This window comes from Mycolicibacterium bacteremicum, from assembly GCF_002086115.1.
Classification (GTDB): domain Bacteria; phylum Actinomycetota; class Actinomycetes; order Mycobacteriales; family Mycobacteriaceae; genus Mycobacterium; species Mycobacterium bacteremicum.
Genome location: NZ_MVHJ01000039.1, coordinates 1 through 41,493 on the forward strand (window position 1 = coordinate 1; position 41,493 = coordinate 41,493).

40 protein-coding genes, 1 tRNA gene and 1 pseudogene are annotated in these 41,493 nt (G+C 66.6%); 18 read left to right on the forward strand and 24 right to left on the reverse strand.

Going from position 1 to position 41,493, the window contains the following annotated elements; genetic code table 11:
• Window positions 1-116 precede the first annotated feature (116 nt).
• Window positions 117-515, reverse strand: coding sequence for an ArsR/SmtB family transcription factor (locus BST17_RS26205; protein ID WP_407937771.1), 399 nt, complete (start codon window positions 513-515; stop codon window positions 117-119).
• A 35-nt stretch (window positions 516-550) separates the two neighbouring features.
• Here BST17_RS26205 and BST17_RS26210 point away from each other — a divergent pair, with 35 nt between their 5' ends.
• Both BST17_RS26210 and BST17_RS26215 read left to right on the forward strand, forming a co-directional pair.
• Window positions 551-1,879 carry an NAD(P)-binding domain-containing protein gene (locus BST17_RS26210; RefSeq protein WP_083061964.1) on the forward strand — a complete coding sequence of 443 codons (1,329 nt, stop codon included), beginning with the start codon at window positions 551-553 and terminating at the stop codon, window positions 1,877-1,879.
• A complete protein-coding gene (locus BST17_RS26215; RefSeq protein ID WP_083061898.1) occupies window positions 1,876-3,096 on the forward strand; it encodes an MFS transporter in 1,221 nt (406 codons plus the stop codon). The genes BST17_RS26210 and BST17_RS26215 overlap by 4 nt, the downstream gene beginning before the upstream one ends.
• 386 nt (window positions 3,097-3,482) lie before the next feature.
• Here BST17_RS26215 and BST17_RS26225 read toward each other — a convergent pair whose 3' ends face one another.
• Genes BST17_RS26225 through BST17_RS26240 form a run of 4 tightly spaced genes read right to left on the reverse strand, consistent with a single transcriptional unit; the run spans window position 3,483 to window position 6,061 of the window.
• On the reverse strand, window positions 3,483-3,908 hold the full coding sequence (locus tag BST17_RS26225; protein ID WP_083061902.1) for an arsenate-mycothiol transferase ArsC: 426 nt from the start codon (window positions 3,906-3,908) through the stop codon (window positions 3,483-3,485).
• Between the two features lie 5 nt (window positions 3,909-3,913).
• Window positions 3,914-4,585 (reverse strand): arsenate reductase ArsC, encoded by a 672-nt coding sequence (locus BST17_RS26230; RefSeq protein ID WP_083061903.1) that lies wholly within the window; start codon window positions 4,583-4,585, stop codon window positions 3,914-3,916.
• A gap of 4 nt (window positions 4,586-4,589) precedes the next feature.
• Window positions 4,590-5,693 (reverse strand): ACR3 family arsenite efflux transporter, encoded by a 1,104-nt coding sequence (gene arsB, locus BST17_RS26235; protein WP_083061904.1) that lies wholly within the window; start codon window positions 5,691-5,693, stop codon window positions 4,590-4,592.
• Window positions 5,690-6,061, reverse strand: coding sequence for an ArsR/SmtB family transcription factor (locus BST17_RS26240; RefSeq protein ID WP_083061905.1), 372 nt, complete (start codon window positions 6,059-6,061; stop codon window positions 5,690-5,692). Before BST17_RS26240 ends, arsB begins: the two co-directional genes overlap by 4 nt.
• Before the next feature lie 567 nt (window positions 6,062-6,628).
• Between BST17_RS26240 and BST17_RS26245 the strand changes: the two genes are divergently transcribed.
• Together BST17_RS26245 and BST17_RS26250 are read left to right on the forward strand one after the other, a co-directional pair.
• Window positions 6,629-7,798, forward strand: a complete 1,170-nt coding sequence (locus BST17_RS26245) for a Fic family protein (RefSeq protein ID WP_083061906.1) — start codon at window positions 6,629-6,631, stop codon at window positions 7,796-7,798.
• A 3-nt stretch (window positions 7,799-7,801) separates the two neighbouring features.
• On the forward strand, window positions 7,802-8,419 hold the full coding sequence (locus BST17_RS26250; protein WP_083061907.1) for a hypothetical protein: 618 nt from the start codon (window positions 7,802-7,804) through the stop codon (window positions 8,417-8,419).
• A gap of 421 nt (window positions 8,420-8,840) precedes the next feature.
• Here the strand turns inward: BST17_RS26250 and BST17_RS26255 are convergent, their stop codons facing one another.
• The 4 genes from BST17_RS26255 to BST17_RS26270 form a co-directional block, all read right to left on the reverse strand.
• Window positions 8,841-11,906 (reverse strand): MMPL/RND family transporter, encoded by a 3,066-nt coding sequence (locus BST17_RS26255; RefSeq protein WP_083061909.1) that lies wholly within the window; start codon window positions 11,904-11,906, stop codon window positions 8,841-8,843.
• Between the two features lie 91 nt (window positions 11,907-11,997).
• Window positions 11,998-12,423, reverse strand: coding sequence for a DUF6188 family protein (locus tag BST17_RS26260; RefSeq protein WP_083061911.1), 426 nt, complete (start codon window positions 12,421-12,423; stop codon window positions 11,998-12,000).
• Window positions 12,424-12,498: 75 nt separating this feature from the next.
• Complete coding sequence (locus BST17_RS26265; protein WP_083061913.1) at window positions 12,499-13,170, reverse strand: TetR/AcrR family transcriptional regulator; 672 nt, start codon at window positions 13,168-13,170, stop codon at window positions 12,499-12,501.
• Window positions 13,167-13,613 carry a PaaI family thioesterase gene (locus tag BST17_RS26270; RefSeq protein WP_109750310.1) on the reverse strand — a complete coding sequence of 149 codons (447 nt, stop codon included), beginning with the start codon at window positions 13,611-13,613 and terminating at the stop codon, window positions 13,167-13,169. Before BST17_RS26270 ends, BST17_RS26265 begins: the two co-directional genes overlap by 4 nt.
• A gap of 157 nt (window positions 13,614-13,770) precedes the next feature.
• On the opposite strand from BST17_RS26270, the gene BST17_RS26275 reads away from it, so the two are divergent.
• Complete coding sequence (locus BST17_RS26275) at window positions 13,771-14,484, forward strand: TetR/AcrR family transcriptional regulator (RefSeq protein WP_083061917.1); 714 nt, start codon at window positions 13,771-13,773, stop codon at window positions 14,482-14,484.
• 668 nt (window positions 14,485-15,152) lie between these two features.
• Entirely contained in the window at window positions 15,153-15,941 is a 789-nt protein-coding gene (locus tag BST17_RS29105) for a hypothetical protein (RefSeq protein WP_133053603.1), read from the forward strand.
• 5 nt (window positions 15,942-15,946) lie between these two features.
• On the opposite strand, the gene BST17_RS26280 is transcribed toward BST17_RS29105, so the two are convergent.
• The 3 genes from BST17_RS26280 to BST17_RS26290 form a co-directional block, all read right to left on the reverse strand.
• A complete protein-coding gene (locus BST17_RS26280; RefSeq protein WP_083061918.1) occupies window positions 15,947-16,414 on the reverse strand; it encodes a hypothetical protein in 468 nt (155 codons plus the stop codon).
• Window positions 16,415-16,452: 38 nt separating this feature from the next.
• Entirely contained in the window at window positions 16,453-17,976 is a 1,524-nt protein-coding gene (locus BST17_RS26285) for an AICE element replication initiation protein (RefSeq protein WP_083061920.1), read from the reverse strand.
• Window positions 17,977-18,109: 133 nt separating this feature from the next.
• Entirely contained in the window at window positions 18,110-18,307 is a 198-nt protein-coding gene (locus tag BST17_RS26290; RefSeq protein ID WP_083061922.1) for a helix-turn-helix transcriptional regulator, read from the reverse strand.
• Window positions 18,308-18,941: 634 nt separating this feature from the next.
• On the opposite strand from BST17_RS26290, the pseudogene BST17_RS29780 reads away from it, so the two are divergent.
• Window positions 18,942-19,490: pseudogene (locus BST17_RS29780) on the forward strand (tyrosine-type recombinase/integrase); the annotation flags it as partial.
• 209 nt (window positions 19,491-19,699) lie between these two features.
• On the opposite strand, the gene BST17_RS26300 reads toward BST17_RS29780, so the two are convergent.
• The 4 genes from BST17_RS26300 to ponA2 all read right to left on the reverse strand — a co-directional run bounded on the left by BST17_RS26300 (window position 19,700) and on the right by ponA2 (window position 24,620).
• Window positions 19,700-19,773 (reverse strand) — tRNA-Pro (locus tag BST17_RS26300).
• Between the two features lie 340 nt (window positions 19,774-20,113).
• Window positions 20,114-21,211 carry an L-cysteine desulfhydrase Cds1 gene (gene cds1, locus BST17_RS26310; RefSeq protein ID WP_083061926.1) on the reverse strand — a complete coding sequence of 366 codons (1,098 nt, stop codon included), beginning with the start codon at window positions 21,209-21,211 and terminating at the stop codon, window positions 20,114-20,116.
• Window positions 21,208-22,155: a metallophosphoesterase gene (locus BST17_RS26315; protein ID WP_083061929.1), complete on the reverse strand. Its 948-nt coding sequence runs from the start codon at window positions 22,153-22,155 to the stop codon at window positions 21,208-21,210. The genes cds1 and BST17_RS26315 overlap by 4 nt, the downstream gene beginning before the upstream one ends.
• A gap of 20 nt (window positions 22,156-22,175) precedes the next feature.
• Window positions 22,176-24,620, reverse strand: a complete 2,445-nt coding sequence (ponA2, locus tag BST17_RS26320) for a transglycosylase/D,D-transpeptidase PonA2 (RefSeq protein WP_083061931.1) — start codon at window positions 24,618-24,620, stop codon at window positions 22,176-22,178.
• Window positions 24,621-24,840: 220 nt separating this feature from the next.
• Between ponA2 and BST17_RS26325 the strand changes: the two genes are divergently transcribed.
• Window positions 24,841-25,200, forward strand: a complete 360-nt coding sequence (locus tag BST17_RS26325; protein WP_083061933.1) for a WhiB family transcriptional regulator — start codon at window positions 24,841-24,843, stop codon at window positions 25,198-25,200.
• A 101-nt stretch (window positions 25,201-25,301) separates the two neighbouring features.
• Here BST17_RS26325 and BST17_RS26330 read toward each other — a convergent pair whose 3' ends face one another.
• Both BST17_RS26330 and BST17_RS26335 read right to left on the reverse strand, forming a co-directional pair.
• Window positions 25,302-26,423, reverse strand: a complete 1,122-nt coding sequence (locus tag BST17_RS26330) for an ArsA family ATPase (protein WP_083061935.1) — start codon at window positions 26,421-26,423, stop codon at window positions 25,302-25,304.
• Window positions 26,424-26,456: 33 nt separating this feature from the next.
• Window positions 26,457-27,485, reverse strand: a complete 1,029-nt coding sequence (locus BST17_RS26335) for an ATPase BagA (protein ID WP_083061938.1) — start codon at window positions 27,483-27,485, stop codon at window positions 26,457-26,459.
• Window positions 27,486-27,533: 48 nt separating this feature from the next.
• Here BST17_RS26335 and BST17_RS28900 point away from each other — a divergent pair, with 48 nt between their 5' ends.
• The 3 genes from BST17_RS28900 to BST17_RS26345 all read left to right on the forward strand — a co-directional run bounded on the left by BST17_RS28900 (window position 27,534) and on the right by BST17_RS26345 (window position 29,006).
• Window positions 27,534-27,695: a Sp36 family protein gene (locus BST17_RS28900; protein ID WP_023986385.1), complete on the forward strand. Its 162-nt coding sequence runs from the start codon at window positions 27,534-27,536 to the stop codon at window positions 27,693-27,695.
• Window positions 27,692-28,147, forward strand: coding sequence for a RidA family protein (locus tag BST17_RS26340; protein WP_083061939.1), 456 nt, complete (start codon window positions 27,692-27,694; stop codon window positions 28,145-28,147). The genes BST17_RS28900 and BST17_RS26340 overlap by 4 nt, the downstream gene beginning before the upstream one ends.
• Before the next feature lie 67 nt (window positions 28,148-28,214).
• Window positions 28,215-29,006, forward strand: a complete 792-nt coding sequence (locus BST17_RS26345) for an MBL fold metallo-hydrolase (protein WP_083061940.1) — start codon at window positions 28,215-28,217, stop codon at window positions 29,004-29,006.
• A gap of 54 nt (window positions 29,007-29,060) precedes the next feature.
• Here BST17_RS26345 and crp read toward each other — a convergent pair whose 3' ends face one another.
• Both crp and BST17_RS26355 read right to left on the reverse strand, forming a co-directional pair.
• On the reverse strand, window positions 29,061-29,735 hold the full coding sequence (crp, locus tag BST17_RS26350; protein ID WP_019510750.1) for a cAMP-activated global transcriptional regulator CRP: 675 nt from the start codon (window positions 29,733-29,735) through the stop codon (window positions 29,061-29,063).
• Window positions 29,736-29,839: 104 nt separating this feature from the next.
• Window positions 29,840-30,076 carry a hypothetical protein gene (locus BST17_RS26355; RefSeq protein ID WP_083061941.1) on the reverse strand — a complete coding sequence of 79 codons (237 nt, stop codon included), beginning with the start codon at window positions 30,074-30,076 and terminating at the stop codon, window positions 29,840-29,842.
• Window positions 30,077-30,169: 93 nt separating this feature from the next.
• Here BST17_RS26355 and nth point away from each other — a divergent pair, with 93 nt between their 5' ends.
• From nth to marP, 4 genes are read left to right on the forward strand one after another with little or no spacing between them, the layout of a single operon-like run.
• Window positions 30,170-30,934 carry an endonuclease III gene (gene nth / locus BST17_RS26360; RefSeq protein ID WP_083061944.1) on the forward strand — a complete coding sequence of 255 codons (765 nt, stop codon included), beginning with the start codon at window positions 30,170-30,172 and terminating at the stop codon, window positions 30,932-30,934.
• Window positions 30,931-31,602 carry a TlpA family protein disulfide reductase gene (locus tag BST17_RS26365; RefSeq protein WP_083061947.1) on the forward strand — a complete coding sequence of 224 codons (672 nt, stop codon included), beginning with the start codon at window positions 30,931-30,933 and terminating at the stop codon, window positions 31,600-31,602. Before nth ends, BST17_RS26365 begins: the two co-directional genes overlap by 4 nt.
• The gene (locus BST17_RS26370) at window positions 31,595-32,386 is read left to right on the forward strand and encodes an NUDIX hydrolase (protein WP_083061949.1); all 792 of its coding nucleotides are present in this window, start codon (window positions 31,595-31,597) and stop codon (window positions 32,384-32,386) included. The genes BST17_RS26365 and BST17_RS26370 overlap by 8 nt, the downstream gene beginning before the upstream one ends.
• Window positions 32,383-33,573 carry an acid resistance serine protease MarP gene (gene marP, locus BST17_RS26375; RefSeq protein ID WP_083061951.1) on the forward strand — a complete coding sequence of 397 codons (1,191 nt, stop codon included), beginning with the start codon at window positions 32,383-32,385 and terminating at the stop codon, window positions 33,571-33,573. Before BST17_RS26370 ends, marP begins: the two co-directional genes overlap by 4 nt.
• Here the strand turns inward: marP and BST17_RS26380 are convergent.
• Complete coding sequence (locus BST17_RS26380; protein ID WP_083061952.1) at window positions 33,561-34,499, reverse strand: alpha/beta fold hydrolase; 939 nt, start codon at window positions 34,497-34,499, stop codon at window positions 33,561-33,563. The genes marP and BST17_RS26380 overlap by 13 nt on opposite strands.
• Before the next feature lie 10 nt (window positions 34,500-34,509).
• Window positions 34,510-35,013, reverse strand: coding sequence for a phage holin family protein (locus BST17_RS26385; protein WP_083061954.1), 504 nt, complete (start codon window positions 35,011-35,013; stop codon window positions 34,510-34,512).
• A gap of 161 nt (window positions 35,014-35,174) precedes the next feature.
• Between BST17_RS26385 and BST17_RS26390 the strand changes: the two genes are divergently transcribed.
• Window positions 35,175-35,816 carry a S1 family peptidase gene (locus BST17_RS26390; RefSeq protein ID WP_083061970.1) on the forward strand — a complete coding sequence of 214 codons (642 nt, stop codon included), beginning with the start codon at window positions 35,175-35,177 and terminating at the stop codon, window positions 35,814-35,816.
• 14 nt (window positions 35,817-35,830) lie between these two features.
• Here BST17_RS26390 and acs read toward each other — a convergent pair whose 3' ends face one another.
• Window positions 35,831-37,804: an acetate--CoA ligase gene (gene acs, locus BST17_RS26395; RefSeq protein WP_083061956.1), complete on the reverse strand. Its 1,974-nt coding sequence runs from the start codon at window positions 37,802-37,804 to the stop codon at window positions 35,831-35,833.
• A gap of 125 nt (window positions 37,805-37,929) precedes the next feature.
• On the opposite strand from acs, the gene BST17_RS26400 reads away from it, so the two are divergent.
• Window positions 37,930-38,682, forward strand: coding sequence for a Fic family protein (locus tag BST17_RS26400; RefSeq protein ID WP_083061959.1), 753 nt, complete (start codon window positions 37,930-37,932; stop codon window positions 38,680-38,682).
• Between the two features lie 390 nt (window positions 38,683-39,072).
• Here BST17_RS26400 and BST17_RS26410 read toward each other — a convergent pair whose 3' ends face one another.
• A complete protein-coding gene (locus BST17_RS26410) occupies window positions 39,073-39,948 on the reverse strand; it encodes an HAD-IB family hydrolase (RefSeq protein ID WP_407937772.1) in 876 nt (291 codons plus the stop codon).
• Between the two features lie 411 nt (window positions 39,949-40,359).
• On the opposite strand from BST17_RS26410, the gene ssd reads away from it, so the two are divergent.
• Window positions 40,360-41,421, forward strand: coding sequence for a septum site-determining protein Ssd (gene ssd / locus BST17_RS26415; protein WP_083061963.1), 1,062 nt, complete (start codon window positions 40,360-40,362; stop codon window positions 41,419-41,421).
• Window positions 41,422-41,493: the final 72 nt, after the last annotated feature.

Here is a 41,493-nt window from a genome sequence, read left to right on the forward strand (position 1 = left end):
GGTGTTCCATGCTCCCGGGCATGACCAGCGCCGGTTCCTGGAACTGTTCAAACGCGATCTGGAACCGCGGCTGCGCAGGTTGAATTAGCCCCTGCGGCAAGGACGGACGCGCAGCGTCACCGCTGCAGTGGTGTCACGGCGGTGGCGATCCGGCCCAGTGCCGTGGCGTTGACGCGGTAGTACGCCCACTTCCCGCGTTGATCGCGGCTGACGAGGCCGCTATCGACCAGCAGCTTCATGTGGTGTGACACCGTGGGTTGGCTCAGGCCGAGCGGTTCGGTGAGGTCACAGATACAGGCTTCGCCCCGGTCGGTGGCCGCGATCAGGGATATCAGTTTGACCCGGGCCGGGTCGGCGAGAGCCTTGAAGGCGGCGGCGAGGCGCTCGGCGGCCGCGTTGTCGAGAACGCCGCCAGTCAGAGGTGAGCAACAGGCGGCCACATCGTCGGCGCTCACGGATCCCATGCCGTCCATGATGACACACGCATTGACAAACTTCGATGGATCGCGCAGCATCAATCCATCGAAGAATGTCGATGGAAGGACTGGAGATGGCAGAGCTGCCCGTCGTGGTGATCGGCGCTGGACCGCTGGGTCTGGCCGCGGCCGCCCAGCTGTTGGAGCGCGGGCTGGCACCCCTGGTGTTGGAGGCGGGTCCGGGTCCCGGTGCGGCAGTCGCGCAATGGGCGCATGTACGCACGTTCTCACCCTGGCCCGAGCTGGTGGACCCGGCCGCGGTCCGGCTGTTGGAACCGACCGGATGGATAGCCGCGCAGGCAGGGTTTCCTACCGGCCGTGAGTGGATCGACGACTACCTGGCGCCACTGGCCGCGGCGCTTGGTAAGCAGGTCCGGTTCGGTGCGAAGGTGGTGGCGGTGTCCCGGCTGGGTCGTGACCGGCTGGTCACGCCAGGTCGAGCCGACGCCCCGTTCGTGGTGCATGTGACCAACGCCGACGGCACCGAGTGTCGTGTCCAGGCGCGTGCGGTCATCGACGCGTCAGGCACCTGGGGTCAGCCCAATCCTGCAGGCGCGGACGGTGTTCCCGCCATCGGCGAGAAGGCCGCTGCAGAAGCCGGTGTGCTGACCTACGTTCCGCCGACGCATGCCCAGGCCTCCGCCTGGGCGGGCAGGCATGTGGTGGTGGTCGGCAGCGGACATTCCGCGATGACTGCAGTGATCCAGCTCGGCGAGGTGGTCCGACGCGATCCGTCTACCACGGTCACGTGGCTACTGCGCCGTGGGGTCGCCGGTGACACCTTCGGAGGTGGCACCGCTGATGAGCTCCCGCAGCGTGGCGCCCTGGGAGTCCGGTCCAAGGAAGCCGTTGACGCACAGCGCGTCTCGCTACAGACCGGATTCCGAACCGAACGAATCGACCTGTCCGGCGGGCGTGCGGTGATGGCGGCCGAGGGTGGCCGGTCGCTGCCGCCGGCGGATCACGTCGTGGTCCTGACCGGTTTCCGGCCGGATTTGTCGTTCCTATCGGAGATGCGAATCGAACTGGACCCGATCCTGCAGGCACCGGTCAAGCTGGCGGGGTCGATCGACCCGAATATGCACTCATGTGGCAGCGTCGCGCCGCACGGGGCTGGCGAGCTGGGGCATCCCGAACCCGACCTGTACATCGTCGGCATGAAATCGTACGGACGAGCGCCCACCTTCTTGGCGATGACCGGTTACGAGCAGGTCCGCAGCATCGCTGCCGAGCTGGCTGGCGATCACGAGGCGGCGCGCCGGGTGGAACTGACGCTGCCCGACACCGGAGTCTGCAACGGTGCAGGTCTGTTCGACAGCCCCGACACCGAGAACACCGGCGGCGGATGTTGCGACGCGCCCTCGACGCCGCAACCGTTGTCGCTCAACTCTGCTGGCGGATGACCAAGACCGAGACTCAGTCGGCACCCAGTGCGGCCCGCGGGCTGCGCTGGGTGCTGTTGACGCTGTGCGTCACCGAGATCACCAGCTGGGGCGTGCTCTACTATGCCTTCACCGTGCTGTCCCCGCAGATCAGCGCCGACACCGGTTGGTCGGCACCTTCGGTGACCGCTGCCTTCTCCGCCGGGTTGGTAACCTCCGCATTGGTGGGCATCCCGGTCGGCCGGCGGCTGGACCGGGTCGGTCCGCGTTGGATCATGACCGGCGGATCGGTGCTGGGCGTCGGTTCGGTGCTCGCAGTGGTGGCCGCACCCAACTTCGGCGGGTTCGTCGCCGCCTGGGTGTTCTCTGGCGTCGCGATGAGCGCCGTCTTCTATGCACCCGCCTTCGCGGCGCTGACCCGGTTCTTCGGCACGGACGCGGTGCGGGCACTCACGGTGCTGACCATGGTGGCCGGCTTCTCCAGCACCGTGTTCGCCCCATTGACCGCCGCCCTGTCCGCCCAGCTGACTTGGCGGAACACCTATCTTGTGCTGGCGGCCGTGTTGGCGGCGGTCACGATTCCGGCGCACTTCTTCGGGCTCCGGCGCCCATGGCCGCCCATCATGACCGAGCATGTTGTGGAGCCGGCCACCCGCACCGCGCGATCGTGGTCGTTCCTAGCTTTGGTGGCGGCGTTCGCGTTGTCCGGCCTGGCGTCCTACGCCGTGATCGCCAACCTGGTGCCGCTGATGAACCAACGGGGCATCGGCACCGGCGCCGCCGCACTGGCGCTCGGCCTGGGTGGTGCCGGCCAGGTGTTGGGACGGTTGAGTTATCAAACCCTGGTACGTCGCGTCGGAGCTGTGCCCCGTACCGTGCTCATTATGGCCGGTGTCGCGGCCACCACTGCCTTGCTGGGCGTATTCAGCAACTACGTCGCACTGGTGATCGTGGCGATCGGTGCCGGGGTGATGCGCGGCGTCATGACTTTGCTACAGGCCACCGCAGTCACTGAGCGTTGGGGCTCAACCCATTACGGCCACCTCAGCGCACTGTTGAACGCGCCGATCATGATCGCGACTGCGGTAGGTCCGTTTGTCGGGGCTGCCCTAGCCAGCTTCCTCGGCGGTTACGCCGCGATGTTCGTGGCCCTCAGCGCGATCGCCGCGGTCGGTGCGCTGATGGCGGTGGTCACCAGGCCGCGAGCTGAGAAACCAGTCCCCATGGTCGGGGTATAACAACGGCTGCAGCTAGACCGGGTAAGCCGAGCGCTTTCGCCCGGAGCTCGCGGGCCCGCGTCTTGGTTAGCCATTTGTGTTGCATTTTAGGCTGATCCGAGCAGCGAAGTGTAGGACAGGTCCAGCGCTGTTGAGAAGCGTTCGACGCTCAACTCGTGGAGGAGTGCGGGTGCGAAATGTCCACCCGCTCGGAGACTTCGGCACCACGGTGTCCGACAGGTTGGGCGCCGAGCAGGCGAGCGCTCGTGGCCCCGGCGTCAGCGCACAATTCTACGTCGGGACGCGCGCCGACCACGAACAGCACGAAAATTACTGGTTGCGTGATGGTTTCGGCGTGACGAGCGGAAAGGGGGTGCTGCAGCGCTGCAGCGTCCAGAGCTTGGGGATCAGGACTTGGAGTCGGTGAGTGTCGTGTGCAGCTCGCGCACCCGGGCGGCGATGTCGTCGCGGACCAGCCGCATTCGTTCCACCCCGTCGATGCCCCGCTCGGATGGTTCGTCGGTGTCCCAGTTTTGAATCTGCGGACCGGGCAGCGGATCCAGTTGTGCCTCCCGGCCCAGCGTCACCACAAGATCGACGTCGCGGGCAAGTTCGTAGTCGATCAGTTTGGGCTGTTCGCCGGTGATGTGGACGCCGACTTCCTGCAGGACCTCGGCCGACAGATCGTTGACCGCACCACCCGGCTTGGTGCCGGCCGAGTGCACGATGACGGAATCCCCGGCAAGCTGGCGCATCAGCCCGGCGGCCATCTGGGACTTTCCGCCGTTCTTGACGCAGACGAACAGCACTGAGGGCGTGCGGGATTCGCTCATCTGTATCAGATGCCCCGGATAGTCACGGTGAGGTCGGAGAGCAGGCGCCGGACGCGTTCCTCGATGTCGTCGCGAATGGGGCGCACCGCGTCGACGTCCTGGCCGGCTGGGTCGGGCAGCTCCCAGTTCTCGTAGCGCTTGCCGGGGAAGATGGGGCAGGCGTCGCCGCAGCCCATGGTGATCACCACGTCGGCGGCCTGGACGATTTCGTCGGTCCAGGGCTTGGGGAATTCGCTGGTGATATCGATTCCGACTTCGGCCATCGCTGCCACGGCGGACGGGTTGATGCGGTCACCCGGCTCGGATCCGCCCGACCAGGCCACGGCGGCGTCACCGGCGAGATGGGCGAAGTAGCCCAGCGCCATCTGGGAACGGCCGGCGTTGTGGGTGCACAGGAACAACACGGTGGGCTTGCCGTCAGTGATCTTGCCTTCCACCCGGGCAAGGGCGTGCAGGCGCTGGCGGGCGAACCGTTCGGCGAGCAACGGCAGGAAATTGGGTACCGTGGCGCGGCCGGCGAACTGGTCGTAGGAGGTGTGCAGAAACCGTTCGATCGTCTCGACGCCGAAGCTGTCGGCGAAGTCGCGTTCGAGACGTGTCGCCGCGGTTTTGAGGGCGTGCTGTTGATCGATGGACAGGTCGCGGTGCGGCCGGAGCGTGGCGGGACTGTCGGACATGGTGTTACGACTCCTTCGTCGTCGAAGTAGTGGCTGAACTGACAGTGCTTTGATCGGAGAAACGCTGCCGCAGGGCCAGTGATACGTAGACCAAGGCGACCAGGACCGGAACCTCGATCAGCGGGCCGACGACTCCGGCCAGGGCCTGTCCGGAGGTCGCACCGTAGGTTGCGATGGCCACTGCGATGGCGAGTTCGAAGTTGTTGCCGGCGGCGGTGAACGCCAGGGTGGTGGTGCGTTGATAGCCCAGGCCGATCGCCGCACCGAGCAGGTATCCGCCACCCCACATGATGGCGAAGTACGCTAGTAGCGGCAACGCAATCCGCACCACGTCCAGCGGGTGGCTGGTGATCTGGTCGCCCTGGAGCGCAAAGAGAATGACGATGGTGAATAGCAGCCCGTAGAGCGCCCAGGGCCCGATGCGGGGCAGGAACGTCGATTCGTACCAGTCGCGGCCCTTGGCCTTCTCCCCGAGGCGGCGCGAGCCGTAGCCGGCCAGCAGGGGGATGCCGAGGAAGATCAGCACCGACTTGGCGATCTGCCAGGGCGAGGTGTCGATGGTGGTCTGTTCCAGGCCCAGCAATCCGGGCAACACCGACAGGTAGAACCAGCCCAGGACGGCGAACATGACGACCTGGAAGATCGAATTCAGCGCGACCAGCACGGCGGCGGCTTCACGATCACCGCAGGCCAGGTCATTCCAGATGATGACCATGGCGATGCAGCGGGCCAAGCCGACGATGATCAAGCCGGTCCGGTACTCAGGCAGGTCCGGCAGCATCAGCCAGGCCAGCGCGAACATCAGTGCGGGCCCGACCACCCAGTTCAGGAACAATGAACTCAGCAGCAGCTTGCGGTCGCCGGTCACGGTGTCGAGGCGGTCATAGCGAACCTTCGCCAGCACGGGATACATCATGATCAGCAGGCCGAGCGCGATGGGCAACGAAATGCCGTCAAGCTGAACGCTTTCCAATGCAGTGTTCAGGCCTGGGATCGATCGGCCCAGGAGTAGCCCGGCGACCATGGCGATGCCGATCCACGCCGGCAGAAAGCGGTCCAGGGTTGAGAGGTTCGCCGCGACCGGTGCCGACGCGGTGGTGTCGGTCATGCGGTCGCCTCCGTGAGGTGTGCGGTTTCGAGGTTCAACAGGGCGGACAATTCGCCCAGGGCCTCCGGGACGACGGCGTAGTAGACCCATGAGGCCCGCCGCTGCGAGGTGAGCAGACCGGCGTCGCGCAGGACTTTCAGGTGATGGGACACCGTAGGTTGGGAGACGTCGATACCGCCTGAGATGTCGCAGACGCAGGCTTCACCGCCGGCATGGCTGGCGATGGCGCTGAACAGTCGCAGTCGCACCGGGTCCGCCAACGCCTTGAGTCTCTTGGCCATCTCGACCGCGGCCTGCTCACTCAGCGGTTCGTTCATCAGCGGCGGGGTGATGCAACATGCGTCGGTCAGGTCGGCTGAATTCGACATGCATCGATATTGACAGCTATCGAATCAGGCTGCAAATGAACAACCGGTGATTCACCACGTGCACCCGGAAGCCCTGCATGCGTTGTGTGCCGTGCTCGATCCGACTTGCTGCCAATAACGTGCGGCCGCGACCACGGGCATCAACGTGAATGCCGTTCAGGTGATGATCGGACACGCTTCTGCCGCTGCGGACCGGCTGCGGACCGAGAAGTAAACGAGAAGTAGAAAGGCCCAGACCAGATTTACCGGTCAGGGCCTCTCACTTGCCGTCACACGAGTCGGGGTGGCGGGATTCGAACCCACGACCTCTTCGTCCCGAACCACCACACCAGGGCGTTTGATGAAGTTTGATTTGTTGGGTGAAGCTCAAATGTCCTGGCAGAGGCGTTGGCGATGTTGGGTGGCATCGGCAACCCGCAGATTTACTGCGGACTGACTGCGGACTGGCCCGCCCGATGAGATGCACCCGGGGTGCTAGCGGCAACCTTGAAAACCCAGTGATGGTTTTCAAGGTTGAGACGCTAACCTTGAAATTACACATACAGAATTCAAGGTTGGGCGGACCGTATGGATGTCGAAGCGCTGCGTCGCAGCCCGATCGGGCAGCTCGTGTCGATAACGGGGCACGACCCCCGGATCGGCGAAGAATACGAATACGTCGCCTTTGTTCCAGATCCGCTACCGGCCAGTTTTGATTTGAAGGCCGACACGTACGCGGCGGTCATCGATGCCGCCGCGGCGATGGCGCGCGCTGACCAGGCGTCGTCGTTGTTGCCGAATCCTGGTCTTCTGGCGCGGCCGGCCACTCGTCGTGAAGCGGTGAGCACCTCCGCGCTGGAGGGGACCTACGCCTTCCTCTCCGACGTGTTCGAGGCCGACTTTCTTGAGGATGATGAGCTGACCGGCTCGGTCAGTGAGGTCAGGAATTACGTGACGGCTGCCGAGCGGGCTTACGAAATGGTGGCCGAAGGCCAGCCGATCTCGGTGCGGATGCTCGAGGACCTGCAGCGTGAGCTGCTGCGAGGGACGACCAGTGACGGCTCGCATGCTGGCAGCGTGCGAACGACCCAGGTCTTCATCGGTTTGGGCAACCGGCGTGTGACGTCCGCGCGCTTCGTGCCACCGCCGGCCGACCATCGGCTGCTCGATGGTCTTCGTCAATGGCAAGACTGGGTTCGGGGATCCACCTCCATTCCAACGATCATCCGTGTGGCGGTCTCGCATTATCAGTTCGAGACGCTGCACCCGTTCCATGACGGCAATGGCCGCCTCGGTCGCCTCGTCATGGCGCTGCAGCTCATGAGCGCCGGCGATCTGCAGTTTCCCGTGCTCAACATCTCGCCTTGGCTGGAACAGCATCGCGCGGAGTATCAGGATGGCCTGCTTCGGGTGTCCCAGACCGGTGATTGGGATGAATGGGTGTGCTTCATCTCTGCGGCGATTCACGCCGAGGCATTAGAGGTGATCGATCGGGTGGACAAGTTGCTGGCTCTCCGAGAGGGCTTCCAAGAGACGTTACGCGGGGCCAAGGGAGTCTCGTTGCGGATCGCTGACGACTTGGTCGGCTACCCGATGATCACGGCGTCGGTCGCAGCTACGTTGCACGGCGTCTCCTATCAGGCTGCGAATACTGCGATCGCCAAGCTGGTGGAGAAAGGGATCTTGCGGCAGCGCACGACTGGGCGGTATGACCGAATCTTTCAATGCGACAGCGTGTTGACGGTCCTGGAGTACTGAGCGGTGGGTTACCAGGACGATCCGATCGGGTACGAGCGCCGCTTGAGAGCGAAGCTGCAACCGGACGTCATCAGAGGCACATTGGCGTTCGCAGGCCTTTACCAGATCACTCACGAGATGATCCAACAGGCGGTGCTCGAAAGGGTGCGAGAGTTCTACTGCTGCGGCCTGGAACCGGGCGCTCCGATGACGGATCGGGAGCGACAGCGCTACCAGCACGAAGTTCTGTCTTTGGCGCCGAAGAAGAGATTCCGAGCGTCGCTACTGTGGCTCGTCAACAGCGGTGCTATCACCCAGTCGCAGGCGGACCGGTTGAATCTGATTTACGCGCATCGCCACTCGCTGACCCACGAGCTCGTCAGGTACTTGGTCGATCCGGAAGCCGACCCGGACGTCGAGCTGTTCGTCGATGCGCTGACCATCCTGAAAGACCTGCACCGCTTCTGGATCGACATCGAGCTCAGCACTGGCGGATTCTTTCTCGCAGACGGTTCGCATGTTGACGACGTGGATGCCGAGGCGGTCATGCCTCTTTCGCTGATGGTGCTGCAGCAGTGTGTGGATGCCTACGTCGAGGGCTTCGAGTCTCTGGGCTCCGACGACGCCGAAATGAGTTCCTGACACCGGCCCTGACGCCGTGCGATGACTTCGAGGGGCGTTCATCGCGAGATCACAGTTGCTTTTTATCCTCGCGATCCTCGCGATCCTCGCGTGGCTCCGGTCTGCGGCTGGTCGGCGCTGGCCTGTTCAAACCATCATGCTCCCTTTCGTCGCCGCCGCCCCAGAGATGGCCCGAGGGGTAGTAGGTCAGCGATTATCAATTTGCGCGTGGGTACTGGAGTCGGGTCGCGGTCGGCCGACAGCGATTGAACCGCGAATTTGTCCGTCGAAAAGAGACTACCGGCGTAGGGGTCGTATTCGGGTGGGGCGAATTCCACGCTGAGCGCAGTCAACGCTGACAGGTTTGGCCGGCAGCCGGTCGCCCCTTTTTGACTCGTTGCTTGTCGACTTTCCGTGTATGGGCGGAGCGCAAAGGGGTTATTCAGGTTGTGCTGGTGTTTGGTCTGGTGGGCCACCAGCTGGCTTCGCGCAGGAGTGTGGCGATGGCGGGCACGGTCAGGGTGCGCACGAGGAAGGTGTCGAGCAGTAGCCCGAAGCCGATGATGAGGCCGGCTTGGATCATGATGGCTACCGAGCCGACCATGAGGCCGAACATGCTGACGGCGAAGATCAGGCCAGCGGAGGTGATGACGGCGCCGGTGTTGGCGACGGTGCGCAGCACACCGACGCGGATGTTGCTTCCGGATTCTTCGCGTAGTCGGGAGACGAGCAGCATGTTGTAGTCGGCTCCGACGGCGACGAGGATGATGAATGCCAATAGTGGTACGGGCCAGGCGATTTCGTGTCCGAGGATCCACTGGAATACCAGGACGCCGAATCCGATCGAGGCCAGGTAGTTGAGCAGGACGGTGCCGAGCAGGTAGATCGGTGCCAGTAGTGCGCGTAGCAGCAGCACCAGGATGATGCCGACAATGACTGTGGTGGCCAGCGCAAGTTGGGCGAAGTCTGCCCAGAGGAATCGTTGGATGTCGGAGTTGACGGCTGGGAAGCCGGCGACTGAGACAGTGGCCTCAGCCAGTGAGGTGTTCGGGCGTGCGGCGTTGGCGGTGGCGGTGACGCGGTTGGCGAGATCCATGGCCTCGACACTGTAGGGGTCGTAGCTGGTTTCGATCATGAACCGTGCTGTTTTGCCGTCTGGTGATAGGAATTGTTCGGCGACGTCGGTGAATTGGCGATTCTCGAAGGCATTGGCGGGCAGGTAGAAACCGCTTGCCGAGTCGGAGTCCTGGGCAGCGCGTGCAGAGTTTTGGAGTTGGGTGGCGATCTGGCTCATGCCGGAGAGCATTTCGATGTTGCTGTCGGCCAGAGTGCGCACACCGGTGGCCAACGCTTGGGCGCCGGAGGCGAGTTGGCCGATCCCGTCTTGGAGGCGGCGCAGGTTGCCGGCCAGGTCAGTGGGGTTTCCCAACGCCCCGAAGGCGTTGTCCAGTGAGATGACTGCGTTTTGGACGGTGGTAAGGGTGCCGGCGACGGTGGCGTTGCTGGCGGGGTTGTAGCGGTCGCCGAGGTCAGCGATTTCGGTGAAGAATCCGTTGTTGCGCAGGGTGGTCAGGATCTGTACTTGGTCGCGGATCTGGGCGCATTGGGGTGTGGTGGCACACCACGGCGAGGTGTTGAGGGCACCCACGAGCGGCTCCAAGGTGGTGATGGCGTGTTGTGCTTGGTCGGCCAGGGGGCGTAGGCCGGGGCCGGCTTGGATGGCCTGATCGACCGCAGGGGCCGTTGCTGAGAGTTGTTGCAGCAGTGGACGGAACTGGTTGACCTGAGCGCCGGCGGATTGGGCATGCGTGAGGATGCCTGCCAGGGGAGCCAGTGCGGTGCGCACGGTGGTGTCGAGTTGGGCCAGTCCGCCGGCGAGTTGATCGGCGCCGTCGGTGAGTTTGGTGAGGTCGTCTCGGTGGGCGTTGCCGTCGGCGACCGCGCCGGCCATCTTGTCCCCGATCTGCCCGTTTTGCCAGGCCAGTTGTGCTTGATCGAGGCGTTCTCCGGTGGGGCGGGTGACTCCGGAGACTTTGGTGACACCGGGAACCTGGGAGACGCGGGAGGCCATTTCGTCCAGGTCGGCCAGTCCTTTGCCGGTGCGCATGTCGGTGGGGTTCTCGACGACGAGGAATTCGGTGATGACGACGTCTTTGCGGAAGTGGCGGTCCAACAGTTGGTAGCCCTGGTTGCTGGCGGTGGTGGCGGGTTGACCTTTGCGGTCGTCGTAGCTGATTTTGATGGTCGCGGCTACCGCTGACAATGCGAGCAGGATGACGAGGCTGACAATCAGCAGTGGCACCGGACGGCGCACCACCGCCACGGCGACACTGTTCCAATACCGGCGGGTGCGATCGGATTTGGGTTCACCGATGCCCCGCTTCGCGGCCAACGCCAGCACGGGCGGTAGCAGGCTGACGGTGGCCAGGAAACCGAACAGGACCGCGATGGCGCATGCCGGGCCTAGGGCGCCGAACACGCTCAAGCGGGCGAACACCATGGCCAGGAAGGCCAGGGCCACGGTGGCGGCGGAGGCCAGAATGACGCGGCCGATGCTGGCGGTGGCGTGGATGATGGCCTGCTCGGCCGGTACCTGAGCGCGGCGCTGCTCGTGGTAGCGGCTGATCAGGAACACGGTGTAGTCGGTGCCGGCGCCGAGCAGGATCGCGGTCATGAACGCGACGGTGAATTGCGAGACCGGCATACCCATCTCGCCCAGCGCGGACAGGACGCCGCGCCCGACGGCCAGGCTCAGCCCGATGACCAGCAGCGGTAGCAGTGCGGTGAACACCGATCGGTAGACGATCAGCAGGATCAGGGCGATCATGACGGCGGTGGCGATCGAGATCAGCAGCAGGTCGTGCTCGGCTGCGGCGATCATGTCGCTGAACGTCGCCGGTGGCCCGGTCACCTGGGCGGTCGTGGACGAACCGGCGAACACTTCGGCGGTCATGTCACGCACCGCGCTGACTGACTCCGCAGCGGTCGGGTCACCTAGCGTGCCGGTCACGCCCACCGGCAGGTACCACGATTGGCCGTCGGCGCTGACGGCCTGGGTTCTGGTGATGGGATCGGCCAGCAGATCTTGCACCAACAGGACGTGCTCGCTGTCAGCGCGCAGTCGTTGCAGGAGGCGGTCGTAGCGTTGTTGGCTTGCCGGGGTCAGGCCGGCTGGGTCTTCCATGGCCACGAACAGCATGGTTTTCGAGCCTTGTTCGTTGAAGGCGGTGCTCATCCGCTCCACCGTTTGCAGCGACGGGGCGTCGCGCGGGATCAAGTCCACCGACTGCTGGCGCACCACCGTTTCCAGCTGAGGGAACAGCAGCGCCAGGACGATCGCGGCGCCGATCCACACACCGATGGTCAAGGCTTTGTGCCGCACAGTGAATCGTGCCAACGCTGCGAGCCGAGCGCTGTACTCACGGCTGGATGCGGGATCGGCCGGAGTCTCGTGCCGGGCAGCGCGGGGGGCCGGTGTTGGTGAGGAGCCTGTCGTGCGGTCGGTCACCGAACCCCCTAGATCTACGATACCAATGGTATCGCTACGCTACATTATGTAGCGAAAATCGGATAGTCCAGTGGGGTCGGCGTGGTGGGGCTTATCGGTTCACGATGTTGGCGTCGTCGGATTCGGGGATGTCGTGTCGGACCACGCGGACACGCCCGTGCGGCAAACAGGCCATGTAGCCGTGTCGCTTGCCGTACAGCTCCCACGCGGTGACCTGCTCGTCGGGGTTGACGTCGATGCGGTGCCCGCGGGAAAAGCCCAGGTGTAAACCTCCGTCGTCGCCCGACCAGGCCTGGGTGCACACTGCGCCGGCCAGATTGAGCAGCGGACGCTCGTACACCGAGATCTGCAGCGGGTTGATGAGGACCGTCTCGGCGGGAAAGCGATCTGCTGCGGGCAGGGTGAGCAGCAGGGGGCGCGAGATGACGACTTCGTTGTAGTCGTCCAGGTCGAGCACCAAGCCGTCGCGCACCGAAACCCGTTGCACGACACAATCTTCGATCCATTGGGTGTACATGGCCTTCTCCTTCGACGCAGCGTTGAGTCGCACTCCAAGGGTACGGCAGGTATCGCTGCGATACTAGAAGTAGCGTTACAGCTTTTTTGATTGCGCGGCGTTGTCGAGTAGCCGCTGAATTGCGCGGTCGATGCGGTCACGGGTCTCCTCCGCGGACACCCGCCCGCTGATAAAAGCGAGCAGGTTGGCCAACCAGATGTCGGAGATGACGCCGGCGACAACCAGATGTGCCGGTGTCGGCTCGCCCGCGCTGAGGGTGCGGGCCAGCAGCGTGTGGATCGTTGCGGCGGCAGAATCGAGTTCCGCGGCGGCGCGAGTGTCGGCCACGGCAAAGGCCCTGGTCATGGCGTCGGTCAGCAGCGGCTCGCGCTGCCACCGGTCGTGCAGGTGGGTGGTCAGTCGCTCCAATCGCTGCCGCGGTGTGCCGGCACCGCTTGTCCAGTTACCGGCGACATCGAGACGCTGAAATTCTCGGTTCAGTGCCGCTACCAGCAGGTGGGTTTTGGCCGGGAAATAGCGGTACAGCGTGCCCACGGCGATGTCGACGTGCTCGGCGACCGTCCGCATGTGCACCGCGTCGTAACCGCCGGTGGCAGCTATAACCAGGGCGGCATCCATGATGGCCTCGCGACGACGGGCTGAGACGCGCGGACGTGGCACCCCGGCTGTGTGAACCTGATCGGCCGTCGGATGCTCCTCGTCGAGCCCGGTGGCCGTGCCGCTCGCCTGGGTGCTGGCGATGGTCATGGTGTTTGATCGCCGCGGCGGGAGAACTGCTCGAGGATCTCTCTGAACCCACTGATGTCGCCGTGGGCGGCGAAATGTGCGGTATCGACCACGATGAATACTGCGCTCGCGGTGAACCGGGTGACCCCTTCACACGTTCCGATCGCCGCGACATGCAGCGCCCGTCCCTCGCGGGCGCTGATGTGCGCGGTGATCCGATGGGGCCGGTGCAGCGGCACTGGCTGCAGATACTCCACCGTCAGCGAGCGCGTCACCGCAGGTGTGCCGGCAATCCACAGCGTGAAGCCCAGCACGTCATCGCACGCGGCGGCGACTGCCCCACCATGCGCCAGGCCGGGGGCTCCGATGTGGCGCTCGTCGAATGTGACATCGGCATACACCGAATCTGCACTGCGGTAGACCTCCACGTGCAGGCCGTGCGGATTGTCCGGGCCACACCCCATGCAGGTCGGGGTATGCGAAGGCAGCCGTTCCGACGGGACCGCACAATCTGACACGAGAACACTCCAGATACTTTTAGTTTCGCTGCGATACTCTTGGTACCATAACTGTTAATCTTCCGGGTGCGACATCGCCTGAAATCGACAGCCGAGGTGACCTGTGAGCGACAGCAGTACGCCACCCTTGCACGATGATGACGACATCGACCCGCGGCGGATACGATCACGCAACCGGTTGTTAGATGCTGCTGCGACACTTCTGAGCACCGGAGGCGTCGAGGCCGTCACTATCGATGCTGTCACCAAAGCATCCAAGGTGGCCCGCACCACTCTTTATCGGCATTTTCAAAGCTCGTCGCATCTGCTTGCCGCGACGTTCGAGCGGCTACTGCCGCAGGTGACCACACCGGCACCCACCGGCGGTTCCTTGCGCGACCAATTGATTGAGCTGCTCACACGCCAAGCCGCCCTGTTCAATGATGCCCCGCTGCACGTCACCACCCTGGCATGGCTCTCACTCGGGCCGACCGGCGCCAAGGACGAGACCGACGATCGCCACGCGTCGGGGGCTCTGCGGGCCCGAGTCGTCGACCAGTACCGACAGCCGTTCGACGCGCTACTCAACGGCGATGTAGCTCGGGTCGAACTCGATGACTTCGACCTTGAATTGGCGCTGTGTCAACTCGTCGGCCCGCTGGCCTTCGCACGCATGACTGGGATTCGCACCGTGACCCACAAGGACTGCGCCAACATCGTCGACGATTTCCTCGCCGCCCGCCGCAAAATTGTGGACGACGGCGGCGACCGGGTGAAGCCCAGGAGCACGCGGCGGTCAGACGGGGCGCACCGTCCACCGAGACAGATAGTCACCTGATGCCGGCACGGGGCTCTGTAAGCAACGGCAGCGACCCCGAAATGCAAAGGCGGAGCCGTTTAACCCGACTCCGATCGCAGGCAACGCCCGATGGAAGTACGTTCGACAACGGAATGATCCGATCCCTGAGTAGTTGTCGGGACATCGGCCATATTGGTGGAGAATCAGCCCGTAGACAGCATGGGATGTCCCCGCCTGAAGCGTCTTGACCGAGGAATTCGGCGCCGGGTCACCAGCGCCGGTGCGCACACTTCGTGTGGCAGGTTGCGCCATGAACGTACACACAGACGGACTCCGACTGCCCGACGTCTCTCGATGCAGGTGGTGCGCCATAGTGCGCGAATCCGGGCCTGAACTACGCCATCTAGCGATCCGCAGCGGGTTCGAGCGGGACGTGCATTCACGCCTGGCCACCTCCGCCGCGTGCGCCGGAGAACGAATTTCGGCCGTCGATAATCGCGGTTCACGGGCCCTGAGTGCAAGAGGTGTGTGGCACTGAGCGGTATTGGCTGGAAGGGATGGCTTTACACGAGGCGGGTTGGTCACGCGAGAGTGAGGTCAGCGCTCCAGCGAGCGACACCACCAGGACGGCTCAACAATGTTCGGGTGCCAAACGAAGGTGGCTGTGGTCGTGGACCATGCCGTGCGTCGCGCCGTAGCTTGTCGACATGAGTGCCGTGTCGAAATTGGAAGCGCGTCATCGCGCCCGTGAGGCGCAACGGAAGATGAACGAATTGCGAGCGCAGCGGCAGCGCGCCAACGCAGAGGACGCGACCGCCGTGCGGGCGGTGATTGGACGCTTGCACGACGTGGACGAATGGGAGGGGCGTCGCCTCGCCCAGACACGTCAACAAGTGACCGCAGAGGCGCAGAGCAGACGCCGTCGCTATTTCGCCGAAGCGGGTGCGTCGATCAGATATATGCGAGATCGCGGCGAGACGCTGGCGTCCATCGCGGAACTCGTGGGTGTCGATGTCAGCGAGATACGCGCGGTGCTGCATAGCAAGGGGACGAAAGGACCGGTTGCTGCGCAGCCTGGTGCCCGCGGGACCGCTCGCACGGACATGGAGTGGCCGCGGTGTGTGCGATGCGATGCGTTGATGATGGATCCCGAGGACCGACCTCGCCGCGGACGCCGTCGGCTCTACTGCTCTGACTCGTGCCGGCGTGATGCATCTGCGGCCCGCATGGCAGCCGAGCGCCATGGTGCGCCCATCCGCGTCATCGAGGTCCCACGAGCCGGCTCGTTCGCAGAGCCCGAAGCATTGCGTGCGGATCCACCGGCGCCTGTGTCCGTTACCGCTCTAGACGCCGCGGATATCGCATCCCGAGACGAACAGGCGCTGTGCCTGCTGTTGGCGAGGCTTACGGAGCGAGCACGACGGAAAGATCTCGACCGGGCGACTCTGACGGCGGCGCGTGATCTTGCCAAAGCCGTTTATCCGTACCGCAGCTGAAGACCTCAGCGGCCTCTAACTCGTTGGCGGCGCAGTGAGCCGTCCTGTCGCCGCTGTGTCGGCCCGCACGCGGTCAGACTGTTGTCTGCCCTGTGCAATCCGTGCGCCGTTGCCGCCGCGATCTCCGCGGGCAGTTCGACCTCGAAACGGAGCTCCAGCTCGTCGAGGACGTCTCGTCGCGCCGCTGCAAGTAGCAACGTCGCGTCGTCACGATGCGGGAGTACGCCGTGGTCACGCGCGTACCGAGCGGTGACGGTATCGACAAGATCGTCCAGAGCTGTTGTGAGAAGAAGGGCATCGTCGTCGGCCTGGATCTCCGCGAACTCCTCGCAGCGATCGCTGGACCACGTCGACGGAAAAGCGAGTCCCGTCAGGTACCAGTGTTTGATGGCCGCGGCTAGCTCACCGGACCATCCGTAGTCAGGCCAGTCGTGTACGACCGCCTGGACGATTGCGTCGAAATGGGCGTTCACACCAACCCCAATCACTGTTCTGAACCAATTCTGCCCGATCAAGCCGGCAGATCCCGAACGTAAGACGATCCGTCTGGCGCAGGCGAAATGCGCGAGGGACGCGAGGGTTGCGAGGCTTGTTTGGCCAACACATCTTTGTAGGGCGGGTAGACAGTCCAGAGCAACACGTTCCGATGATTTCGACCTCCGTCGTCTTCGATCGCCCAGCCCAGACTGCGCAGCGCAGGTGCATGTCGGCGCAGAAGTGCTGTGACGTCCCGGCCGTTCTTCGGCCACTCCTTGGGCTTCCGCCAGGTGTCGCCGGCCGGGGTGACGGCTGCCAGCAGGTCGCCTCCGGACTTTCCGATCAGTGGTTCCCGGATGCCCTGGCGTAGCCGTTCGATGAAGGGGTCAGCGGACAGACTGTCCTCAGAGAGTTGGTTCGCGCGCGACAAGTACCGCCGGAAGCCATTGGTCGACAAAACTTCGTCGACGGCCGCCAGCGTGCGACTGAAGTCCGCCATCCGTGGCGACACGTCGACCGCGATGGTTTCCAGGCGTTGATGGACCGAGGCGGCCAGGTCGAGGAGTCCGCCCAGAATGCCTGGTAGGGCCGTGCGCCACTGTTGTCGCATGGTGGCTTCCGGTTGTCGCATGTGACGATCAATGCGTCGCAGGTCGACCGTCGCCAGTCGCTCTGCGAGGTCGGGTCGCACAGCGCCGACATCAATGCCGTTGATGATGACGCAACGGCGGAACTTGACCACCGCTAGATCGGAGTCTGTGTACAAGGCTCGTTTGACGTTGCCGTCGCCGGTCGCGGCGCGGCAAAGGGAATCCGACAACCACGCAGGAATCGTGGAGAGGTTGTCGAGGGCAACCACCCACGACCCGGATGCGGCGGTGACCCATGAGTCCGCGTCGCGGGGTGCCTGCCGCAGAGGGACCGGTGATGGGTCGATGAGATCAACCAGCATGCGGGTAGTCGTGCTCTTGGCGCTACCCTGCTCCGCGAAGAGCGCCAAGATCGGGTGTGGGACATCGCTTTGTACGAGTGCGGCAACGAGTGCAGCAAGGAGGACCGGTCGGTCCTCGAAGTCGATGTTGACGAAGTCCCAGAGCTTCTGGACATCGCCGCCCTCGACTGGTAGCGGCATCGCTCCGGTCAGTTTGGTGCGCAGAAAGCGCACCGGTGCACGTTCGGTGAGCATCCACCGCCCGTGTCCGATACGGATCGCGTGACCATCGGACCGTCCGGTGTCAACGTAGATTGCGCCGTCATGATCGGCGACGCGAAGGTTCAGACGTTCGGGCGGTGTCGAGGCGGCCAGTCCTTCGAGGATTAAAGTTGCGTCGGTAAGGGCCTGGCCGCCGGCGACTGTGCCGGTTTCGGCGAAATAACGGGCAGCGAGGTCGGCGCGTAGGCCGGCCCTACCGGCGCGGAGCAGCATTACCAGGTGTGGGCGAGCGCGGTCAGCGCCGAACGGCTCGCCTTCATCTGAGACTCCGAGCAGGTACCGCTCCTGGGCCATGCCGACCAGGCGGGCGGCGACTGACTTCTTCTCGGTTTCGTTGTCGCTCATTGGTTGTCCTGATCGCCACGCTTCAGCAGGGCGCAGTGACGAGCTATTCTCATGTGGAACTTCCGTGTTGGGTGACCGGGTGGTTCGAACAAAGACCTCGGCTAGGCCCCGGGGTCTTTTTCGTGGATTAAGTTCACGCGGCGTCTCCGCCTCCACGCCGAGTTGCCGTTTCTTGCTCCGAGATCCATCGCAGTACCTCGTCGCGTCGGTACACGACTTTGCGGCCCAAGGTGAAACTGGCCGGCCCGATATCGCAGTGGCGCCAGTAGCGGAGCGTTCCGACCGGGACGCCGATGATGTCCGAAACTTGTTTCGCACTCAGTAGATCCATGTTGTTCCTCCCTGAAGTGTTTCCTGTCAACGAATCCAACGTTGGTGGTGGTGCTATCGGTTTGTCCACCACTAGCGTGCAATTCACTTACGAATCGACTACAGCCGAACGTTTTCATCGGCTGTCGGTGGTGGATGTGACACTGTGTCCGGGAGCTGAGGAGTTGCTCATGCAGAGACGTAATCGCCGAAGCGGTGTCGAGGACAGGTGGCGCCGAGCCGACGGAAGCCCCACGGCCCGGGCCGGCAAGGGGCGTCGCTGGCTGGCCAGATATGTAGACGATCAAAGCCAGGAGAACACCCGTTCGTTCGACCGCAAGGTCGACGCGCAGGCGTGGCTGAACGAGATAACGGCTGCCCAAACCACGGGAACGTACGTCGCGCCGAAAGCGGGACGGATCACGGTCCGTGAGCTTCATGTCAAATGGCTTGGGACACAAGGTCATTTGAAGGAGACGACGGTGGCCACACGGGCGTTCGCCTGGTCGGGTTACGTCGAGAGCAGGTGGTCATCGGTTTCCGTGGCCGACGTGCAGTCCTCGGACGTCAGGACTTGGGTGCAGGAGCTTGCTGCGGGAGGTGCGAAGCCGGCGACCATCGAGAACGCCCTCAGCGTGCTAAGGCAGATTCTGGAGATGGCGGTCGACGACCGACGGATTCCGCGCAATCCCTGTTCCGGCGTCAAGGCGCCGCGACGACAGCATCGGTCGAGGGGCTATCTCACCCACCCACAGGTGGAGCTTCTGGCTGACGAAGTGGGTGATTACGCCACCGTGGTCCGGTTCCTGGCCTATACCGGCCTGCGTTGGGGGGAGATGGCAGCGCTGCGGGTGGAATCGTTCGACATGCTGCGCCGTCGGGTGAATATCCGCGAGGCCGTTGCCGAGGTTGGCGGAAAGCTGGTGTGGTCCACGCCGAAGTCTCATGAGCGTCGCTCGGTGCCCTTCCCCGCCTTCCTCGCCGAGCCGCTCGCTGCGTTGATGGTCGGCAAGCAACGCGGGGATTTAGTGTTCGCATCGGCAGAGGGAGCCGTTCTGCGAGTGTCCACGTGGCGACCGCGTGTCTTCAATGTGGCCGTCAAGCGAGTCCAGGAGCACTTGCCGGCCTTTCCCACCGTCACCCCTCATGACTTGCGGCACACAGCCGCGTCGCTGTCGATCAGCGCCGGTGCGAACGTCAAGGCCGTTCAGACGATGCTCGGCCACGCCTCCGCCGTGCTTACCCTCGACACCTACGCCGACCTGTTCCCTGACGATCTGGAGCAGGTTTCGGCTGCACTGGACGCAGCTCGATTGAAAGCGTTGGAACTCGCTGCGGACCAGCTGCGGACTGGAAAAGAAGAAGGCCCCGAGCTGGAGAACCAGTCAGGGCCTTCTACCTGTATAAACACGAGTCGGGGTGGCGGGATTCGAACCCACGACCTCTTCGTCCCGAACGAAGCACGCTACCAAGCTGCGCCACACCCCGCGTGAAGCCACGACAGCGTATCGCACCGGGGGGGCGGAAAGCCAAACGGCCTCCGGTTGCCTGGATGCCGCCCGAGGCCGGCGCGCGGCGACGGCTCCGCCGCCGGGTTTCAGCCTGGCGGGCAAGTGGGAATCCAGGTCGGTAACAGCAGCGGGAAGCAACTCCCGCCCCGGCGGCGTTGTAGACGGTAACGGGCACCGTCGCGGGAGTCCGAGGACAGAAACGAGGCAGACATGACCGGGTTGGGTGCGACGATCTACATCGGTTTCTTCGCCCTGGCGGCGCTGTGGCTCTTCGTGTCCGGACGCGGGCCGGCCACCGGCGTTTCCGACCGCGACGATCAGGACCAGCTGCCCGTGGACTCGAACTCCGAGAGCTTGGCGGCCGACGCCGACGGATACAACCGCTGGCTGGCCAGCCACTCGTCGCTGAAGTAGGTGTCCGCGTAGCGATCGTCGCTGTCGGCGATCAGCGTCACCACCGACCCGCCTCGCCTCGCGGCGACCATCTCTGCCAGCAGCCCGAAGGCGCCCCACACGTTCGTGCCGGTCGACGGTCCGACGCGGCGCCCCAGAACCCGGCTCACATGCTGGGCGGCGGCCACCGACGCCGAGTCCGGGACGGTGATCATCCGGTCGACCACGCCTGGCTGGAACGACGGCTCCACCCGTGGCCGCCCGATTCCCTCGATGCGTGATGACATCCCCGTCTCGATGTCCAGACAGCCCTGCTCGTAGGCCGGGAAGAACGCGGAATTCTCCGGGTCCACCACGCACAACCGGGTGGCGTGGCGTCGATAGCGCAGATAGCGGCCGATCGTCGCGCTGGTGCCGCCGGTGCCCGCGCCCACCACGATCCAGTCCGGCACCGGATGGCTCTCCTGCATCATCTGTTCGAAGATCGACTCGGCGATGTTGTTGTTGCCGCGCCAATCCGTGGCGCGTTCGGCGTTGGTGAACTGGTCCAGGTAGTGCCCGCCGGTCTGCTGCGCCAGGCGTTCGGCCTCGGCGTACACCTGCGCCGCGCTGTCCACGAAATGGCAACGCCCGCCCTGGGATTCGATCAACGACACCTTGGTCGAACTGGTCGACCGCGGCATCACCGCGATGAAGGGCACCCCGAGCAGAGCCGCGAAATACGCTTCCGACACCGCGGTGGAACCCGACGACGCCTCGATGACGGTGGTGCCCTCGCCGATCCATCCGTTGCACAGCGCGTACAGGAACAGCGACCGGGCCAACCGGTGCTTGAGACTGCCGGTGATGTGCGTCGTCTCATCCTTGAGATACAGCGCGACATCATGGCGGTCCGCCCACGCCGAGGGCAGCGGATAACGCAGCAGGTGGGTGTCCGCGCTGCGGCGGGCGTCGGCCTCGATCAACCGGACGGCGTTGTCCACCCAGTCCCGTGGCCGGCTACAGGCGATGTCCCCGCTCACCGTGCCGATACGGTCGGATGCGCCTGCCCGGCACGGGTCCCCACGCCCTGCCCCTTCGTCGGGGCGGCCACCAGGGTCAGCAGGGTCGCCTCGGGCCGGCAGCAGAACCGCACCGGCGCGTACGGCGAGGTGCCGATGCCGGCCGACACGTGCAGCTTCATGTCGGCCCCCCACTGCGACGGCCCCTTGGCCCGCGTGCGGTCGATATCGCAGTTGGTGGCCAGCGCGCCGTAGAACGGCAGGCACAGCTGCCCGCCGTGCGTGTGCCCGGCCATCACCAGCTGATAACCGTCGGCGGCGAAACGGTCCAGCACCCACGGCTCCGGCGAATGCGTGAGCCCCAGGGTGAGGTTGGCGGTCCGGTCGGCCGGCCCGGCGATGGTCTCGTAGCGGTCGCGCTTGAGATGCGGGTCGTCGACCCCGGCCGCGGCGATGCGCAACCCGGCGACATCGAACTCGCGGCGCACATGCGTCATGTCCAACCAGCCGCGCTCGGTGAACGCCGCGCGCAGATCCTGCCAGGGCAGCGGGTCGCCGTGGATGCGGCGCTTCTTGTTGAACAGATAGTTCGTCGGGTTCTTCGGCTTCGGCGCGAAGTAGTCATTGCTGCCGAAGACGAACACACCGGGCACCGACAGCAGGTCACCGAGCGCCTGCACCACGGCCGGCACCGCCTTCTGGTGCGACAGGTTGTCCCCGGTGTTCACCACGAAATCGGGTTGCAACGACGCCAGCTCCCGCAGCCAGGCCTGTTTGCGGCGCTGGCGCGGCAGCATGTGCAGGTCGGACAGGTGCAGCACCCGCAGCGGGGTCGACCCCGGGGTGAGCACCGGCATGGTCAGTCCCCGAAGGGCGAACGCATTGCGTTCGATCAGCGACGCGTAGCCGATACCCGCGGCGAGAGTGCCTGCGGCGATCGCGGCGGTGTTCTTCAGGTGCGACATGGCAGCAGTTTACTGCGAGATCACGGCGGCGGCGGTGGTGCCGGGGGAGGAGGCGGGCCGAGCACCGGCACCGTGATGGGCGGCAGACCGGGGATCTGCACCACCGTCGAACCGACCATCGGCGGCAGCCCCGGGATGCCGACCGGCGGTGGCGGCGGGGCCGGCGGGATGCCGTTGCTGGTGAGGATCGTGATGATCGAACCGGGGATGGTCTGCCCCGTCGGCGAGGTGCCGACCACGGAACCGCGCGGCGACCCGCTGTTGGTTTCGGTGGTCTGGTCGGCCACCTGGAAGCCGGCGGCGCGCAGCCGGTCGCGGGCGGTGTTCACGTCCATTCCGGCCACGCTGGGCACCCGGGAACCGGGGCCGCCCTCGACGTAGCGCGGATCGGGCGGCGGCAGCACCACGGTGTCCGGGGTGAGCGGCTTCATCGCCGTGAACCAGGTGCGGGCCGGCTCGTTGCCGCCGAACAGGTTGCCGTAGCCGCACTGCCGCAGCGGGAAGGAACACAGCTCGCTGGGCTGGGTGGAGTCGTCATAGATGTAGTTGGCCGCGGCCAGTTCGCTGGTGAAGCCCAGGAACGCCGAGGACCGGTTGGATTCGGTGGTGCCCGTCTTACCCGACATCGGTAGCGTCCAGCCCGCCGCTCCGGCCGCACCGGCCGCGGTGCCGGACCCGCGATCGTCCTCGCCCATGGCGACGGCCAACGTGTTGGCCAGCCCCTCGGGCACGACCTGCTCGCAGGTCTCGGTGGTCACCGCGACCTCGTTGCCGCGCCGGTCGAAGACCTGGGCGATCGGGTTGGGCGGGCACCACACGCCGCCGGAGGCGAGCGTCGCGGCGACGTTGGACAGCTCCAGGCCGTTGACCTCGATCGGACCCAGGGTGAACGAGCCGATGTTCTGCCGCTTGACGAAATCGGCGAGGCTCTCGTTGCTCTCCGGGTCGTAATCGCGGGCGGTGCCGGGCAGGGCGTAGGACCGCAGGCCCAGCCGCACCGACATGTCGACGGCCTTCTGGACCCCGACCTGGGAGATCAGCTTGGCGAACGCGGTGTTCGGCGAGGTGGCCAGCGCATCGGTGACGTTCATCGATCCGCGGTAGCCACCGGCATTCTTGACGCACCAGGTGGCCGGCGGGCAGCCGGGGGAGCTGCTGCTGCCCAGGCCCTTGGCCTGGAAGGCCGCGGGCACGGGCAGCTCGCTGTTGATGCCCATGCCCATCTCCATCGCCGCGGCGACGGTGAAGATCTTGAACACCGAACCGGCACCGTTACCCGCCAGCGAGAACGGCTGCGGCTGCATCGTTTCGCCGGCCTCGGTGTTCAGGCCGTAGGTGCGGTTGCTGGCCATGGCCACCACCGGGTGGGCTTCCTTGCCGGGCCGGATCACGCTCATGACGCTGGCCACGCCCGGGGTGTCGGCCGGCGCGAACTGGTTCACCGCGTTCTTGACGGTGGCCTGCACGTTGGGATCCAAGGTCGTCTTGATCAGGTAGCCACCCTTGGCGACCTGATCCTTGCTCAGCCCGGCGCGGGCCAGGTAATCCAGCACGTAATCGCAGAAGAAGGCGCGGTCACCGGCGGCGATACAGCCGCGCGGCAGTTCCTTGGGCTGCGGCAACACCCCGAGCGGCTGCTCGCGGGCCGCGCGCAGCGCCTCGGCCTCGGCGGGCACGTTCTCGATCATGGTGTCCAGCACGACGTTCCGACGAGCGAGCGCACCCTCGGGATTGGTGTACGGATTGAGCACGCTGGTCGACTGCACCATGCCCGCCAGCAGGGCAGCCTGCTGCCAGTTCAACTCGCTGGCATTGATGCCGAAATAGGTCTGCGCGGCGTCCTGCACGCCGAAGGCGCCGTTGCCGAAGGACACCAGGTTCAGGTACCTGGTCAGGATCTCCGGTTTGGTCAGCGTCTTGTCCAGGGTGAGCGCCATTCGGATCTCGCGCAGTTTGCGGGCCGGTGTGGTCTCGATGGCGGCCCGCTTCTCGGCATCGGTCTGCGCCACGACCAGCAGCTGATAGTTCTTGACGTACTGCTGCTCGATGGTGGAGCCACCGCGGGTGTCCAGGTTGCCGGACAGGTAGCCGGACAGGCCGGTCAGGGTGCCCTGCCAGTCCACCCCGTTGTGTTCGGCGAAGCGCTTGTCCTCGATGGAGACGATGGCCAGCTTCATGGTGTTGGCGATCTGCTCGCTGGGCACCTCGAAACGGCGCTGCGTGTAGAGCCAGGCGATCGGGTTGCCCTGCGCGTCGGTCATGGTCGATACCGCGGGGATGTCCCCCTCGACCAGTTGGGCCGAGCCGTTGGCAACCACATCGGAGGCCCGGTTCGACATCAGGCCGATGCCGCCGACGACCGGGAACATCAGCCCGGCGGCGATGACTGCGGCCAGCAGGCAGCACCACATCAGTTTGATGACCGTCACCGCGATCGGCGGCCGGTGCTGGGGCTGGTCGGACATGAGTTACAGAGTAGCCAGCGGGTCCAATCGGGGCCTGCGGGCTGCCGTTTCGGGCCTCCGGACGGGCGGACTGCACGGTCGTCCCAAAAAAGTGTGATCTGACTGTTGCGTAAAAGCCCCTCTACCACCTAGCTTGAACACACAATGCGATTCAGGTAACACTCCTGACGCAATGTGGCGCAGATTACACAGGCTTAACAGGGGACCGGAGCAAAGGGGAATGCAGGTGTCAGTTACATCGTCTGCCACGCACAGGAGTGCAGGAACGCACGCCCCGACGACTGTTCCGGGAGCCGAGGCCGAAGCTCGTATCGCGTGGGTCTCGCAGGCCCGCTGCCGGCAGGCCGACCCCGACGAACTGTTCGTCCGCGGCGCCGCCCAGCGAAAGGCGGCGGTGATCTGCCGGCACTGCCCCGTCATCGCCGAATGCGGCGCCGACGCGCTGGACAACCGGGTCGAGTTCGGTGTCTGGGGCGGCATGACCGAGCGTCAGCGCCGTGCCCTGCTCAAGCAGCACCCCGAGGTCGTCTCGTGGGCCGATTTCTTCGCCGCGCAGCGTAAGCACCGCAGCGCCGTCTGAGCGGTCCCACTGCACCGCGGCCGACCGGTTCGGCCGCGGTGTCGTCTCTGCGGTTCGACCGCGGTGTCGTCTTCGCGGTTCGACCGCGGTGCCCCGTCCGGTCAGACCCCGGTGAGCTGATCACCGATGGCGCGCAGCGCCTCCAGATCGGACACGTCGAACGGCAACGACGGCACACCGACGATCGCCACATGCGGGTTGGCGCCGGTGAACCGGGACAACAGTCGCACCTCACGCTTGGCGGTCGCCGCCCGGGCGGCGTGAATCCGCAACACCGCCGAGGTCAACCCACCCGCTCCCGTGCTCGCATCCAGCTGGTCGGCGGCCGCTTCGGCTTTCTCGCCGGCCAGGTCGCACAGCGTGGGATGGGTGCGGTTGAGGATCAGTCCGGCCAGCGGCATGTTCTCGCTGGAGAGCCGGTCGACGAAGAAGGATGCCTCGCGCAGGGCGTCGGGCTCGGCCGCCGAGACCACCACGAACTGGGTGCCGCGCCGCTTGAGCAGTTCATAGGTGCGGTCCGCCTTCTCCCGGAAACCGCCGAACGTCGCGTCCAGTGATTGCACGAAACCCGCGGCGTCGGAGAGCATCTGGGAGCCCAGCACGGTCGACATGCCCTTCATGGCCAGGCCGACGGCGCCGGTGACTATGCGCCCGATGCCACGGCCCGGAGCCAGCAGCATCCGCCACAACCGGCTGTCCATGAAGCTGCCCAACCGTTTCGGCGCGTCCAGGAAGTCCAACGCGTTGCGCGACGGCGGGGTGTCCACCACCACCAGATCCCACTTGTCCTCGGCGAGCAGCTGGCCGAGCTTCTCCATGGCCATGTACTCCTGCGTGCCGGCCAGCGAGGTCGCCACCGTCTGATAGAACTGGTTCTCCAGAATCGAGTCCGCGACACCGGGTCCCGAGTACTGCACCACCATCTCGTCGAACGTGCGGCGCATGTCGAGCATCATCGCGTGCAGTTCGCCGGTCACCTCGGGCGCCAGCGGAACCCGCTGCGGGTTGTTGCCCAGGCTCTCGATACCCAGCGCCTGGGCCAGTCGCTTGGCCGGGTCGATGGTCAGCACCACCACGGTGCGGCCCAACTCGGCGGCGCGCAGGGCCATGGCGGCGGCGGTCGTGGTCTTGCCGACCCCACCCGCGCCGCAACACACGATGACGCGGTTGCTGGTGTCGGACAGGATGGTGCCCAGATTCAGGACGGCAGGAGTGGCGCTCATATCAGCTGTTCCTTCGGCTCTGGGCGCGAGCGTTCATCGCACACCTTGGGCGGCAAGTGCTTCGGCGAGTTCGTACAGGCTGCCCAGGTCCACGCCGTCGGCGATGGCCGGCAGCTCGAGGCGGGCCACATCCAGGTCCTTGAGCAGTTCAGCGCTCTCGGCGCGCGCCGCGATGCGGGTGGCGTGCTGGATCGACTCGGTGAGCAGCCCAGCGAAATCGTTGTCTGCCAACGTAATTCCCGCCGACTCGAGATCTGACCGCACCGTGTCGGCGTCGATGTCGCCGGCGGCGGCCTTGGTCAACGCGGGCTCGGGCAGGTAGGACGGGATGTTGCGGTTGACGATGACGCTGCCGATCGGCAGGTCGAGCTCGCGCAACTCGCTGATGGCCTCGATGGTCTCCTGCACCGGCAGCGCCTCCAGCAACGTGACCAGGTGGATGGCGGTCAGATCGGAGTGCAGGATCTTCACCACGCCCTCGGCCTGGGAGTGCACCGGCCCGCCCTTGGCCAACTCGGACACGGCCTTGGTGACATCGAGGAAGCGGGAGATGCGCCCGGTCGGAGGTGCGTCGACGACGATCGCGTCATACGCCGTGACGCCCGGCTTGGCCTGTTTGTCGGACCGGACCACGATCTCCTTGATCTTGCCGGTCAGCAGCACGTCACGCAGACCGGGCGCGATCGTGGTGGCGAACTCGACGGCGCCGATGCGGCGCATGGCCCGCCCGGCGATGCCGAGGTTGTAGAACATGTCGAGGTACTCCAGGAACGCGGCCTCGGTGTCGATGGCCAACGCGTTCACCTGCCCGCCGCCCTCGGCGGTCGCGATCTTCACCTCTTTATAGGGCAGCGGCGGGACGTCGAAGAGCTGGGCGATGCCCTGGCGGCCTTCGACCTCGACCAGCAGCACCCTGCGGCCACCCGCGGCAAGGGACAGCGCCAGCGCCGCGGCGATCGTCGACTTTCCGGTGCCGCCCTTGCCGGTGACGAAGTGCAGACGGGCCTTCGTCAGGCGGGACGGCCAGCCGACCGGCTTGCGGTCGTCGGATGCTTGTTCCACGTCTGCATGCTAACCACCCGGCAGCCGTCGGCGGATAAGCTCTGCCCCATGACTGAAGTGAGCCGTTGGGAGTACGCCACCGTGCCGTTGCTGACGCACGCCACCAAACAGATCCTCGATCAGTGGGGCTCGGATGGTTGGGAGCTGGTCTCGGTACTGCCCGGCCCGACCGGTGAGCAGCACGTCGCGTATCTGAAGCGGCCGAAGTGAGCACGTCGCAGCGCCTTTCCGAGCTCGGTATCGAGCTGCCGGAGGTTGTTGCGCCGCTGGCCGCCTACGTCCCCGCGGTGCGCACCGGCAACCTCGTCTACACCGCGGGCCAGCTGCCGATCCGCGACGGCGCGCTGCTGGCGACCGGCAAGGTCGGCGCCGAGGTGACCGCCGACGAGGCCAAGGAGCTGGCCCGGGTGTGTGGGCTCAACGCGCTGGCCGCGGTGCACGCGCTGGTCGGCATCGACTCGGTGGTGCGCGTGGTCAAGGTGGTCGGATTCGTTGCGTCGGCCGGGGGTTTCGACGGTCAGCCGGGCGTGATCAACGGTGCCTCGGAACTGTTCGGCGAGGTGTTCGGCGAGAGCGGTGCGCACGCCCGTTCGGCGGTCGGGGTGTCCGAGCTGCCGCGTAACGCGCCGGTCGAGGTCGAGATCATCGTCGAGGTCGCGTGAGCGACAGTCAGGCAAGGGTCGCGTGAGCGACAGTCAGGCAAGGGTCGCGTAGGTCGAGGTTGTCGTGATGCATCACCCCGCGTACGGCCGGCTGCGGCCGGTCACCGAGACCGCGTCGGTGCTGTTGTGCGACAACCCGGGAATCATGACGCTGGACGGCACCAACACCTGGGTGCTGCGCGGACCCGGCAGCGACGAGATGGTGATCGTCGATCCCGGACCCGACGATGAGGAGCACATCGACCGGATCGCCGCGCTCGGGTCGATCCCGCTGGTGTTGATCAGCCACAAGCACGGCGACCACACCGACGGCATCGACAAGCTCGTCGCGCGCACCGGGGCGGTGGTCCGGGCGATCGGCAGCGGATTCCTGCGCGGGCTCGGCGGACCGTTGACCGACGGTGAGGTCATCGACGCCGCCGGCCTGCGGATCACCGTGCTGGCCACCCCCGGCCACACCGCCGATTCGCTGTCGTTCCTGGTCGACGATGCCAGTGGCGACCGCGGAGGTGCCGTGCTCACCGCCGACACCGTGCTGGGGCGGGGCACCACCGTCATCGACGACGAGGACGGCAGCCTGGCGGCCTATCTGGATTCGCTGCGCCGGCTGCAGGGGCTGGGCCCGCGCCGGGTGCTGCCCGGGCACGGACCGGATCTGCCGGATCTGGCCGCGGTGGCAACCAGCTATCTGGCACACCGCGAGGAGCGACTGGATCAGGTTCGCGCGGCGCTGCGCGAGATCGGCGAGGACGCCAGCGCCCGACAGGTCGTCGAGCACGTCTACGTCGATGTCGATGAGAAGCTCTGGGACGCCGCGGAGAAGTCGGTCCGGGCCCAGCTGGACTACCTCAGAGCGTGATTTGGGAGTCTCACCCGTAATGGTTACGGGTGAGACTCCACAAACCGCAGGTGACTAGCGGGCGCGGCGGGCCAGCCGCTCGGAATCGCTGATCAGCACGCTCTTGCCCTCCAGGCGGATCCAGCCGCGGTGAGCGAAGTCGGCCAACGCCTTGTTCACGGTCTCGCGCGAGGCGCCGACGAGCTGGGCGATCTCTTCCTGGGTCAGGTCGTGGGTGACGCGCAGCGCGCCGCCCTCCTGGGTGCCGAACCGCTGGGCCAGCTGCAGCAGCTGCTTGGCGACCCGCCCGGGCACGTCGGTGAAGATCAGATCGGCCAGGTTGTTGTTGGTGCGGCGCAGGCGGCGGGCCAACACGCGCAGCAACTGCTCGGCGATCTCGGGGCGGTCGGCGATCCAGGCGCGCAGGGCCTCGCGGTCCATCGATACGGCACGCACCTCGGTGATGGTGGTGGCGCTGGAGGTACGCGGACCGGGGTCGAAGATGGAGAGCTCACCGAACATGTCCGACGGACCCATGATGGTCAGCAGGTTCTCCCGGCCGTCGGGGGAGCGCCGGCCGATTTTCACCTTGCCGGACGTGATGATGTAGAGCCGGTCACCGGGCTCACCCTCGGCGAACACGGTGTGTCCGCGCGGAAAGTCGACGGGCTGCAGCTGTTTGGTCAGTGCAGCGACCGCGGTGGGTTCTACTCCTTGGAAGATTCCGGCCCTGGCCAGGATCTCGTCCACGTTGCCCCTCTTAAGCTCATCCAGTGATATGACACGCGCAGGCCAACCGCAGAGCTGGTCAGCGGATTCAGTCTAGTGGTTGGCGCGTCGGCGACGAGCCAACGCTACACACGATTGGCCTGGCGGGTCGCCGGAAACTGCGGATTGACCCGCTGCGAGGTTGCCGGGCGCGTCGGCAGCCCGGCGTACTCGAGCGGGGCGCGCCGGATCTGCGTGCGTTCCGGTATGTCGGCCCGACGCCCGGTCGTGCTGTCGTCCACCAGACCGGCCTCCAGGCGCTGCAACCCGAAGGTCGCCAACATGAGCAACCCCGGGATGAAGCACACCAGCAACCACGACACATCGAAGAGTAAACACGCTGAACATCTCGGTGCGATCACGGTTTGCCACCGGTCCGCACCTGGCCGTTTGGGCACGTCAGTACCCTGTTTCGAGTGACCGCCAGCAGCACCCGGAGCAAATCATCGGCCGCGTGGGACCGCGAGACGCCGTTGGGCCGCGTCCGGCGTGCCCGCCGGATGAACCGCACCCTGGCGGTGGCCTTCCCACACGTCTACTGCGAGCTGGACTTCACCAATCCGCTCGAGCTCACGGTGGCGACCATCCTGTCCGCACAGTGCACCGACAAGCGCGTCAACCTGACCACCCCGGCACTGTTCGCGCGGTACCGCACCGCGCTGGACTACGCGCAGGCAGATCGCGCGGAACTGGAGGAGCTGATCCGGCCCACCGGCTTCTATCGCAACAAGGCCAACTCGCTGATCAACCTCGGCACCGAACTGGAGGCCCGCTTCGACGGCGAGGTCCCCGCCACGCTCGAGGACCTGGTGACGCTGCCCGGTATCGGCCGCAAGACGGCCAACGTGGTGCTGGGCAATGCCTTCGACATCCCGGGCATCACGGTGGACACCCACTTCGGGCGGCTGGTGCGGCGGTGGCGCTGGACCGATGAGGAGGACCCGGTCAAGGTCGAGCATGCCGTCGGGGAGCTGATCGAACGCCGCGAGTGGACGCTGCTCAGCCACCGGGTCATCTTCCACGGCCGCCGCGTCTGCCACGCCCGCCGCCCCGCGTGCGGGGTGTGCGTGCTGGCCAAGGACTGCCCCTCCTTCGGGGCGGGTCCGACCGACAAGGCAACCGCCGCCGCCCTGGTGAAGGGCCCCGAGACCGAGCATCTGCTGGCGCTGGCCGGATTGTGAGTCGCTCGGCCCGGTGGACCGTCGCGGTCCTGATCGTCTTCGTCGCGCTCGGCTATGCGCTGTGGCGCGAGCTGGGCACCGATCCCGCCGGACCCGCCGCTTCGGTCGACTCCCCGGCGCCGGCCGAGCGTGACCGCCGCGCGGCCGACACCCCGGAAGCCCTCGCCGGACCGCGGGCCCGGGCCGATCTGCCGCCCTGCCCGGACACCGGCACCGGCACCGGAGCCGGAGCCGGGCCGGCGCAGCTGCGCGGCATCACGTTGGAGTGCGCGGGCGACGGCACCTCGGTCGACGTGGCCGCGGCGGTGGCCGGGCGACCGGTGGTGCTCAACCTGTGGGCCTACTGGTGCGGCCCGTGCGCCGACGAGCTGCCCGCACTGGTCGAATATCAGCGTCGGATGGGGCCGCGGGTGCTGGTGCTGACCGTGCATCAGGACGAGAACGAAGCGGCCGGCCTGTTGCGGCTCGCCGAGCTCGGGGTGCGGTTGCCGACGCTGCAGGACGGTCGTCGGCTGGTCGCCGCGGCGCTCAAGGTGCCCAACGTGATGCCTGCGACGGTGGTGCTGCGTGCGGACGGTAGCGTGGCCGAAATTCTGCCGCGGCCCTTCACCGACGCCGACGAGATCGCCGCGGCGGTGAATCCGTTGATAGGGGTGCCCGTTGGCTGAGCTGTCCCCGGACGCCGCGCCGGCCTGGCTGCGTCCCCTGGTCGACAACGTCGCCGCCGTCCCGAACGCCTACCGCAACCGGGTGCCCGCCGACGTGCTGGCCGCCATCAGCGCCGCCAACGCCGATGCCACCCGGGCCGGCACCAAACGCGACGCGGCGGTGCTGGTGTTGTTCTCCGGTCCCCCCGATGCGCCGTCCTCCGGCCCGCCGCCGGGGCACATAGGCGGCCCGCCGCCGCCGGAAACCGACCTGTTGGTCACCGTCCGGGCGTCCTCGCTGCGCAACCATTCCGGGCAGGCGGCGTTCCCGGGCGGGGTGTCCGATCCCGAGGACGACGGGCCGGTCGCGACCGCGCTGCGCGAGGCCCGCGAGGAGACCGGGGTCGACACCGACCGGTTGACCCCGCTGGCCGTACTGGACCGGATGTTCATCCCGCCGACCGGTTTTCACGTGGTGCCGGTGCTGGCCTACTCGCCCGATCCCGGGCCGGTGGGCGTCGTCGACCCCGCCGAGGCCGCCATTGTGGCGCGGGTTCCACTGCGCGCGTTCATCAATCCCGAGAACCGGCTGATGGTGTACCGGCAGGCCAACACCAGCCGGTTCGCCGGGCCGGCCTTCCTGCTCAACCAGATGCTGGTCTGGGGTTTCACCGGCCAGGTGATCTCGGCGCTGCTGGACGTCGCGGGCTGGGCGCAACCGTGGAACGTCGACGACGTGCGTGAACTGGAGGAGGCAATGGCCTTGGTGGAGCCGCCCAGCCAGTACGGTGAAGCCCAACGATGACTCCCTCACAGTGGCTCGACCTCGCGATCCTCGCCGTCGCCTTCGTGGCCGCGGTTTCCGGCTGGCGCTCCGGCGCGCTCGGCTCGCTGCTGTCGTTCATCGGCGTTGTGCTCGGCGCGGTCGCTGGCGTGCTGCTGGCGCCGCATCTGGTCGGCAACATCGACGGGCCCCGCACCAAGCTCTTCGCGACGCTGTTCCTCATCCTGGCCCTGGTGGTGATCGGCGAGATCGCCGGCGTGGTGCTGGGGCGGGCGGTGCGCGGCGCGCTGCGCAACCCGGTGCTGCGATTCGTCGATTCGATCATCGGCTCGGCGCTGCAACTGGTGACGGTGCTGATCGCGGCCTGGCTGCTCGCGTCGCCGCTGACCAGTCAGCCGACGCTGGCCGGCGCGGTCCGCGGGTCCAAGGTGCTCACCGAGGTCAACAACCTGGCACCGGAATGGCTGCAGAAGGTGCCCGCCCGGCTGGCCGGTCTGCTGGACACCTCCGGGTTGCCGGCGGTGCTGGAGCCGTTCAGTCGCACCCCGGTCGTCGCCGTCGACGCTCCCGACACGGCATTGGCGACATCCCCGGTGATCGAGGCGACCCGCGGCAGCGTCGTGAAGATCCGCGGTGTCGCACCGAGTTGCCAGAAGGTGCTCGAAGGCAGCGGTTTCGTCATCGCGCCGAACCGGGTGATGTCCAACGCGCACGTCGTCGCCGGTGCCGAGACGGTCACCGTCGAGGTCGACGGGCAGACCTACGACGCCACGGTGGTGTCCTACGACCCGAACCAGGACATCTCCATCCTGGCGGTGCCCGACCTGCCGTCGGTGCCGCTGGTGTTCGACGACGCCGAGGCCGAACCGACCACCGACGCCATCGTGATGGGCTATCCCGGCGGCGGCGACTTCACCGCGACCCCGGCGCGGGTGCGCGAGACGATCGAACTCAACGGCCCCGACATCTACAACTCCACGACGGTCAACCGCACGGTCTACACCATCCGGGGCTCGGTCAAGCAGGGCAATTCCGGCGGCCCGATGATCGACAAGGACGGCAAGGTACTCGGGGTCGTCTTCGGTGCCGCGGTCGACGATGCCGACACCGGGTTCGTGCTCACCGCCCAGCAGGTGCTGCCGCAGCGCATGCAGGTCGGCAACACCGCACCGGTGCCGACCGGCGTCTGCATCGGTCAGCCCGGATAGACGGTGCCCAGGAACCGCTGCAGCGCGGCGGTGACCTCCCGGGGCTGCTCCTCGTGGGCGAAATGCCCTGCACCGGAGACGGTCTCATAGGTCCCGTCCGGTGCGTAGGGCAGCGACCGGAGCACCGGGTCGGCCAGCACGTAGGGGTCGACCGTGCCGTGCAGGTGCAGTAGCGGCACCGTGATCGGCCGGGCCATCGAGTGCATGAACCGCCGGCCCTCACCGCGGATCTGACTGCGCACCGCCCAGCGCTGGTATTCCAATGTGGAGTGCGCCGCACCCGGGATCTGGATGGCTCGGCGCAGCTGCCGCATGGTGACCGCGAAGTCCTCGGTGGCCACCCAACCGTCACCGGAGCGGTCGCGCACCACCCGTTCGATCTCGGCCGCGTTGTGCCGGGTCAGCTTGCGTTCCGGCCACCTGGGCACCTGATAGCGCAACAGCCAGGGCAGCAGGGCACGACGCTGGGCGGCGTTGCCCAGTACCGAGGCCCGCAGCGCGACCGGGTGCGGTGAGCTGATCAGCGCGACGGCGTCGACGGCCCGCGGATGCAGCAGCGAGGTGGCCCAGCAGACCAGCCCGCCGTCGGCGTGCCCGACCAGCGTGGCCGAGCTGTGGCCCAGTGCGCGGACCAGACCGGCGGTGTCCCCGGCCAATGTCCACCCGTCGTAGCCGCGGGGCGGTTTGTCGCTGTCCCCGTAGCCACGCAGGTCGACGGCGACCACGCGGGCATTCGTCAGTCCGCGCAGCTGATGCCGCCACGACCACCAGAAATCGCCGAAACCGTGCAACAGGATGACCAGTGGGGCGCCCGGCTGGGCGCCGTCTGCCTCCACCACGTGGAAGCGGATGCCGTTGGCGTGCACCTGCAGGTGCCGCCACGGCCCGTCGATGCGCACCACCGACGGGTCCGGCCGGAACTGCATGGGGCTGCGGCTACCAGCCCGACGGATCGGTGGTGATCGCCGGGCGTGCCGGCTCGGCGTGCTTGTCCGAGCCCGGGGTGAGTGCTTCCTTGGTCTCTTTGACCGAGGCGATGGTTTCCCGCGGCCCGCGGATGCGCCGAACCTTCAGGTACCCCAGCAGCGCCAGCGCGGCGGTCACCACGACCATCACACCGAAGACGATGAGGAATGCCGCCCAGCGCCACAGCCAGGTGTCGAGCAGCTCGGCGATGAAGAAGAACAGGAAGAACGTCGAATAGAAGAGCACCACCAGCGCGGCGATGAAGTAGAGGCTGCCGGTCAGCCCCTTCTTGACGTCGCGGGTGATCTCCGCCTTGGCCAGCTCCACCTCGGCCCGCACCAGCGTCGAGACCTGGGCGGTCGCGTCCTTGACCAGGTCGCCGATGGACGGGTCGGCCTTGGGTGCATGCGGGTCGACGAGCGGAATCGACGTCACAGTGGCCGGCACGCCGTTCTTGCGGTCGCTGGTGCTCATAGAAGGCTATGTTGCCATGCTCCCGGGGTGAGCGAAGCGATGGGACAGCCAGGGTTGTCTTCTGGCCGACATAGAATGGCGGCCACCAAATGAATGGGGAGACCTTGAGGCACCGCTGGCAGTCCATTGCGCGAATCGTTTCGCTGGCGGTGCTGGCCCCGATGGCTCTGTTGATGAGCCCGGTGGCCCATGCCGACGGTCCGGTGCCCCTCGGTGGCGGTTCGGGCATCGTGATCGACGGTCACGCGTTCTGCACGCTCACCGCGATCGGCCACGACGGCGCGGGCAAGTTGATCGGCTTCACCTCGGCGCACTGCGGCGGCCCCGGTGCCGTCGTCGCCGCAGAGGGTGTCCCGACGGCGGGCACGCTCGGCGTCATGGTCGCGGGCAACGACAACCTCGATTACGCGGTGATCGAATTCGATCCGCAACGGGTGGCACCGGTCAACACCGTCGACGGGTTCCGCATCGACGGTCTCGGCCCGGATCCGGCGTTCGGTGAGATCGCCTGCAAGCTCGGCCGCACCACCGGCTACTCGTGCGGCGTCACCTGGGGCCCGGGTCAGGATCCCGGCACCATCCTCAACCAGGTGTGCGGTCAGCCCGGTGACTCCGGCGCGCCGGTGACCGTCAACAACCGGCTGGTCGGCATGATCCACGGCGCGTTCACCGAGGAACTGCCGACCTGCGTGGTGCAGTACATCCCGCTGCACACGCCGGCCGTCACCATGTCGATGTCCACCGTGCTGGCGGATATCACCAGCAAGAATCGGCCAGGCGCCGGCTTCGTGCCGATCGCCTGACCGATTGTCGCCGGCTACTTGCTGGCGCGGATCGCCTCGAAGACGCTGGGGTCGACCAGGGTCGAGGTGTCACCGAGCTCGCGGCCCTCGGCCACATCGCGCAGCAGCCGCCGCATGATCTTGCCGCTGCGGGTCTTCGGCAGTTCCGGAACCACGTGGATCTCACGGGGTTTGGCGATCGGCGAGATCTCCTTGGACACCTCGGCGCGCAGTTCGTCGACCATCTGCTCGTGCGACAGCTCGGCGGCGTGGCTCTTGAGGATGACGAAGGCGCAGATGCCCTGACCGGTGTGCTCGTCGGTGGCGCCGACGACGGCGGCCTCGGCCACCCCGGCGTGCCCGACGAGTGCGGACTCCACCTCGGCGGTCGAGATGCGGTGTCCCGACACGTTCATCACATCGTCGATGCGGCCCAGCACCCAGATCTCGCCGTCGCTGCCGTAGCGGGCTCCGTCACCGGCGAAGTACCAACCCTGCTCGGCGAAGCGCGACCAGTAGGTCTCCCTGAACCGTTCGTCATCGCCCCAGATGCCGCGCAGCATCGACGGCCACGGCTTGTCCAGCACCAGATAGCCGGTGGTCTGTTCGGCGCCGTCGACCGCGGGGACCAGATCGTTGCCGTCGTCGTCGACGATCTTGGCCGAGATGCCGGGCAGCGGTGTCATCGCCGAACCGGGCTTGCAGTCGGTCACGCCGGGCAGTGGCGAGATCATGATCGCGCCGGTCTCGGTCTGCCACCAGGTGTCCACGATCGGGGTCTTGTCGCCGCCGAAGACCAGTCGGTACCAGCGCCACGCCTCGGGGTTGATGGGCTCACCGACCGAGCCGAGCAACCGGATGCTGGACAGGTCGTGTTCGAATGCCAGTTCGCGGCCCCACTTCATGAACGTGCGAACCACGGTGGGGGCGGTGTAATAGATTGACACACCGTACTTTTCGATGACCTGGAAGTGGCGGTGCTCATCCGGGGAGGCCGGGGTGCCCTCATAGACCACCTGGGTGGCGCCGTTGGACAGCGGCCCGTAGACGATGTAGGTGTGCCCGGTGACCCAGCCGATATCGGCTGTGCACCAGTACACATCGGTCTCGGGCTTGAGGTCGAACACATTGTGGTGGGTGTAGGAGGCCTGGGTCAGGTAGCCGCCCGAGGTGTGCACGATGCCCTTGGGCTTGCCGGTGGTGCCCGAGGTGTACAGCAGAAAGAGTGGCTGCTCGGAGTCGAAGGCCTCGCAGGCGTGCTCGACCGATGCCTTCGGCACCGTCTCGTCCCACCACAGGTCGCGACCCTCGGTCCACGGTGTGTCGATTCCGGTGCGGCGCACCACCAGAACGTGCTCGACCGGGTTGTCGTCGCCCAGGCCTTCGAGCGCCTCGTCGACGCCGACCTTGAGCGGGGCGGCCTTGCCGCGGCGGAACTGGCCGTCGGAGGTGATGACCAGTTTCGCCTGGGCATCCTCGATGCGGGCCTTGAGCGCCGAGGCGGAGAAGCCGGCGAAGACGACCGAATGCATGGCACCGAGGCGGGCACACGCCAGCATCGCGATGATCGCCTCGGGCACCATCGGCATGTAGATGGCCACCCGGTCACCGGCGCCCAAGCCGAGTTCGGTCAGCGTGTTGGCCGCCTGATTCACCTCGTCCTGCAACTGGGCGTAGGTGATGGTGCGCGCGTCGCCGACGGGTTCGCCCTCCCAGTGGATGGCCACCCGGTCACCGTTGCCGGCCTCGACGTGGCGGTCCACGCAGTTGTAGGCGACATTGAGCTTGCCGCCGACGAACCACTTCGCGAACGGCGCGTCCGACCAGTCCAGCACCTCGTCGAACGGCGTCGCCCAGGACAGCCGGTTGGCCTGGGTGGCCCAGAACCCCAACCGGTCGGCCTCGGCCTGGTCGTAGAGATCACGGGTGGCGTTCGCGTTGGCCGCGAACTCGGCGGGCGGGGGATAGGCTGAGGGCACGCCGGTCTGCGTCGCTGTGGTGTCGCTCATGGGTGTGAGCCTAGTCACCTGAGGTTGCAGCAGCGTTGGGGCATCACACGGTGCGCTGCGGACGGCGGCCGAACTGCGCCGAACGTCGAAGATTGCAAGCCCAGCGGTCGGCTAGCGTGGGCCGGATGACCGATCCGCTCGCCCCACTGGTGTCTCTGGAAGGTGTTGCCGCTGCCGGCGACGAGGCGCGGGAGGCGCTGGGCCGGGCGCACCGGCACCGCACCAATCTACGCGGCTGGCCGGCAACCGCGGCCGAGGCGGCGCTGCGGGCCGCGCGGGCGAGTTCGGTACTCGACGGCGGCTCGCTGAATCTGTCCGAGTCGGGGGACCCGGATCCGGTGCTGGCCGGGGCGCTGCGGGTGTCCGAGGCACTCGAAGGTGGCGCGACCGCGCTGACCCAGGTGTGGCAGCGCGCGCCGCTGCAGGCATTGGCCCGACTGCATTCGTTGGCCGCCGCCGATCTGGTGGATGACGATCACCTGGGCCGGCCCCGGCCGGCACCGGAGGTCGGGCCGCGGCTGGAGATGCTGGCGGAGCTGGTGACCGGCGGGACGTCGGTGCCCGCGTTCGTGTTGGCCGCCGTCGCGCACGGGGAGCTGTTGACCCTCGAGCCGTTCGGTTCGGCCGACGGTGTGGTGGCGCGGGCGGTGTCGCGGTTGATCACGATGTCCAGTGGGCTGGATCCGCACGGGCTCGGTGTCCCGGAGATGTTCTGGATGAAGCAGTCCGGCAACTATCGCGCAGCGGCGCGCGGGTTCGCGTCGGGGACGCCGAACGGGTTGGGCGCCTGGCTGGTGCTGAGCAGTCAGGCGCTGCATGCCGGTGCGCGCGAGGCACTCTCGATCGCAGAGGCGGCCCGGGACAAGCCGGCGACATGAAGCGGGCGACGTTCCGTTGTCAGATTTGCATCTGACACGGCTCGCCGCCCGCTAGCACGGATTCCGGTTACCAAGCGTGCTGAGGTGGGTTGTGTGGGTGGCCTCGGCGATCTTGCGATGCGCTACGGGTGCAACCCCACCCAAGGAGTTGACAACGTCATTCGCTTTTCGCAATTCCGCAGGCCCACAACGCTTCTGCCTGTATCGCGGCTTGAGCTCCGCGTGGGTTCCGGGGATCCGTGCTGGGAGTCCCGACTCGGGAGATCACACCTTCTCTTCCGGTGTGGCCTTGGCCTTGCCGAGCTCCGTGCACTCCTTTGTACTACGTGACCGCGGTCACATCAAGTATCAACCCGGGATTGATCCCGATCGTTATGAGGACGTTCTCAGCTACCGACGGGTAGTGGTGCGCGGCAACACCTTCCGCAGCAGCGAATAGGTCAGCGCGCCGCCGGCCAGCGCGCTCAGGCCGACCGCCACCGTGGTGGCTACGGCGGCGCCTGAGGGTGCGGGCAGTCGGTCGCGCAGGGAGACCGGCCGGGTGAACGCCAGCACCGGCCAGCCGCGAACCCCGGCCTCCTTGCGCAACGCGCGGTCGGGGTTGACCACCGAGGGATGTCCGACGGCCTCCAGCATCGGCAGATCGGTGATCGAATCCGAGTAGGCGTAGCAGTGCTCGAGCGCATAACCCTCGCGTTCGGCGAGCTCTCGGATCGCTTCGACCTTGCCCTCGCCGAAGCAGTAGAACGCGACCTCGCCGGTGTACTTGCCGTCCGCGACGACCATCCGGGTGGCCATCGCGTGGGTGGCTCCGAGTGCCGCCGCGATCGGCGCGACGATCTCTTCGCCCGATGCCGACACCACGACGACATCGCGCCCGCACAGCTTGTGGTCGGCGATCAGGTTGGCCGCCTCGGCGAACACGAGGGGGTCGACGATCTCGTGCAGGGTCTCACCGACGACCGAGCGCACCTGTTCGACGTCCCACCCGGTGCACATATCGGTCAGGTAGGTGCGCATCCGATCCATCTGGTCGTGGTCCGCGCCCGACATGAGGAAGAGAAATTGCGCGTATGAGGACTTGAGAACGGCCCTTCTGTTGAGCAGCCCCTGATCGAAGAAAGGTTTGCTGAAAGCGAGGGTGCTGGACTTCGCGATGACCGTTTTGTCCAGATCGAAGAAGGCCGCCGTGCGAACGGGTCGACCGTCCTGTAGTGCGGGATCGGTCGCGGTGGCAAAATCAGCGGGTCCGTCAGCTACCGTCACGGCTCCCAGCATAGGGGGCGAATGCGGGAAGGTTTTCCCAACGCTGGGAAAGTGGCAGTTCTGGACACCTGTCGCAAACTGCAGCAATTTCGCCCCTGCCTGCGAATTCAGTCGTCCGCTACTTGCGCCTGACAGTGAATCCGTGTGTATAGTGACAGTCACTCGGCCTTAGCCGAGTGTGGATCAGCCCGACCCCCCGGGGCTGATACACGACGACCTCCGCCTCCTCCCCCCCTGGCGGGGGTCGTCCCTTTTTGGGGACCTTTTTATTTTCGGCGTCAATTCTTTGCGTCATCGGCAAGATTGCGGAACGCCGTTTTCACCGCGGACTTCCATCCACAGTCGCCTGTTCATCCACAGATCTGCGTTCGCCACTGGTGCGGTGTCAGCCGCGCCCCGCACGCTCTAGGGGTGACATCGACCGCCTTGTTCGCCCTGGTGCAGGACCCGTCGCTGCGTGACGACGTGGACCGGGTCGCCGCCGCTGCCGGGCTGCGGGTGGTGCACACCGAGCGCCCGTCCGGCCGGGCGGCGTGGCTCAAAGCGGTGGCCGTGGTGCTCGATGTTCCTGCGGCCGACGGGCTGGCGGCTGCCGACCTGCCGCGCCGGGATCGGGTGCTGTTGGTGGGTCGCGACACCCCCGGCGTCCAGGAGTGGCGAGTCGCGGCACGCGTTGGCGCGCAACACTTCTTCCGACTGCCGGACCAGGACGAGGAACTGGTGGCGGCCTTCGCCGCCGCGACGGCCGAGTGCGGTTCCGATGGCAGGGAGGGCGCCGTCCTCGCCGTGCTGGGTGGTTGCGGCGGCGCCGGTGCTTCGCTGTTCGCCACCGCGCTGGCGCTGGCGGCGGAGTCGGCGCTGCTGATCGATGCCGATCCGTGGAGCGGAGGTATCGATCTGGCCCTGGGCACCGAAGGAGTGGCCGGACTGCGCTGGCCGGACCTGGCGCTGCGCGACGGCCGGCTCGGCTTCGACGCGCTGCGCGCCGCGCTGCCCACCCGGCGTGCGGTCACGGTGCTCTCGGGTGGCCGCAGCGGTGGGGAGATCGAGGCCGGTCCATTGTCGGCTGTCATCGCGGCCGGCCGGCGCGCCGGGGTCACGGTGGTCTGCGACGTCCCGCGCCGGGCCACTGCGGTTACCGAGGTGGCGCTGCAGTCGGCGGACCTGGTGGTGGTGATCACCCGCGCCGATGTCCGTGCCGCGGTGGCCGCCGGAGCCCTCGCCGACTGGGCCCGGACGGTCAACCCCAATCTCGGTCTCGTGGTCCGCGGCCCCTCGCCCGGCGGACTGCGGGCCGCCGACCTGGCCACCGGGGTCGGCCTTCCGCTGCTGGCGACCATGCGACCCCAGCCCGGACTGGCGGTCGGGTTGGAACGTGGTGGTCTGCAGCTCGGCGCCCGCTCACCGCTGGCGACCGCTGCGGCGAAGGTGCTGCGGGTGTTGCGTGGCCAACCGATGGCGGCGGCATCATGAGCGACGCTTGCGGAGCGAATCGAGGGGTGGCATGCGGGGCCCGAGCTTGCGAGGGGACCGCATGAGCGACGC

Bases quoted from the DNA above. Each gene is read 5' to 3' on its own strand.
- BST17_RS26325 (WP_083061933.1), top strand. From the start codon at position 24,841: ATGCAGGTGTCAGTTACATCGTCTGCCACGCACAGGAGTGCAGGAACG.
- BST17_RS26215 (WP_083061898.1), top strand. From the start codon at position 1,876: ATGACCAAGACCGAGACTCAGTCGGCACCCAGTGCGGCCCGCGGGCTG.
- BST17_RS26205 (WP_407937771.1), bottom strand. From the start codon at position 515: ATGCTGCGCGATCCATCGAAGTTTGTCAATGCGTGTGTCATCATGGAC.
- BST17_RS26210 (WP_083061964.1), top strand. From the start codon at position 551: ATGGCAGAGCTGCCCGTCGTGGTGATCGGCGCTGGACCGCTGGGTCTG.
- marP (WP_083061951.1), top strand. From the start codon at position 32,383: ATGACTCCCTCACAGTGGCTCGACCTCGCGATCCTCGCCGTCGCCTTC.
- BST17_RS28900 (WP_023986385.1), top strand. From the start codon at position 27,534: ATGACTGAAGTGAGCCGTTGGGAGTACGCCACCGTGCCGTTGCTGACG.
- BST17_RS26265 (WP_083061913.1), bottom strand. From the start codon at position 13,170: ATGACCATCGCCAGCACCCAGGCGAGCGGCACGGCCACCGGGCTCGAC.
- BST17_RS26240 (WP_083061905.1), bottom strand. From the start codon at position 6,061: ATGTCGAATTCAGCCGACCTGACCGACGCATGTTGCATCACCCCGCCG.
- BST17_RS26400 (WP_083061959.1), top strand. From the start codon at position 37,930: ATGACCGATCCGCTCGCCCCACTGGTGTCTCTGGAAGGTGTTGCCGCT.
- BST17_RS26390 (WP_083061970.1), top strand. From the start codon at position 35,175: ATGGCTCTGTTGATGAGCCCGGTGGCCCATGCCGACGGTCCGGTGCCC.
- BST17_RS26230 (WP_083061903.1), bottom strand. From the start codon at position 4,585: ATGTCCGACAGTCCCGCCACGCTCCGGCCGCACCGCGACCTGTCCATC.
- BST17_RS26315 (WP_083061929.1), bottom strand. From the start codon at position 22,155: ATGTCGCACCTGAAGAACACCGCCGCGATCGCCGCAGGCACTCTCGCC.
- acs (WP_083061956.1), bottom strand. From the start codon at position 37,804: ATGAGCGACACCACAGCGACGCAGACCGGCGTGCCCTCAGCCTATCCC.
- ponA2 (WP_083061931.1), bottom strand. From the start codon at position 24,620: ATGTCCGACCAGCCCCAGCACCGGCCGCCGATCGCGGTGACGGTCATC.
- BST17_RS26385 (WP_083061954.1), bottom strand. From the start codon at position 35,013: ATGAGCACCAGCGACCGCAAGAACGGCGTGCCGGCCACTGTGACGTCG.
- BST17_RS26245 (WP_083061906.1), top strand. From the start codon at position 6,629: ATGGATGTCGAAGCGCTGCGTCGCAGCCCGATCGGGCAGCTCGTGTCG.
- BST17_RS26345 (WP_083061940.1), top strand. From the start codon at position 28,215: ATGCATCACCCCGCGTACGGCCGGCTGCGGCCGGTCACCGAGACCGCG.
- BST17_RS26270 (WP_109750310.1), bottom strand. From the start codon at position 13,613: ATGGGGTGTGGCCCGGACAATCCGCACGGCCTGCACGTGGAGGTCTAC.
- BST17_RS26260 (WP_083061911.1), bottom strand. From the start codon at position 12,423: ATGTACACCCAATGGATCGAAGATTGTGTCGTGCAACGGGTTTCGGTG.
- BST17_RS26285 (WP_083061920.1), bottom strand. From the start codon at position 17,976: ATGAGCGACAACGAAACCGAGAAGAAGTCAGTCGCCGCCCGCCTGGTC.
- BST17_RS26225 (WP_083061902.1), bottom strand. From the start codon at position 3,908: ATGAGCGAATCCCGCACGCCCTCAGTGCTGTTCGTCTGCGTCAAGAAC.
- BST17_RS29105 (WP_133053603.1), top strand. From the start codon at position 15,153: ATGAGTGCCGTGTCGAAATTGGAAGCGCGTCATCGCGCCCGTGAGGCG.
- arsB (WP_083061904.1), bottom strand. From the start codon at position 5,693: ATGACCGACACCACCGCGTCGGCACCGGTCGCGGCGAACCTCTCAACC.
- BST17_RS26290 (WP_083061922.1), bottom strand. From the start codon at position 18,307: ATGGATCTACTGAGTGCGAAACAAGTTTCGGACATCATCGGCGTCCCG.
- BST17_RS26380 (WP_083061952.1), bottom strand. From the start codon at position 34,499: ATGCAGTTCCGGCCGGACCCGTCGGTGGTGCGCATCGACGGGCCGTGG.
- BST17_RS26330 (WP_083061935.1), bottom strand. From the start codon at position 26,423: ATGAGCGCCACTCCTGCCGTCCTGAATCTGGGCACCATCCTGTCCGAC.